The 57,671-nt window shown below is 50.2% G+C and carries 5 protein-coding genes (2 of these 5 only partly in view); all 5 read left to right on the top strand.

Features of this window, described 5'->3' with window-relative positions; all coding sequences use genetic code 11:
• Tightly spaced (at most 17 nt apart), the 5 genes in view from NYE42_RS08715 to NYE42_RS08735 form a layout consistent with a single transcriptional unit that may run on beyond the window.
• On the top strand, positions 1-14,281 hold the 3' portion of the coding sequence (locus NYE42_RS08715) for an amino acid adenylation domain-containing protein (protein WP_352426903.1). Its footprint begins 671 nt before the window's first position; only the last 14,281 of its 14,952 coding nucleotides appear in the window; its start codon lies beyond the left edge, outside the window; it ends in the stop codon at positions 14,279-14,281.
• A 1-nt stretch (position 14,282) separates the two neighbouring features.
• Positions 14,283-27,701: an SDR family NAD(P)-dependent oxidoreductase gene (locus tag NYE42_RS08720; protein WP_352426904.1), complete on the top strand. Its 13,419-nt coding sequence runs from the start codon at positions 14,283-14,285 to the stop codon at positions 27,699-27,701.
• A gap of 17 nt (positions 27,702-27,718) precedes the next feature.
• Positions 27,719-38,254 (top strand): SDR family NAD(P)-dependent oxidoreductase, encoded by a 10,536-nt coding sequence (locus tag NYE42_RS08725; RefSeq protein ID WP_352426905.1) that lies wholly within the window; start codon positions 27,719-27,721, stop codon positions 38,252-38,254.
• Positions 38,244-54,545, top strand: coding sequence for an amino acid adenylation domain-containing protein (locus tag NYE42_RS08730; protein ID WP_352426906.1), 16,302 nt, complete (start codon positions 38,244-38,246; stop codon positions 54,543-54,545). Before NYE42_RS08725 ends, NYE42_RS08730 begins: the two co-directional genes overlap by 11 nt.
• 13 nt (positions 54,546-54,558) lie before the next feature.
• Positions 54,559-57,671, top strand: partial view of a beta-ketoacyl synthase N-terminal-like domain-containing protein gene (locus NYE42_RS08735; RefSeq protein WP_352426907.1) — the 5' end (the start) only. 4,345 nt of this gene lie beyond the right edge of the window; 3,113 of the gene's 7,458 nt are visible here — the first part of the coding sequence; it begins with the start codon at positions 54,559-54,561; the stop codon falls past the right edge of the window.

Raw genomic sequence — 57,671 nt, forward strand, 5'->3', positions numbered from 1 at the left:
CTATACAAGTGAGGATGTCACGTTTAACTGGATGCCTTTTGACCATGTCGGCGGCATCGGAATGCTTCATCTGCGTGATGTTTATCTCGGATGTGAGGAAATCAACATACCGAGCGAATCCATTTTGATGGACCCTTTAAAATGGCTCGACCTGATTGATCATTACCGCGCTTCGGTCACGTGGGCCCCAAATTTTGCCTTTGGGCTGCTTGCTGATTTTGCAGAAGAGATTCAAACGCGGAAATGGGACTTATCTTCCATGCGTTACATGCTGAACGGCGGGGAGGCCGCGGTTGCGAAAGTCGGACGCAGAATTATGGAGCTTTTAGAGCCGCACGGTCTGCCGGCTAATGCCATCCGTCCCGCATGGGGAATGTCCGAAACGTCTTCGGGCGTTATTTTCTCAGATGAGTTTACACTGGAAAACACGAATGACGACGATCGTTTCGTCGAGATCGGTCTGCCGATCCCGGGATTTAATATGAGAATTACGGATGACCGCAATCAAGTGGTGGAAGAAGGAGAAATCGGCCGCTTCCAAGTGTCGGGTCTGACTGTAACGAGCGGATATTATGAGCGTCCGGACTTAAACGAGAGTGTCTTTACAGAAGACGGCTGGTTTGAAACGGGAGATCTCGGATTTCTGCGTGAAGGCCGCCTGACGATAACGGGGCGCACGAAAGATGCCATCATTATCAACGGTGTGAATTATTACAGCCATGCCATTGAATCAGCCGTTGAGGAATTGCCGGAAATTGAAACGTCATATACAGCGGCATGCGCCGTCCGGCCGAATCAAAGCACGACAGATGAGCTGGCGATTTTCTTTGTGACATCTGTTCCGTTGGATGAGAACCGCATGACGAAGCTTCTTCATCACATTCACCAGCACGTGACACAGAGAATCGGCGTTACCCCTGATTATCTGCTTCCGGTCGCAAAAGAAGACATTCCTAAGACGGCGATCGGGAAAATCCAGCGCACTCAGCTGAAACATTCATTTGAACAAGGGCAATTTGATTCATTACATAATAACAGACAAGAAGGCGGCAATTCAGACACGGCTTCTGCAGAGAAAGAAATTGAACGGGATTTTATCCGTTTTCTGAAAGAGGAACTTTCCATCGCGGATGAGCTCGTTGATCCAAATACACCGTTTCAAAGTCTTGGCGTCAATTCCATCAAGATGATGAAACTCGCCAGATCAATTGAAAAAACGTATCACATCCGGCTGACGGCAAGAGAGCTGCACAAAAACCCGACGATTGGCGCTTTAGCGGCTTATACTGCTGAAAAAGCGGCAAACATGTCAGCGGACCATCATCCCCAAAAAGCCGAACCGCCGGCAGAACGGGAGAGACGGCAAACGGCGCCAGCGCTTTCAGAAGTCCAAAAAGGGCTGTGGACATTGCAGAAAATGTCGCCTGAAACGACTGCATACCATGTCCCGCTCTGTTTCCGATTCACATCCGGAATCGACAAAGAGAAACTGAAACAGGCGTTTCAGCTCGTATTAAAGCAGCATCCGATGCTCAAAAGCGCCGTGAATGAAACAGACGGCGGGTTTTATTTCATAGAAGCGGCAGATCCTTTTGTATTCTCGGAAGAAGATATTTCTGACGTCAATGAATCACAAATATCCGCTCTGATACGGAAAAAAGTGAAAGAGCCGTTTGTCAAAGAAAGCGGACCTTTACTGCGCGTGCAGCTGCTTTCAAAATCCGCCGAGGAACATTATCTTTTGACGGTCATTCACCACATCGTGTTTGACGGCATTTCATCCATTACATTTATTCACAGTCTGCTGGATCATTATCAGGCGCTGCTGGAGGGAAAAGAAGAGTTTACAGCTGCCGCTCCCGGTATTCATCCCGATTTCGCGGCTTGGGAAAAGCGGTATTTAGCGGGTGAAGAAAGCAAAGCTGCCCGCGCTTACTGGATGAAACAGCTCGAGGGCGATCTGCCTGACCTTCAGCTTCCGCCGATGCGCACGGACAGCAGTGTTCCGGAGTTTACAGAAGATACACTGACACGCCGTCTTCCCGAACGGCTGCTGAATAATATAACGGCGTTTGCCGCATCCCGTTCGATTCATTTGTCTACCGTCATGCTGAGCTGTTACATGGTGCTTTTAAGCAAATATACGGATAAGGAAGATATTGTGACAGGCATGCCTGCAATGGTCAGATCCGAAGAACGTTTTGACCGAGTGGTCGGCCATTTCCTCAACATGCTTCCCATACGGAGCAGAGCCGGACGAAAAGAAACATTTGCTGACTTTGTTCAAAAGGTGCAGGATGCCGTTCTGGACGGACTGGATCACTCCTTTTATCCGTTTCCGAAAATGGTGCGTGATGTGCATGCGAAACCCCGGCAGAACGGTTCGCCTGTTTTCAGCAATGCCTTTTTCTATCAGAACTTTCTGCAGCATTCGAGCTATCAATCGATGCTTGATGAATACAAGGAATTCTCCTGTGAGTTTGTAAAAGACATTCATCAAGAGGGGGAATATGATCTTGTATTTGAAATGTGGGAAGAAGCATCAGGCATGGATCTTACGATTAAATACAGCACCGAATTATTCGACGAAGCAGGGGCGGCCAGACTTTTCAGCCAATTTGTACAGGCTGCTGAAGCTTTGACGGCGAATCCGGATATGCCGCTTGAGAACGTTTCTCTCATGACAAAAAGAGAGGAGCACATGATTCTTAAGACTTGGAATGAAACAAGCCGTGAATATCCGGATGCCTGCTTCCATGAATTGTTCGAACGTCAGGCGGCAGAAACGCCGGACGCTTGTGCGGTCGTGTATGAAGAGCAAAAGCTGACGTACCGTGAGCTTGATGAAAAAAGCACGAAGCTGGCGCTCTATTTGCAGGCGCACGGTGCAGGCCCTGATGACCTCATCGGCATTTATACAGACCGTTCATTGCATATGGCTGTCGGCCTTCTCGGCATTTTAAAAGCAGGGGGAGCGTATGTGCCGCTTGATCCTTCTTATCCCGCTGACAGATTGGAATATATGATCGCCGACAGCAGGATTTCAATGTGCCTGACGACAGCTGATTTAGAGCACTCTTTGAACTGGGGAGGCGTGCAGACCACTGCCATTGACCGCGATTGGTCTCATATTGAAAGTACAGCCGCGGAAAGAACGTCGCTGAAGCGGTTAGTGACACCTGACGATCTGGCGTATGTCATTTACACGTCGGGCAGCACGGGCAAACCGAAAGGCGTGATGATTCCGCACCGGGCGCTGACCAATTTCTTACTCTCGATGGCGAATGAACCGGGGCTTTCGTCCGAAGACAAACTGCTTGCCGTCACAACATATTGCTTTGACATCGCGGCACTGGAGCTTTACCTTCCTTTAATCAAAGGAGCGGAGTGCAACATCTGTAAGACAGAAGTCACAAAAGACGCACGGAAGCTGAAAGAGCTGATTCAAGAGTACAAACCGACGATCATGCAGGCGACGCCGTTTACGTGGAAAATGCTCTTTCATTCCGGATGGTCAAATGAAGAAAATGTGAAAATCCTTTGCGGCGGTGAGGCCCTTAGCGAACAATTGAAGCAGCAGTTTCTCGATACGAAAAGCGAGGCTTGGAATATGTTCGGGCCGACAGAGACGACAATCTGGTCCGCGGTGCAGCAGATAACGGAAAATGAGAACGCGCTTACGATCGGACGCCCGATCGCCAATACCCGTGTGTATATTATGGATTCCGGTCTCAACCCTGTTTTAGAAGGGGTGCCGGGAGAACTTTGTATTGCGGGAGACGGATTGGCAAGAGGGTATTTCAACAAGCCTGAGCTGACAGATAAAGCTTTCGTCAGCCACCGGCTCGAACTGGGATCAAAGCTTTATAAAACAGGCGATATGGCGCGCTTTCTTCCCGGCGGCCGCATTGAATACATGGGACGGATGGACACCCAAGTCAAAATCCGCGGCTACCGTATTGAACCCGGAGATATTGAGAGTCGGCTGAATGCCCATCCGGCCGTACAGGAAAGCGTAGTGGTTGTGAACAATCACTCAGGAAATGAGAAGCTTTGCGCGTTTTATATCCTGAGAAACGGAGAGCCGCTTCCATCTGCAAAGGAATTGCGCAATCATTTGAAACAAGCGCTGCCGGCCTATATGACGCCAGCTTCGTTTATCCGTCTTGAAGAGCTGCCGCTCACACCGAACGGAAAAGTGGACCGCAAGCTTCTTGCTGCCCGCGATCTGACGGAAAAGCAGCCGGACACAAAAACATTTTCATCATCTCATATCCAGCAGGCGGTGCTGGCGATTTGGCAGGATGTATTGAAAAGCAAAGATATAGAGCTTGATGACCGCTTTTTTGATGCGGGGGGAGATTCGCTTCTTGCCGTGACTGTCACTGACCGGATGACGCAGGAATTGGATTGTGAATTCAGTGTAACGGAGCTGTTTGAATACGCGACGGTAAAAGACATCAGCCGGTATATCGCTGAACAAAAACCGAAAGAAGCCGTTTGGGCTCCTGTACCGCAAAAGAAAGTGAATGCAGAAGACCGGGAACATCCGGCGGGAGAATTTCCCGATTATTACGAGGACAGCCTTGCGGTTATCGGTATATCCTGTGAGTTTCCGGGAGCGAAAGATCATTATGAATTTTGGAATAACATCAAAGAAGGCAAAGAAAGCATCACCTTCTTTTCAAAAGAAGAGCTCCGCCGATTCGGTATTTCTGAAGAACTGGCTGATCATCCCGGCTTCGTTCCGGCTAAATCAGTTTTAGAGGGGAAAGAAATGTTTGATCCCGGTTTCTTCGGCTTTTCACCGAAAGATGCGGAATATATGGACCCTCAGCTGAGAATGCTTTTGCTCCATTCATGGAAGGCAATCGAGGATGCGGGGTATATCTCCAAAGAAATTCCGGAAACAAGCGTGTATATGTCTGCCAGCACGAACTCTTACCGCAGCCTGCTGCCGGAGGAGACGACAGCACAGCTGGAAACGCCGGATGGCTACGTGTCATGGGTGCTTGCCCAAAGTGGTACGATTCCGACGATGATTTCTCATAAACTCGGGTTGAAAGGGCCGAGCTATTTTGTCCATGCCAACTGTTCATCTTCGTTAATCGGCCTGCATTCGGCTTTTCAAAGCCTGCAGTCCGGCGAAGCCAAGTACGCCCTTGTCGGCGGTGCGACCCTTCATACGGAATCAAGCGCCGGATATGTTCATCAGCCGGGGCTGAATTTTTCAAGCGACGGGCATATTAAAGCGTTTGACGCGAATGCTGACGGAATGATCGGCGGTGAAGGGGCCGGCGCCGTGCTCTTGAAAAAAGCGTCTGATGCGGTTAAGGACGGCGACCATATTTATGCGCTGCTGCGCGGAATCGGCGTCAATAACGACGGAGCGGATAAGATCGGATTTTATGCGCCGAGCGTCAAAGGACAAGCTGAGGTCATTCAGAAGGTCATTGATCAGACGGGCATCCATCCCGAAACGATCGCGTACGTCGAAGCTCACGGCACAGGAACAAAACTCGGCGATCCGATCGAACTGTCCGCACTTCAATCGGTGTACGGCCGATATACAGATAAAAAACAATACTGCGGCATCGGTTCAGTCAAAACAAATCTCGGGCATTTGGATACAGCGGCCGGGATGGCGGGCTGCATCAAGGTTGTCATGAGCTTATATCATCAGGAAATCGCGCCGAGCATCAATTACAAAGAGCCGAATCCGAATCTTCATTTAGAAGACTCTCCGTTTTACGTAGCGGGAGAAAAGAAAGAGTTAACCCGTGAGAACAGAGCGCACCGCATGGCTTTAAGCTCTTTCGGTCTTGGCGGAACAAACACACACGCGATTTTTGAACAATATCCGGATGCATCCGAAGCAGCAGACGCTGCCGGTCCGTTCATCATTCCGTTGTCTGCCAGAAAAAAAGATCGTCTGAAGGAGTACGCAAAACAGCTGCTGGCTTTTCTGGAAAGAAAAACGGACGCCGGCCTCGCTGATCTTGCCTACACGTTCCAAGTCGGAAGGGAAGCGATGGAAGAGCGCGCGGCCTTTATCACAAGCGGCATTGCGGAGCTGAAGCGGCAGCTTGCCGATTTTATCAATGATAATCCGGCTGTAACAGGCTGCTTCAGAGGAGAAAAACAGCAGGCGAAAGATATTGCCTGGCTTTCTGATGATGATGACAGCGCTGAACTCATTGAGAAATGGCTTGCGAAAGGAAAAGGATCAAAGCTCTGTGAAATGTGGAGTAAAGGTGTCGCCATCAATTGGCACAAACTTTACAAAGACAAGCATCCGAAACGAATCAGCGTGCCGGTCTACCCGTTTGCAAAGGAGCCGTACTGGCCGAAAAAAGCAGAAAAGAACACATCAGCCGCACACACCGGAGTCTCAGTTTTACACCCGCTCGTGCAGCAAAATACGTCAGATTTGGCCGTTCAGCGGTTCAGCTCACGGTTTACAGGCTCAGAATTTTTCCTGAAGGATCATGTGGTCAGGGAAAAAGCGGTGCTGCCGGGAGCGGCATATTTGGAAATGTCTTATGAAGCGGTAAAACGGGCGCTTGGCGGCTTATTAAAGGATCGAGACAGAATAACGCTCCATCATACCGTCTGGATGAAGCCGATCGTCGTTCACGAACAAGAGCGCCAAGTCCATATTGCGCTGTTCCCTGAAGAGGACGGCATCATCTCATATGACATTTACAGCGTAAACGCTGACGGCGAAGAAGTGCTGCACAGCCAAGGACGGGCCGAGATCATAAAGGCTGAACGAGAGCCTGAGGCCGACCTTTCTGCCATGCAAAACAGATGCACAGCGGACATTCTTGATCCGGCGGCCTTTTATCGGGAAGGCCGGAGCAGGGGGATGTTCCATGGAAAATCCTTCCAAGGCATTAAGTCCGCCTTTATCGGTGATAAAGAAGTGCTTTCGGACATACAGCTTCCGGATTCTGTTTCTCACACGAACGAACAATTTACGCTTCATCCGAGCATCATTGATTCGGCTATTCAGACGGCGACGATCTGCATTATGCAGGAGTTTTCCGGACAAAAGCTGATTCTGCCGTTTGCGCTGGAATACCTTGAGGTCATCAAAGCATGCACGCCGGCTATGCGGGCGCATGCACGCTTCAGTGAAGGATATCAAACCGGTGATTCCGTGCAGAAAGCCGACATTGACCTGTTCGACGAAACAGGAGCGCTTTGCGTGAAGGTGAGAGGATTCTCTACGAGAGTGCTTGAAGGCGATGCAGAATCGGCTCAGCGGCTATCAGGCTCGGAAAAGGTCTTGTTTGCACCGTTCTGGAAAGAAGCCGCCGCATCCGAGAAAGCTTCTGTCCGTGCTGATGAGCATTTGATCATACTTTGCGAAGATGCCTGCCGTATAAAAGATGAAGCGGCATCCGGCCTGAAAGACGCCGAACTGCTGATTGCAGAAGGTGAGGGTGAAACAGCCGCTGAACGCTTCCAAAGCTACGCGCAGACAATCGCCGAACACATCCGGCTGATCATCAGCGAAAAAAGGCAGGGCCGCATTCTGATTCAGACCGTTATCTCAGCAGACGGCAGCCAGCAATTGTTTGCGGGGTTAACAGGTTTGTTAAAAACAGCCGAGCTGGAATACGGAAAACTTGACTGTCAGCTCATCGAAATGGAATCAATCGGCGAAATGCCGGCTGTCGCTCAAAAACTGAAAAACGACAGTCATCGGCCGCATGATAAACATATCCGTTATAAAGGAGAAAAACGGTATGTGAAGGCTTGGGAAGAAATGCATCCCGCAGGGGGCGGCATCGTCTGGAAGGACGAAGGTGTATATCTGATTACCGGAGGCGCAGGAAGCCTGGGCTTGATGTTCGCAAAAGAAATCGCAGGTCGCGTAAAACACCCGAAAATCATTCTGACGGGCCGCTCAAATCTGGCAGAAGCCAAACAGCGTGAGCTTGCTATGCTTCAGCACTCAGGCGCAAATGTCGTCTACAAAAAGCTGAATGCGGCGGACCGGCGGGAAAACGAAGCGCTGATCAAAGAGATTACGGCGGAATTCGGAAAGCTTAACGGAATTATTCACGCTGCGGGAGTGATACAAGACCGCTTCCTGCTGCAAAAAACGAAGGAAGAGTTCAGGAAAGTGCTTGATCCGAAAGTCAACGGAACCGCTTATTTAGATGAAGCCAGCAAAGACTGCAATCTTGACTTTTTCGTATTGTTCTCCAGTGTTTCCGGCGTTCTCGGCAACGTCGGGCAGGCTGATTATGCCGCCGGCAACGCGTTTATGGATGCATACGCCGCTTACAGGCAATCCCTTACGGAGAATGGCCTTCGGCACGGAAAAACGGTCGCCTTTAACTGGACGCTGTGGAAAGATGGCGGTATGCAGGCGGGAGACGAGACGGAGAGAATGATGAAAAAAGCTTTCGGCATGGTTCCGCTTCAAAAGGCGTCAGGCCTGGCTGCATTTTATGAAGGAATGGCTCAGGAAAAGCCGCAGCTTGTAGCAGCTGAAGGACAAGCTGCAAAATTAAAACAGTCGTTCCTATCCGTTTCTGAAACTGAAAAGCCGCAGGTGGAGAAAATAGAGCCTGTATCCGCCGTTTCGGGAGACAAATGGCACGGTGCGCTTATCCGAATGGTCAGTTCAATTTTAAAAGTCGGCCAAGACGAGATTGATATTGATACGGAACTGAGTGAATACGGTTTTGATTCCGTATCGTTTACCGTCTTTACGAATCAATTAAATGAAGCGTATCAGCTGGAGCTGGCGCCGACGATCTTCTTCGAACACGGGACGATCCGCAGTTTAGCAGAGTATTTGACGGATGAGGCAGAAGCCGGCCTTCCTTCTCAGCCGGAAGAAAAACACGATGCAGAAGAATCTCTTCAAACGCTTCACACCGAGTTGACAGCCATGGTAAGCGGCATTTTAAAAGTTGACCGTGAAGACATAGATACAGATACGGAATTGAGTGAATACGGTTTTGATTCCGTATCCTTTACCGTCTTTACGAATCAATTAAATGAAGCGTATCAGCTGGAGCTGGCGCCGACGATTTTCTTTGAGTACGGAACGATCAGCGGTCTCGCCGGATATTTGGCAAAAGAGCATCCGGGCCGTTTCGGCGAAAAGAAGAAAGAGTCTCCGAAAAAAGAGCAGCCAAAAGCCCAAAAACCGAAAATGCAGCGGAAAAAGCGCTTCGCAACGGTAATGAACGCTGCGGCAGCGACACAAGAGCCGCGCCGCTTTGACCCGGTTGCCATTGTCGGAATCAGCGGCCGATTCCCGGGCGCGAAGGATATAGAGGAATTTTGGCGCAATTTGAAAGAAGGAAAGGATTCGATCACAACCATTCCGAAAGAACGCTGGGATTGGCAAGCGTTTGATGGCGACCCGAATCTTGAAGGGAACAAAACGAATATCAAGTGGGGCGGCTTTATCGACGGAATAGCTGAATTTGATCCGCTGTTCTTTGGGATTTCACCGCGGGAAGCCCAATATTTAGATCCGCAGCAGCGGCTGTTATTGACTTATGCATGGCGGGCGATAGAAGATGCGGGCTGTAAGCCGGAAAGCCTTTCCGGCACAAATACGGGCGTCTTTATCGGCACCGGAAATACCGGTTATAAAGATTTGTTCACAAGGGCAGGTCTTGCGCCGGAAGGACATGCGGCGACAGGCAGCATGATTCCTTCCATTGGTCCGAACCGTTTGAGCTATTTGTTAAATCTTCACGGGCCGAGCGAGCCGATTGAAACGGCATGCTCAAGCTCGCTTGTGGCGATTCACCGGGCGGTATCCGCTATAGAAAACGGAGAATGCGACATGGCGATTGCCGGGGGAATCAATACGATTCTGACGGAAGAAGCGCATATCAGCTACAGCAAAGCAGGCATGCTCAGCAAAGACGGAAAATGCAAAACCTTCTCCAAAGATGCCAACGGGTATGTCAGAGGAGAAGGCGCGGGAATTCTGATGCTGAAGAAACTGACAGATGCAGAACGTGACGGCAATCCGATTTACGGCGTGATCCGCGGTACGGCTGAAAACCACGGCGGCCGGGCGAATACGCTAACCTCGCCGAATCCGAACCTGCAGGCTGATTTATTAGTGAAAGCATACCGGAAAGCGGGAGTGGACCCGAGCACCGTTACGTATATTGAAGCGCACGGTACAGGAACGGAATTGGGCGACCCGATTGAAATAAACGGTCTGAAAGCGGCGTTTCACGAGCTGGCGAAAACAAATCAAGAGCCTGAAGTCTCCGGTCACCGCTGCGGCATCGGTTCGGTCAAAAGCAATATCGGCCATTTAGAGCTTGCCGCGGGAGTATCAGGCGTCATGAAAGTGCTTTTGCAAATGAAGCACAAAACGCTGGTGAAAAGCCTGCATTGCGAAACGATCAATCCGTACATTCAGCTTGATGACAGTCCTTTCTACATCGTGCGGGAAAATCAGGAATGGACGGCAGCAAAAGATAGAAACGGAAATGCCATTCCGCGCCGGGCCGGGGTCAGCTCATTTGGCATCGGCGGGGTCAACGCCCATATCGTCATTGAAGAGTATGTCCCGAAAGCAGCCGCTCAGCCTGAGCACAGCCCGGAAAATCCGGCAATCATCCTTTTGTCCGCCAAATCAAAAGAAAAACTGTTTGAACAGGCGCAGCAGCTGCAAAAAGCGATCCGTCAAACGCCGTATACAGATCAAGACTTGGCGGGCGTCGCTTATACGCTGCAAACCGGAAGGGACGAAATGGAAGAGCGCTTGGCCATTCTTGCAGCGACGATGGCGGAATTGGAAACAAAGCTGGAAGCATTTACGAAAAATGAGAAAAACATCGCCGGGCTGTACACCGGCCAGTCTCACCGCAATAAAGATACGTTTGCCTTGTTCACGGCCGATGAAGATATGGACATCGTCATTGACGCCTGGATTAAAAAAGGCAAATTCGCCAAGCTGGCAGAGGTATGGGTGAAAGGCGGCGTATTGAATTGGAACCGGCTGTATGAAAAGGGTACGCCGCGTTTACTCAGTCTTCCGTCTTATCCGTTCGCAAAAGACACGTATTGGGTGCCTGAGAATCCTGACAAAAAGAGGGTCCATACAGAGGAACGGATGAAACGTATTCTGACGAAACAATGGGAACTGAGCCCGCTCGAACTGGGCGAACCGTGCGCACGTTCCGTTGCGATTTTGACAGGCGGGGACACGATCAATCTCGCAGAAGAGATCGCAGCGCACATGCCGAATCACCGTATCATCACCGCATCAGACCTTACCGGTGAATATGACTGGCAGGCGTTTGACGGAGTCATCGACCTCCTCGGCGCAGCGAAAGAAGATTCTCAAGACATGGCCGGAATCAAATGGCTTCAGCAATTGATTGAGCATGGGCATAAAGAAGGGATGACACTGCTTTGTGTCACAAAAGACCTTGAGTCATTAAATAAAGAGGCCAATCAAACAACAGGAGCAAAACGGGCCGGTCTGTACAGAATGCTGGCATGCGAGTACGGTCACCTGTCTTCAAGGCATCTCGACCTTGAAGGAGCGCTTTCGGATGACAAACTGGCGAAGCAGATTGCCGATGAGTTTCATGCCCGCACTGATGACGCGGAAGTTTGCCGGAGGAACGGCTTGCGTTACCGCGCTGTATTAAGCGGCTCAGAAAATATGAATATGCAAGGCGAGAGAATTGATTTTCCGGACAACCATGTGCTTCTGATCACCGGAGGGACGAGGGGGATCGGTCTTTTATGCGCACGCCATTTTGCCGAACATTACGGAGTGAAAAAACTGGTGCTTACAGGCCGCGAGACCCTTCCGCCGCGAAGTGAGTGGACGGGCGGACTGAATGGGGTGACGGCTTCTGTAAAAGCGAAAATTGAAGCTGTTCTCGACTTGGAATCCAAAGGTGTACAAGTGAAGGTTTTGTCAGTCCCGTTAGCTGATGTAGCTGTGCTGAGACAGGAACTGAGTCAGATAAAACAGACGCTCGGACCTATCGGCGGCGTGATTCACTGCGCGGGTGTGACCGATAAAGAGACGCTCGCATTCATCAGAAAAACCGATGAAGACATACAGCGCGTGCTCGAGCCGAAAGTAGACGGGCTTCAGGCGTTATACAGTGTGCTCAGCGAAGAGCCGCTGAAGTTTTTCGTCTTGTTCTCTTCCGTGTCAGCTGCGATACCGGCGCTTTCGGCAGGACAGGCCGACTATGCCATGGCCAATGCGTATATGGACTATTTTGCAAACTCATACAAAGAGCAGCTGCCGATCGTAAGCATTCAGTGGCCGAACTGGAAAGAAACCGGAATGGGCGAAGTAACGAACAAAGCTTATAAAGAGAGCGGGCTATACAGCATCACGAATGCAGAAGGATTACAGCTCCTTGACGGCATACTTCTTGAATCAGCAAGGGGCCCGGTGCTGCCGGCCGTTCTGAATCCTAAGCTGTGGAAGCCGGAGCGATTCCTGCGGCGGAGCAGGCAGGATCAGCCAATGAGTCCGGCTATGGTAAAACCGGCGGAAAAAACCGCTTATACTGCCGCAGACAACGCTCAATTAACAAGGAAAACAGAAGAATGGCTGAAAGAATTATTTTCTGAAGAGCTGCGGATTGACCAGGATCAGCTTGAGACAGACGTAGTATTCCAAGATTACGGAGTGGATTCCATTATTCTCGCTCAGCTTCTGCAGCGGATCAATCGGAATCTCTCGGCATCGCTTGACCCGTCCATTCTGTATGAATATCCGACGATTCAATCTTTCGCAAATTGGCTTCTCGAAGGGTATACAGAAGTTTTGTCAGAACGGTTTGATTTGGCGGCGGCGAAGCCTGTTCTGAAGAAGCCGGCTGAGCCGGTAATTGAAACACAAGCCGTTAAGGTGCAAGAAGAGCCGGCCGGAAAACAGATTCACCGGGAAGATATCGCGGTCGTCGGCATGTCCTGCCGGTTTCCGGGGGCGGCTTCCTTAGAGGCGTACTGGTCGCTTTTGGCTGAGGGCCGTTCGGCTATCGATCCTGTTCCGGCTGAGCGATGGGGGTTGAAGACACCTTATTACGCGGGAATGCTTGATGGAATTCATCAATTTGATTCGGACTTCTTTTTACTGGCAGAAGAAGATGTAAAGGCAATGGACCCTCAAGCTTTGGCCGCTCTGGAAGAATGCCTTAACCTGTGGTATCACGCGGGCTATACGCCGGATGAGATAAAGGGAGAAGCAATAGGTGTGTATCTCGGCGGACGCAGCCGTCACAGACCGGGTGAAGAGAAACTGCTGGACGCGAAAAACCCGATCGTCGCGCTGGGCCAGAATTATTTGGCCGCCAATCTCTCTCAATACTTTGATATGCGCGGCCCGAGCGTTGTCCTCGATACGGCTTGTTCTTCTGCTTTAGTCGGAATGAATATGGCCGTGCAGGCTCTTGTAACAGGAGAAATAAAAGCGGCCGTCGTCGGCGGCGTGAGCCTGTTTGAATCAGAAGAAACCCATAAATTATTTGAACAGCGCGGCATATTAAGTAAAGCGCAGTCGTTCCATGTATTTGACGAACGCGCCGATGGAGTCGTGCTGGGCGAGGGTGTCGGAATGGTTCTATTAAAAACCGTGTCTCAGGCCATTGAAGACGGAGATTCTATTTATGCCGTAGTGAAGGCGGTATCCGTCAATAATGACGGAAGAACGGCAGGCCCGGCTACGCCGAGTCTGGAAGCGCAAAAATCCGTCATGAAGACGGCTCTTGAAAAAAGCGGAAAACAGCCGGAAGACATTACTCATATTGAAGCGAACGGTTCAGGCACGGTCGTGACGGATCTGTTAGAACTGAAGGCCATTCAATCCGTCTACCGTTCAAAAGACGCCGGCCCGCTCGGAATCGGATCTGTGAAACCGAACATCGGGCACCCGCTTTGCGCCGAAGGAATTGCAAGTTTCATAAAAGTTGTTCTCATGCTGAAAGAAAAGAGCTTTATCCCGTTTTTATCAGGCGAGCATGAAAATACACATTTTGATAGAGAAAAGGCCAATATTCAGTTCAGCCGCACTCTGGCAGACTGGCCGTCACCAATACCGGCGGCAGGAATTAACTGCTTTGCCGACGGCGGAACAAACGCCCACGTCATTGTGGAAGCGTGGCAGGAAGACGAAGGGCGCCGAATCAAGCGCCATCCTTTAACACCGCCTGCATTAAATAAGCGGCTGATTTCGCCGGACAGCAAAGAAGGAACGAACGAAAAAGCTGCGGCAAACATCTGGGATACCTATGAAGTGGAGGTTTAACGTGAAGAACTTCAATAAGCAAATCACTTTATCGCTGAAAAATCCGTTTATTTTACATCATGACGTTTACGGACAAAAAGTCCTTCCGGGATTGGCTTATATTGATATGTTTTATCAGATTTTCAAAGAGCGCGGCTATTCATACGACGGGCTTCAGCTGCGCCATTTATCCATATATCAGCCGCTTATTGCGAAAGAAGACAGCGCCGTCAAGCTTACGGTTGAATGTACAAAGGTAAAAGAAGGGCGCTGGAAACTTACCGCAAAAGGGGCTGAGGTCAGCGGCGGACGAGTACAGCCGGAAGAACGTATTTACGTCAAAGCGGAAATGCACGAGACGGCACCCGCAATTTTCAGTGACACGCTTGATCTTGACTCTGTCAAACGCGAGGCGGAACGCACCATCGATTTAAATGAGCTGTATGCACAATGCAGAAGCCAGGAATTGGTTCACAGCGGATATATGAAAGCAGAAGGAGAAGTGTTTGAGGAGCGGGACGGCGTCATCTTTGATGTATCGCTTGGAAAAGACGCGATGGGACAGGCCGGGGGGTTTTTGTTCCATCCGACTCTTCTTGACGGAAGCGGCGTCGGCGCAAACCTACTGATCTCATCACTGTTAAATGGGGAAAAGAGGCTGTTTCTGCCTCTTTTCTACGAATCTTTTACAGCTTCCGAACCTTTGCAGAGCGGCTGCATCACGAGAATCAAACGTTCGTCGCTTCGGCAGGAAAAGGAGCTCATTTACATTACACTGGAGTTTTTTAACGCATCCGGCCGAAAAGTAGCCGAGCTGAAAGATTTCACAAGCAAGCTCGTGCGGGATGCCGAGCTGATCAATACAGAACGAAAGCCAGCTGAGAAGTCTCCTGAAAAAGCCGGTTTACCGGAAGTTGCGGCATCGCTTGAAGGCGGACACCTGCATGAGGAAGCGGAACGGTATGTCATGAATCTGATGGCTGAAAAAATCGGCAAGCCGCTTGAACAGATTGATTCTCAAGTCGGCTACTATGAAATGGGGTTGACATCGTCCGGACTGCTTGACGTCGTCGAAACGATCAGCGAAAAAATCGGCGAAACCCTTTCTCCGACTTTGCTGTTTGAATATACGACGGCAGCAGAGCTGGCAGCTTTCCTGACTGAGCAGTACGGGAGCCATTTCAGCGCGCCTCCGGCAAAAATGGCGAAGCCGGTTGAGCCGCAAACAGAAAACAGGCGGAAAAGCAGTGTGCCGCTAGATGAAGATATCGCGATTATCGGCATGGCCGGCCGCTATCCGCAGGCCGAAAATATTCATGAATTCTGGGAAAACCTGAAAGAAGGAAAAAACTGTGTCACCGAAATTCCGGAGTCTCGCTGGGACTGGCGCCGGTTTGAAAATGTAAAGTCGCCTTCCGGTAAGAGCATTTCAAAATGGGGCGGATTTATTGATGATCCGGATTGCTTTGATCCTCAATTTTTCCGGATTACGCCGCGGGAAGCTGAAACAATGGACCCTCAGGAACGGCTGTTTTTACAAACATGCTGGGAAACGATTGAGGATGCCGGATATACGCCGAAGTCGCTCGCAGAGGCGCGCGGACGGAATAAGAGACAGCGCGTCGGCGTCTTCGCAGGGGTGATGCATAAGGATTATACGTTGGTCGGGGCTGAAGCTTCTTCTGAAGATCATGTATTCCCGCTTTCTCTTAATTATGCGCAAATCGCAAACAGAGTTTCATATTTTTGCAATTTTCACGGGCCGAGCATGGCGGTCGATACGGTCTGTTCATCTTCGCTGACTGCGGTTCACCTTGCTGCGGAAAGCATTCGGCGCGGGGAATGTGAATCGGCGGTTGCCGGAGGGGTCAATTTGTCGCTGCATCCGAATAAATATCTGACATACGGTTTATGGGACATGTTTTCAACAGACGGGGTTTGTCATACATTCGGGAAAGACGGAGACGGCTATGTACCGGCTGAAGGAATCGGTGCCGTTTTATTAAAACCGCTGCGAGAGGCGGTAAAAGACGGAGACCGGATTTATGCGGTGATAAAGGGCAGTGCCGTCAACCACGTGGGGACAGTGAGCGGAATTTCCGTGCCGAGTCCTGTCGCGCAGGCCGATTTGATTGAAGAATGCCTGGACAAAGCGGGCATCGATCCGCGCACGGTCAGTTATATTGAGGCGCACGGGACGGGAACTTCTCTCGGCGATCCGATCGAGGTTCAAGGCCTTGTCAAGGCGTTCCGCCAGTACACACAGGACAAACAGTTCTGTTCGATCGGATCAGTGAAGTCCAATATCGGCCATGCGGAATCGGCTGCGGGCATCAGCGGCTTAAGCAAGGTTGCCCTGCAGCTTCACCATAAAACTTTGGTGCCGTCTCTTCATTCGGAGGAGCTGAATCCGTATTTAGATTTTGAACAATCACCGTTTTACGTCCAGCATCATACCGAAGCATGGCAGCAGCTATCAGTGACGGAAAACGGAAACGAAACCGTATATCCCCGGCGTGCGGGCATCAGCTCTTTCGGGGCGACAGGTTCAAACGTGCATCTCATTCTGGAGGAATTTATCCCTGAAGAATCACACGGAACAAATGCTGAACCGGCAGAAGAACAGACATTCATTTTCCCGGTTTCAGCCCGGAATGAAGAACGGCTAAAAGAGTACGTTGCGAAGCTGTCTGCATTTATTCATCCCGGCCTGCCGCTTGAGGATGCGGCGTATACACTTCAGATCGGCCGTGAACAGATGGAGGAGCGGGTTGCGTTCACCGCTCAGGATATGACACAGCTCAAAGAGCGGCTGGAAGGCTTTCTGGCGGGTAAAACGGTCAGCGGGTGCTGGCGGAACCGAGCCGATAAAAGCAAACAGGCAGAGCTTGCTCCGGACTTGATACATAAATGGCTTTCTTCCGGGAGACTGGAGATGATTGCCGAAAAGTGGGCCGGCGGAGGAACGATGGATTGGAATCTCTTGTACGGTGAAAACAAACCGAATCGGATCAGCCTGCCGACATATCCGTTTGAAAAAATCCGGTATTGGGTGCCGAAGGCGGAGAAAAGAGAATCGCTGCCGCAAAAAAATGCAGGCATGCTGCATCCGCTCCTGCATGAAAATGTATCAAACATGTCAGGCGTCCGTTTTCGGTCCTCGTTTAGCGGCGGAGAATTTTTCCTGAAAGATCACGTCGTCAAAAACGAGCGGACGTTACCGGGCGCGGCTTATCTGGAAATGGTCCGGGCGGCCGTGGAACATGCGGCAGAAACGAAGGAAGAAGGAACAGTCCGTCTGAAACATGTCGTATGGATACGTCCGTTTACAGCGGCGGATGAGTCCGCAGAACTGTACCTCCGTCTTTATGACGAAGAAAATGGAGAGATGGGATTTACGGTTTACAGTGAATCGGCTTCCTCGGAAGAAGAGCCCGTACTCTATGCGCAAGGAAGCGCGGCGTTTGTCCGAGCGGGCGAACCGGCCAAAATCGAGATTGACAAATTAAGAGAGTCACGCCGTCTGATCACACCTGACGCTTGCTATCAGGTATACAAACAGATGGGGATTGAATACGGGGATGCTCACAAAGCGGTCACGGAAATCTATGCAAACGACAGCAAAGTGCTCGCGAAGCTTTCACTCCCGTCATCTATTTCTCATACAAAAGATCAATTTGTCCTCCATCCGAGCCTTTTGGATGCGGCCTTCCACGCGACAATCGGGTTAATGCTTGACAGAGACGGGACTGACATAAGGCCGATGCTGCCATTTGCTCTCGAACAGGTTGATGTGTTGAAAAGCTGTAAAAGCAATATGTGGGTTTCCATTGCGTACAGCAACGAAAGCAAGCCTGAAGATGCCGTTCAGAAGCTGGATATTGATGTATGTGACGAACAAGGCAATGTATGTGTGAAAATGACTGGTTATTCCGCACGGGAAATTGAAACGGATAAAACAGATACACTATATTTTGAACACGTATGGGAAGAGAAGACCGCTGTACATGAAGAAGCGTCGATCCATTTCAAAGCCCGTCACGTGATGATATCTGACCGGTTTACGGATCAAATGAACAGCATACAGACAGACTTCAGCTGTCATGTGCTCCGTGATCAGCATAAGAGTGAAGACGAACGGTTTGAAGCTTGTGCGCTTCAGGCGTTCGAAGAAGTGAAGAAAATCCTCGCTTCAAATTCCGGCGGGCGCGAACTCATTCAGATTGTCGTGCCTCAAGAAGCGGATACGCAGCTCCTTTGCGGCTTAACGGGGCTTTTGAAAACAGCGGCGCTTGAAAACCCGAACCTGACCGGCCAGCTGATTGAATTGGAGCCGGACGTCAAGGCAGACATTCTGTCCCGATATGTAAGTGAATGCAGCGCTCATCCTGATGACAAGCATATTCGCTATGAAAACGGCAGGCGCTATACGGCACAATGGCAGGAAACAGGGCTTGAACAGTTCGGCGCCGAAAAGCCGTGGAAGGATAAAGGTGTTTATCTGATCACAGGCGGTGCGGGCGGACTCGGATTTTTATTCGCCAAAGAAATCGCCAGGCATGCAAAAGACGCCGTTCTTATTTTAACGGGGCGTTCTCTGTTGGATAACCGTAAAAAAGCCCAGCTTCAAGAACTGTCCGATCTCGGAGCGCAAGCCGTGTACAAACAAACGGACATAACGGAAAAACAAGAAGTTCAATCGCTCACAGCGGACATCTGTCGGCAGTACGGCGGATTAAACGGTATCATACACAGCGCCGGAACGATAAAAGACAACTATATTCTGAAAAAACACAAAGATGAAGTCCGTGATGTACTGGCGCCGAAAGTCTCCGGACTGGTTCATCTTGATGAAGCGGCAAAGGACATTGAGCTTGATTTTCTGATTCTTTTCTCTTCCGGAGCCGGAAGCGCCGGAAGCGCGGGTCAGGCTGATTATGCGATGGCCAATGCGTTTATGAACGCCTTCAGTGAAAAAAGAAACCGTAAAAAAGCCCGAAATGAACGCTATGGACATACCCTTTCAATCTGCTGGCCGCTTTGGAAAGACGGCGGCATGACGGTTGATGCTGAAACGGAAGCCATGCTGACAAAAGAAAGCGGCATGGTCCCTATGCAAACAGAAAACGGCATTCAGGCTTTATACCGCGGGTGGGCGGCAAACACATCCCAAGTCATGGTGACGGAAGGCTACGCCGCAAAAATCCGGGCGTTTCTGAAAAAATCAGCGGATGATCAGCCGGATAAGGGCAGCGAAACGGAAGAAACGGCAGGTCTTACAGCAGGCGGAGAGAGCATGCTTGCAGAAAAAACGGAGCATTTCTTGAAACAAGTGCTTTCGGAAGTGACCAAACTTCCTGTCGGCAAAATTGATGCCAAGGCGCCTATGGAAGATTACGGAATTGATTCGATTATGATTATGCATTTGACGGGCCGGCTGGAAAAGAGCTTCGGTTCATTGTCAAAAACATTGTTTTTCGAGTACCAGAATATCGAATCGCTGGCGCAGTATTTTATGAAAGCACACCGGGACACGCTGCTGGAAGTGACCGGGGTGAAAACAGAAGAAACCCCTGCAGCCAAACCAGCGCTGTCTGAGAAAGCGAAAGTAAAGCCCGTTTTCAAACGGAATGAAGGCAAAAAAGGCTTTGCGCAAGTCCGTCCAGACACGCGAAAAAATCAGCAGCTTACAGAGCGTGAAGATATCGCGATTATCGGTATATCAGGACGATATCCGCAGGCCGAAAATCTTCAGGAATTTTGGAAGAATTTGAGTGAAGGCACTGACTGCATAACCGAAATTCCAAACGATCGATGGGATCACAGTCTTTATTACGACGCTGATAAAGATAAAGAAGGCAAGACGTACGGAAAATGGGGAGGATTTTTGAAAGACGTGGACAAATTTGATCCGCAATTCTTCTCTATTTCGCCCCGGGATGCAAAATTGATGGACCCGCAGGAGCGGTTATTCCTGCAATGTGTCTACGAAACGATGGAAGATGCCGGTTACACGCGCAAAAAGCTCACGGAAAAATCGGGTGATTTGCTTGGCGCCAATGTCGGTGTTTACGTCGGCGTCATGTACGAGGAATATCAGCTTTACGGAGCCGAAGAACAGGCGCGCGGAAAATCGCTTGCGCTGACCGGAAATCCGTCATCAATTGCGAACAGGGCTTCCTATGTATTCGGTTTTAACGGCCCGAGCATGGCTCTGGATACGATGTGCTCTTCTTCTTTAACAGCCATTCATCTGGCATGCCAAAGCTTGCGGAACGGGGAATGCGAGGCAGCATTTGCCGGGGGCGTCAATGTATCCGTTCATCCGAATAAATATTTGATGCTCGGCCAGAACAGATTTTTATCAAGCAAAGGCAGATGTGAAAGTTTCGGAGAAGGCGGAGACGGTTATGTGCCCGGTGAAGGAGTGGGCGCCGTACTCCTTAAGCCGCTTTCTAAAGCAAAAGCGGACGGTGATCATATTTACGGCCTGATCAAAGGAACGGCCGTGAACCATGATGGAAAAACAAACGGGTATTCCGTACCGAATCCGAACGCCCAAGCCGCGGTGATCAAACAGGCGTTAAAAGACGCGGGAACCGATCCGAGGGCGGTCAGCTACATCGAAGCCCACGGCACCGGGACTTCACTCGGCGATCCGATTGAAATCACGGGTCTGACAAAAGCCTTTTCAGAACAAACACAAGATAAACAGTTTTGTGCCATCGGCTCAGCGAAATCCAATATCGGGCACTGTGAAAGCGCGGCGGGCATCGCGGGTCTGACGAAGGTGCTCCTGCAAATGAAACATAAGCAGCTCGCACCGTCACTGCATTCCCGGACGCTTAACCCGAATATTGATTTTCTCGCTACGCCGTTTAAAGTGCAGCAGACGCTTGAAGAGTGGACAAGACCGGTCATAAATGAAAACGGAGTAAATAAAGAATTGCCGAGAACCGCGGGGCTTTCCTCATTCGGAGCCGGCGGCGTCAACGCTCATATCGTCATCGAAGAATATTCCGCTGATGAGGATAAGGAGACGGCTTTTGCCGCGCCTCATCCGTCGATGATCGTCCTTTCCGCGAAAAATGAGCAACGGCTTCAAAAACGGGCGAAACGTCTTCTTGATGCACTGCGGAGCGGGCGTTACCGGGAAGCGGATCTGAGCCGGATCGCATATACGCTTCAAATCGGCCGTGAACCGATGGAAGAGCGTCTCGGAATGATTGTCAGCAATTTGCGCGAGCTTGAAGAGAAGCTTGACAAATTTACGGGCGGCAAGGAGTCAATTGACCAGCTCTACCGCGGACAAGTCAAACAGAATAAAGACACGATGGCGCTGTTTACGGCTGATGAGGACATGGAAAAAACCATTGAGGCGTGGCTTGAAAAAGGCAAAGCCGCAAAGGTATTAGAGCTTTGGGTGAAGGGCCTTCCGCTGAATTGGGATAAGCTGTATCAAATGGGCAGACCGCAAAAAATCAGTCTCCCGGCCTACCCGTTTGCAAAAGACCGATATTGGATCGACATATCAGCAGATGCAGCTGTCAAAAGACCGGCCGAAACACAGTCTGCGCCGATCGCACCGGCGGCCGCCCCGGAACCGGTCATTGAAGTAACAACTCTTCACGAGGAGACTGTCAAAGAAAAACCGTCAAACATTACACTGCAGACTTTGAGCGGCGCGAAACCGAAAAGAACCGTACAGCCCGCTTCCCGTCCGGCGGTTTCCGCTGAAAAAGTAAGTGCCGTATTGACCGAAAGTTTGGCAGACGTTTTATATATGGATGCCGACGATATCGACGCAGACGACACATTTATTGATATCGGCATGGATTCAATTACCGGTCTTGAATGGATAAAGTCTGTTAATAAAGCATACGGCACGTCCCTTACGGTGACGAAAGTATATGATTATCCGACAATCCGCCAGTTTGCGGCCTTCTTGCAAAAAGAGCTCGGGACAGAACCGATCCTTGAGGAAGCAACCGAACCGCATAAAACAGAGGCCGTGAAAAAACCGTCAAACATCATGCTGCAGCCTTTAAACGCTCATAAGCAGCATGTGACACAAGCAGAAGCGGATATTCTGGAGGCGATGTCTGAAACGGCAGCTTCCGCCGAACCGGAAGAACCGATTGAAGCGGTGCATGACGAGTTATCAAAAGCACTGGCTGATGTATTGTACATGGAGTGGCATGAAGTAGATATTGATGAGGCCTTTATTGACTTGGGTATGGATTCGATTACCGGTCTTGAATGGATAAAGGCCGTCAATAAACGGTACGGCACGGACTGTAACGTAACGAAAGTGTATGATTATCCGACAATCCGCCAATTTGCCGATTTTCTGCGTACGCAGCCGTCTGTCCGCGGAAGAAAAAAACAGGCGGTTCCCGTACGTCCAAAGCCGCTTACGCAGCAACATGCCCCGCAGGAGAAAACACCTGCCGAGCCGGAGAGATTAACGGTTCAAAAGGAACCTGAACCGGTGCAGGCCAAACGGGAGCCTAAAGACGAGATAGCGGACGCGATAGCCATCGTCGGCATGTCGGGCAAGTACCCGGATGCGCCGGACCTAAAGACATATTGGGACAACTTAGCCCGTGCGAAAAACGCCATTCGCGACATCCCGCTTTCCCGCTGGGATGTAAACAAATACTATGATCCGGCCTTAAACAAGAAGGGCAAAGTATACTGCAGATCAATCGGTATGCTTGACGGCATTGAAGAGTTTGATCCGCTGTTCTTTAATATATCTCCGTCTGAAGCGGAACTTATGGACCCGCAGCACCGAATATTTTTACAGGAAGGTTTTAAAGCCTTTGAAGATGCGGGTTACAGCTCAAAAGAATTAAACGGGAAAAATTGCGGCGTTTATTTGGGGATTATGAACAATGAATACGGCATGATGTTAAACAAACATCAGACAGGAGGAAGCGCGACGGGCAACAGTTTCAGCATCGCGGCGGCCCGCCTGCCTTATTATCTCAATTTGAAAGGGCCGGCCATTCCGATCGATACGGCATGCTCTTCATCTCTCGTCGGGACTCATTTGGCGCGTCAGGCGCTGTTGAATCATGAAATTGACATGGCGCTTGTCGGCGGTGTGACCTTGTATTTAACGCCTGAATCATACATCAGCATGTGTGAAGCCGGAATGCTGTCTCCTGACGGCCAATGTAAAGCATTTGATAACAGTGCGAACGGATTTGTGCCTGGCGAAGGCGCGGGGGCGCTCGTTTTGAAGAGGCTGAAAGATGCGGAAGCCGATCAAGACCATATTTACGGAGTCATTATCGGATCTGGAATTAACCAGGACGGAAAAACCAACGGCATTACCGCACCAAGCGCGAAAAGCCAAATGGATTTAGAGCGCCAAGTGTATGAAGCGCACAACATCCACCCTGAGAGCATCACCTATGCGGAAATGCACGGCACCGGCACAAAGCAGGGGGATCCGATTGAATTAGAAGCCCTGTCTTCTGTATTTAAGGAAAAAACGGATCGCAAACAATTTTGCGCCATCGGTTCGGTTAAATCGAATATTGGGCATACGTCGGCGGCGGCAGGTGTAGCAAGCGTCCAGAAGGTTCTGCTGTCGATGAAGCATCAGCAGCTTGTGCCGACCCTACATTTCAGCACGCCGAATGAACATTTTGATTTCGATGACTCGCCTTTATTTGTCAATACCGAACTCAAACCTTGGGAAACAGGCGGAGCACCGCGGCGGGCCTGTGTCAGCTCATTCGGCTACAGCGGCACAAACGCTCATCTCGTTATCGAAGAGTATCAGCCGAAAGACCGGGGAAGCCGTAAGCCTGATGAGACAAACATTTTTGTGCTGTCGGCGAAAAAAGCGCCCCAGGTAAAAACCTATGCCGAGTCTGTGATCGAATTTGCAAAAGCCAATCAGAATATCAATCTTTCAGATATGGCGTACACGCTTCAAACCGGGCGTGATGCGATGGATTACCGTCTTGCGGTTACAGCCGGTTCGAGAGAAGAACTGATCAGCCGTTTAACCGATTTTGTAAACGGAAATACGGGTGAAGGGATATATGAAGCCCATATCAAAACGGCTAAAAAAGAAATCAAAGCATTTGAAACGGACGATGACCTGAAGCAGCTTGTGAGGTCATGGTTCGATAAGAAAAAATACGCCAAAATAGCGGAATTGTGGGCCAAAGGGCTCCAGATGGACTGGGACAGACTCTATCAAGGCGAAAAACCCCGCAGAATCAGTCTGCCGGCTTATCCGTTTGCGAAGGAGCCGTACTGGCTGCCTGAGCCGAAAGCCGTACCGCAGGAAACAGAAGACCGGCGCGAGGCTGTGCTTTTAGAAAAGCAATGGGTTCCGTGTGAGATCGATTCGGCCGGTGAGAAAAGCGGCAAGACTGTCATGATTCTGGCTGATGCAAGAACAGCGGAGCTAGCCGAAGAGACTGCAAAGCATTTCACTGACTCATTCATTCTCCCGGTCGATTCGGCTGACACTGCAGCTAGCGATTGGAATCACATAGATGGCGCAATCGATCTGACGGGATGCGGAGACGAAGACCCTTCACTGGACGGGATCAGCCGGCTCCAGACTCTGATTGATACAAGCCGCCGGCAGGCGCGGCCGCTGACGCTGCTATATGTAACAAAAGGCTTGGAGCCATTTCAGCAGAAAACGATTCATCTTGCAGGAGCGGCAAAAAGCGGCCTGTACAGAATGCTTCAAAATGAGTATCAAAACGTGACGTCCAGACACATGGATGCCGATACAGATACGGATCAGCAGACGCTTGCCAAACAGATTGCAGATGAATTTGCGGCGGACAGCACAGAACCGGAAATCTGCCGCCGAAACGGACAGAGATACCGTGCTTTATTCAGGGAGATTCCAAGCGGGAAGCGAGCAGAACATAAGCCCGCACCGTTTCCTGAAGACCATGTGCTTTTCATTACCGGAGGCACGAGGGGACTGGGTCTCTTATGCGCCCGCCATTTCACAGAAAAACACGGCGTGAAAAAAGTAGTGCTGACAGGCAGGGAGCCGATTCCTCCCCGTCATAAACGGTCAGCCGTTAATACGAGGCTGAAAGAGAAGATACGGGCGATTGAAGAGCTTGAAGCAAAAGGAGTGCAAGTGGCGGTGATCAGTCTGAAATTGTCTGATCATGATGCGGCGGCAGCGGAAATTGAAACGATCCGGCGCACGATGGGACCGATCGGCGGCGTCATTCATTGTGCGGGATCGGTTAATTCAGTAAATCCGGCGTTTATCAGAAAGACTGCTGACGATATACAAGAAGTGCTGGAACCGAAAGTCGCAGGGCTTCAAACATTAAGCAGCCTTTTCACAAATGATCCTTTGCAATTTTTTGTCTTATTTTCTTCAGTATCTGCAGTCGTTCCGGCGCTCGCGGCGGGACAGTCGGATTATGCGATGGCAAATGCGTACATGGATTATTTCGCGGCGGCTCATCAGCATCAATATCCGTTAGTCAGCATTCAATGGCCGAACTGGAAGGAAACCGGATTGGGTGAAGTCCGCACAGAAAACCTGAAGCAGACCGGGCTGCTGGGACTGTCCAACGCGGAAGGACTTGACTTGCTGGATCGTATTTTATCTGAAAACATCCGCCCGTCCGTTCTGCCGGCTATCGTTGATCGGAGCGAATGGCATCCTGACAGGCTGCTCTGTCAAGAGAAAACACAAAAAGCCGTAATAACCGGCAAAGCCGCTGAAAAACATTCAGACAGAGAACTGCTTCTTGATACGAAGGCGTGGCTTGTGAAACTGTTTTCCGATGAGCTGAAAATCGCTACGGAAGAACTGGAAACAGACGAACCGTTTCAGGATTACGGGGTTGATTCGATCATTTTAGCGCAGCTTTTACAGCAAATGAATCAAGCGCTCAAAGAGGACTTAGATCCGTCTGTTTTATATGAACATCCGACGATTGACGCGTTTGCCGAATGGCTTGTATCCAATGGGCAGCCGCTGCTTGCAGAAAGGGAGGAGCATGATACAGAAATCTTGGTTCCGGCTGCCGTACAAACGGTTCACACTGAACAAAAGCGTGATGCCGTAACTGAAGACATTGCCGTCGTCGGAATGAGCTGCCGTTTTCCGGGAGCGGAAACGTTAGAACAATATTGGGACTTGCTGAGAAGCGGCAGGTCCGCAATCGGCTCCGTCCCGGCGGAACGTTTCGGATATGCAAATCAATACGTTGCGGGATTGATTGACAATATGGATCACTTTGATTCCGAATTCTTTTTCATTCCGGAAAACGACGCGAAAGCGATGGACCCTCAGGCATTGGCGGTGTTGGAAGAGAGCTTGAAACTTTGGTGCCATGCCGGCTATTCCCGTGAAGAAATCAAGGGTATAGAGGCCGGTGTGTATATCGGAGGCCGCAGCCAGCATCAGCCTGATCCTGAAATTCTTGCGAATACCCGCAACCCGATCGTTGCGGGCGGGCAGAATTATTTAGCGGCAAACGTTTCGCAATTTTTTGATCTGCGCGGGCCGAGCATCGTGCTTGATACGGCTTGTTCATCGGCTTTGACAGGAATGAACATGGCCGTTCAGGCACTGAGAAGCGGCGATATCAAAGCGGCGGTAGTTGGCGGGGTCAGCCTGCTGAACACGGATGCGGCGCACCGGATGTTCCAAGAGCGCGGGCTGTTAAACGAAAAACCGGCATTTCACGTATTTGACAAGCGTTCAGGCGGAGTTGTCCTCGGTGAAGGCGTCGGCATGGTGCTGTTAAAAACAGTAAGCCAGGCGCAAAAAGACGGCGACACGATACACGCGGTCATTAAGGCCGCCGCCATGAACAATGACGGCAGAACGGCAGGCCCGTCAGCTCCTAATATGCAGGCGCAAAAAGATGTCATGCAAAGCGCGCTTTTCAAAAGCGGCAAAAAGCCGGAAGACATCAGTTATATCGAAGCAAACGGATCGGGTTCCGCGGTGACTGATTTGCTTGAGCTGAAGGCGATTCAATCCGTATACCGCTCAGGCCAGCATGTTCCGCTCGGCATCGGGTCAATCAAGCCGAACATCGGGCATCCGCTTTGCGCAGAAGGCATCGCAAGCTTTATTAAAGTCGTATTAATGCTGAAGCATAAACAAACGGTTCCGTTCCTCTCAGGAGATGAACCGATGCCGCATTTTGATATAACAAAGACAGATTTTCATTTTCATAAAACAGCCGGTGAATGGGATGCAGCCAGACCGTCAGCAGCCATCAACTGCTTTGCCGACGGCGGAACGAACGCCCACGTCATTCTGGAAGCTTGGGAAGAAAAAGATACCGGAATGAAAAGAAAGCCGCTGCCGGTACCGTCATTAAGACGTAAGGCTCTGGTAAAAGAACCTGACGCACCGGCGGAGAAACAAGAGCTTCCTGCGAAAAAAATGTTTTGGAAAGCATTTAAATGAGAGAGGAGTGGGAAGGAATGATATCGGAAAAAATCAATATCTCACTGGATCATCCCATCATGAAGGGCCATATGGTCTTTGGTGAAGCGGTATTGCCCGGTCTTGCTTATATCGATTTGATTTATCAGGTTTTTCAGGAACACGGTTATGTATACAATGAGCTCGAATTGAAGCACGTTACGATTTATCAGCCTTTAACCGTCAGTGAAACGGCTGCAATCATTCTGACCATTCAATGTTCTGATAGCGGAGATGGAAAGTGGCTCATCTCCCTTTCAGGGCAGAAACAGCAAGGTGACGAGCTGTCAGACAATATACAATATGCGACGGCTGAAATGGTGAAAAGAGACGCTGTGACATTTGACGAAACCATTGATTTCGGCGATGTGAAGCAGTCAGGCAGATCTCTGAATCTTGATGACATGTATAACCGCTGTCTGGATCATGACTTGGTTCATTCCGGCATGATGAAATCGAACGGACGATTGTACGAAACAGAAGGCGGCATGCTGGCTGAGCTTTCTTGCGAAGAAGGAAAAGATTTCTTTTTATTCCATCCGGCCCTTTTGGATGCGAGCGGAATCGGGGCGAGCGGTTTGCTTTCTGAAACAAACCGGCTTCATCTGCCTTTATATTATGAATCGTTCACGGCCGCCGACAGGCTCCAATCAGAGTGCACGGCGCGTATCGCCGCTTCCGGCGTCCGTCAGGAAAAAGAACTCACAACGATGACGATCGAGTACTTCAGCCGATCCGGACAAAAGGTGGCGGAGCTGAAAAACATTACGGGAAAAGCGGTTCGGCTCGAAGAAGACGCGAATACAGCCGAACAGAATCAACAGGCTGCAACTGAGCCGGAAAGCGCAGATGAAAAAGACATCATTCTGTTTTTAAAGAAGCTTTTGGCTGATAAGCTTGGGCAGCCTTGGGAGACGCTGGACGTTCTTGCAGGATACTACGAGCTTGGGCTGGATTCATCTTCTTTGCTTGAGATTGTACAGGATATCAGTAAAAAGACGGGTGCGGACCTCGCGCCCACTCTTCTCTTTGAATATACAAATATAAAAGAACTCGCAGCCTTTTTGAAAAAGACCGTTTCATTTGAATGTGCGGAACGTGCAGCCGAACCATCACGGTCTGAAGCTGAAGCACCGGACGCGCCAGAACATCATAAAAACACCGGAGACATCGCGATTGTCGGAATGGCCGGCCGCTATCCGAAAGCGAAAAGTGTGGCGGAGTTTTGGGAAAACCTGAAGGCAGGCACGGATTGCATCACTGAAGTTCCGAAGTCCCGCTGGGATTGGAAAACATATCAAAACGTAACGTCCCCTTCAGGAAAAACAGTATCAAAATGGGGCGGTTTCATTGACGATGCCGCCTGCTTCGATCCGCAGTTTTTCAGAATCTCACCGCGTGAGGCGGAAACGATGGACCCGCAGGAGCGCCTGTTTTTAGAAACATGCTGGGAAACGATTGAAGATGCGGGGTATACGCCTGAAACGCTGGGAAATAAAGGGGAAAAACAGCATCCGATCGGCGTATTTGCAGGGGTGATGCATAAAGATTATTCCTTAATCGGCGCAGAACAATTATCTGAAACTGATCCTTTTCCGGTTTCACTGAATTATGCGCAGATCGCCAACAGAGTGTCCTATTATTGTGACTTCCACGGGCCGAGCATCGCGGTGGATACCGTTTGTTCCTCATCATTGACCGCCGTCCATCTGGCCATTGAAAGCATCCGCCGCGGCGAATGTGAAGCCGCGCTTGCGGGAGGGGTGAACTTGTCGCTGCACCCGGCGAAATATCTCAGCTACGGAAGCGTGGGCATGCACTCAAGTGACGGCCGCTGCCGTACATTCGGCGAGGGCGGGGACGGCTACGTTTCCGGAGAAGGAGTCGGTGCGGTCTTGCTCAAGCCGCTGGAAAAAGCCGAACAAGACGGCGACCGCATTTACGCGGTCATTAAAGGAAGCGCCGTTAACCACGTCGGAAAAGTAAGCGGAATTACCGTCCCGAGTCCTGCTGCACAGGCAGAAGTCATTAAGGCCTGTCTGAAAAAAGCAGGTATCAGCCCGCGGACCGTCAGTTATGTGGAAGCCCATGGCACGGGTACTTCGTTAGGAGACCCGATTGAAATTGAAGGTCTGTCAAAAGCGTTCAGTCAAGGGACGCAGGATCAGCAATTTTGTTCCATCGGTTCGGTCAAATCAAATATCGGCCACGCAGAATCAGCGGCGGGGATCAGCGGGTTAACAAAAGCGGCGCTGCAGCTTCATCACAAAACGCTTGTCAAATCACTGCATTCTGCGGAATTAAATCCTTACCTGAAATTTGAGGAATCTCCTTTTTACGTACAGCAGCAGACTGCTCCGTGGAAGCAGCCGGCAGCCGAAGAAAACGGTAAAGTCACACATTATCCGCGCAGGGCCGGGCTCAGTTCCTTCGGTGCATCAGGTTCGAATGCCCATATCATTTTAGAAGAATACATTCAGCCTGAACAAAAAGCGCCTGCACCTGAGAACGATGCAGCAAAACTCATCCCGCTGTCAGCAAGAAATAAAGACAGGCTTCTGGCCTATGCGGAAAAACTAGCCCGATCGCTTTCAGAAAAGACGGTGCTGTCTGAACTGGCTTATACTCTTCAGACAGGACGTGAAGCAATGGAGGAAAGAGCTGTCTTCCTTGTAAATGACACCCGCGACTTGAAAGAAAAGCTGAATGATTTCGTAAAAGGAAACGAAAACATCCCCGGTCTTTGGCGCGGACAAGCCGAGCTGCCGGAACTGAGCGAAGCCGCTCCCGAGACGGACGATCCGAAACGGCTTGCCGAGGTATGGGCAGAAGGGAAAACAGTAGATTGGAATAAGCTGTACGGTTCGGATAAACCGCGTAAAACAAGCGTTCCGACTTATCCGTTTGCAAAAGAACGCTATTGGATTCCGAAGCAGAAAAAACAGGAGAAAAGCCCGTCAGGCACAGTGCTGCATCCGCTTTTACAAGAAAATACGTCAGATTTTTCGCAGCAGCGCTTCACGTCTCTTTTTACGGGAGATGAATTTTTCCTATCTGACCATGTCGTCAACGGACAAAAAATACTGCCGGGCGTCGCCTATTTGGAAATGGCCGCAGAGGCGGTCAAAAAGGCTGCTGCCGTGACGGAAAAAGACCATAGCGTCACACTCAGACAGGTTGTTTGGGTCCGGCCGGTCATGATTGAAGACAAACCGAAGGAAATACATATTGCCCTTTACCCAGAAGATAATGGTGAGATTACCTATGAAATATACAGTGAGGCAGAAAACGGCGAAGATCCGGTTATTCACAGCCAGGGTGAAGCGGTCATTACCGAACCGGGAAGCGCCCAGATTGATATCGAGTCTGTCAAAACTTCCTGCAATTTAGGAATCGTGACTGCGGAAGAATGTTACGGTGCTTTTGAGAAGATCGGTCTGGATTACGGAGAGGCATACAGGGGCGTACAGCAATTGCTGATCGGAGAAGACCGATTATTGGCCCGTATTTCACTCCCAGCAGCCGTACATGACAAAAAAGAACAGTATACGCTTCACCCGAGTATGATGGACGCCGCTTTTCACGCTTCCGTCGGTCTGCTTGTCCGATCGATACATGATGATGCAGACAGCCACGAGCTTTCTTTGCCGTTTGCGATGCAGGAAGTGGAAGTGTTCGGACCGTGTCCTGAACATATCTGGTCATATATCCGGTACACAGAAGGCAGCAAAGCAGATGACAACGTAAGAAAATTTGACATTGATATGTGCGATGATGCCGGTACAGTTTATGTCCGGATGAAAGGCGCGTCTGTCCGGGCGCTTGACACAAGCCAAACAGCGGGCGGAGAAACCTCGGAGGCGCCTGTCGGCCATACGATGCTGATTCCGGCTTGGGAGCCTGTTGCGCTTGAAAAAGCCGGGGAAGCAGCGGCGGATAAGCAGACGGCAGTATTCGGAGGAACGGATTCGAGACATACGCGCATAAAAGAACACCTGCCGAACGCTTCCTATTATCCGATCAGAGGTACGGATGATATCACATCTCTTACGCACATGCTTGAAGGACAAAAAGAACTGGAGCAAATCATTTGGCTTGCTCCGCAGGCTGAGAGTGCGGACAGCCTCAAAGAACAGGAAAGAAACGTTCTTCATGTGTTCAAGCTGATGAAAGCATTACTTGCCTTAGGGTACGGAGAAAAACGTTTGGACTGGTGCATCGTCACAGCAAATGCCCAGCCGTTTTCGGATCAAGACAGCGCCGACCCGTCACAAGCCGCAGTCAGCGGACTTGCCGGAACAATGGCGAAAGAATATCCGCATTGGCATATCCGCATGATTGACACAGAAACGGACGGCAGCTGGCCGATCGAAGAGGCGCTCAGTCTTTCTGCCGGGAAAAACGGTCAAATTTGGGCGTACCGCAATCAGCAGCTGTTTGAGCGGCAGCTGATACCGCTTGACAATATGCCGAAAAACGGCACGCTGTACCAAACAGGCGGGGTTTATGCCGTGATCGGAGGCGCGGGGTATCTTGGCGAGGCATGGAGTGAATACATGATCCGCCGCTACAAAGCACGCATCATTTGGATCGGAAGAAGCACACTGAATGATTCCATACAGGCGAAACTCGACCGGCTCAGCGCATTCGGCCCGGCGCCTGAATATGTTTCCGCCGATGCCGCCGACAGTGCTTCCTTAGAGCGGGCTTATCAGTTCATAAAAGAGCGCCACACAAAAATGAACGGAATCATCCACTCGGCAATGGATCTGTCTGAGCAAAGCTTAAATAATATGAAGACAGAAGAGTTCAAATCGGTGCTGCGGGCAAAAGCCGATGTAAGTGTGTCCATGGCGGAGGTATTTGGACGGGAGCCGCTTGACTTTGCGCTCTTCTTCTCCTCGCTTGTGGCATTTATCCATAACGTGAAACAAAGCCATTATGCCGCGGGATGCGCTTTCAGTGACGCATTTGCGAAAGAACTTGATCAGACATGGAATTGTCCGGTCAAAGTGATGAATTGGGGCTATTGGGGCAACAGCGAAGCGGCTGAAGACGGTGATTTTATTCAGCTGATGGATCAGATCGGATTGGGATTGATCGAACCGGACGCTGCAATGGAGGCGCTTGAAACCCTTATGACGCTGCCGGTTGATCAGGCGGCTTTCATTCATACGACAAAACCGGTCGCAGTCGAAGGGATGAGTGAAAGAGAAAAGATTTCCGTTTATCCGCCTCAGCCGCTTGTCTTTTCACAACAGCCGAAGGTCGCTCCGCCCGGCGCACGTCTTGTTAGAGAGGCTGAACATCAGGAGCTCGATGATTATCTGTATCAGCTGTTGATCGCCCAGCTTAAAGAAGCAGACTTGCTGACGCCGCAAAGCCTTAAAGCGTATGAGCCCGAACATGAATACTTTAAAAAATGGCTCAATCAAACGATCGCTTTCCTTCTGGAACATGGCTATCTGGAAGGGAATGCGGATTCATATAAACTGTCGGCGCGAGCCGAAAACACAACCGCCGCGCTATGGCAAAAATGGGAGCGGGAAAAAGAGGAATGGCTCAATAACGCCGATACAAAAGCGATGACTGTTTTAGCCGAGACGATGCTTAAAGCACTGCCGGACATTCTGCGTGAAGACGTGCCGGCGACAGACATCATGTTCCCGCACTCTTCAATGGAACTTGTTGAAGGAATTTATAAGCACAATCAAGTCGCGGATTACTTTAACAGCGCCCTGTCAGATACATTAACGGCTTATGTGAAAGAAAACATCAGCAAACATTCAAAAGCCGAGATCCGCATACTGGAAATCGGAGCGGGCACAGGCGGCACAAGCGCAGGCATATTTGAAAAGCTTAGGCCGTATCAAAACCATATAAAAGAATACTGTTACACCGATGTATCGAAAGCTTTTCTCGTGCATGCGGAGACGGAATACGGCAAACGGAATCCTTATCTGACGTATAAGCTTTTTAACGCAGAAGCGCCGCTTGCCGGCCAGGACATAGAGCCGGGCGCATACGACATCGTCGTTGCGGCCAATGTGCTCCACGCGACGAAAGACATCCGACAGACGCTGAGAAACGCCAAAGCCGTTTTAAAAGACAACGGTTTGCTGCTCTTAAATGAAATGGCGGGAAACAGCCTGTTCCCGCATATTACTTTCGGACTGCTTGAAGGCTGGTGGCTGCATGAAGATTCTGCCCTTCGTATTCCGGGGTGCCCGGGCTTGTATCCGGAAAGCTGGAAGCGCGTGTTAGAAAGTGAAGGCTGGCATTCTGTCTTCTTCCCGGCAGAAGCGGCACATGAATTAAGCCATCAGATTATAGCGGCAAAAAGCAACGGCATTGTTCGCCAAAAAACGCTTAAAGCAGGGGCTGGAAAACGGACCTCTCCGCCAAAAGCAGCACATGCGCCGGAACTTCAGGCGCAAACAACGGTGCAAAAAGGCGACACGTCTTTAACAGAAAAAAGCACCGAGTACTTGAAAACGTTAATCGGAGAAACATTAAAAATTCCGCCGGCTCAAATTGATCCGAAAGCGCCGCTTGAAAAATACGGAATTGATTCTATCGTCGTCGTACAGCTGACAAACGCGTTACGAAATGTATTGGACCAAGTCAGCAGCACTTTATTTTTTGAATATCAGACGATTGAGGCGCTCGTCGCTCACTTAATCAAAACGAAAAAAGACGCGATGATCAAACTGACGGGACAAACGCCTGTTCAGGAAGAACGGAAGGCATCACCAAAACCTCAGGCTGTACAGCCTGCTAAGCCGCTTCACACTGGCTGGCGGCGGAGGGAAAAACGGGCAGCCAAAGAGACCGTCCGGCAAAGTTCGGTTCGCGACGTGGCCATCATCGGTGTTTCAGGACGCTACCCGCAGGCAAAAACAGCGGCTGAGCTTTGGGCTAATATTAAAAAAGGAAAAAACTGCATAGAAGAAATCCCGCGGGAACGCTGGAACTGGCAGGATTACTACGATGAAGAGAAAGGTAAAGAAGGCTCTATTTATACGAAATGGGGCGGCTTCATTGAGGATATGGACAAGTTTGATCCGCTGTTCTTTCAGATTTCTCCTTTGGAAGCGGAGCGAATGGACCCGCAGGAGCGATTATTTTTAGAAACGGCGTATGCGAGTATCGAGGATGCCGGCTATACGCCTGACAACCTGTGCCAGAGCAGAAAAATCGGTGTTTTTGCCGGCGCGATGAACAAAAACTACCCGACAGGCTACGGCTATTGGTCCATTGCCAACAGGGTATCTTACCTTTTTGATTTCCAAGGGCCGAGCATTGCCGTTGATACAGCCTGCTCCTCTTCTTTGACGGCCATTCATCTGGCGCTTGAGAGCATATACAGCGGTTCAAGCGAATGTGCGATTGCCGGGGGCGTAAACATAGTGACCGACCCGATCCATTATATGAATCTGTCAGTCATGAACATGCTTTCCGCAGGCGACACGTGCAAATCGTTCGGAGACCGCGCGGATGGTTTTGTCGACGGAGAAGGGGTAGGAGCGGTCGTATTAAAGCCGTTGGACCGAGCGATTGCCGACAACGATCACATTTACGGTGTGATTAAAGGAAGCACCATTAACAGCGGAGGCAAAACGAACGGATACACCGTTCCGAATCCGAATGCGCAGGCCGCCTTAATAAAAGAAGCTTTCGAAAGGGCAAACGTCCCGGCGCGCACCGTCAGTTATATTGAAGCCCACGGTACGGGGACCGCATTAGGAGATCCGATTGAAATCGCCGGATTAACGAAAGCATTTGAAGAGGATACAACAGACAAACAGTTTTGCGCCATCGGCTCCGCAAAATCAAATATCGGCCATTGTGAAAGCGCCGCGGGCATTGCGGGTCTGACAAAAATATTATTCCAGCTCAAAGACCGACAAATTGCGCCGTCCCTGCACGCGGATCAGCTGAATCCGAATATTGATTTCGCGTATACGCCGTTTGCCGTTCAGCAGGAGCTCGGTGAGTGGAAACGTCCCGTCATCGGCGGCAAAGAGCTACCGAGAAGGGCGGGGTTAAGCAGTTTTGGCGCGGGAGGAGCAAACGCCCACCTCGTCATAGAAGAATATACGGCAGACAAAGAACCTGATGAGACGCCGGCAGATCAGCCCGCCATCATCGTCCTGTCCGCGAAAAACAGCGAACGGCTCACTGAAAAAGCAAAACAGCTCAGAGACGCCATCCGTGAAAAAAGATACAGCGGCCGCGACCTTATGAGCATAGCCTTTACTCTTCAGACGGGCCGGGTGCCGATGGAAGAGCGTCTCGGTTTTATCGTCCATTCACTTCATGAACTTGAGGAAAAACTGAATGGATTTATCGCCGGACAAAACAGCGCCGGACTGCACCGTGACGGCACGGAAGAAAACAAACGGATGCTTGCCGTATTTTCGGCGGATGATGATATGGAAACAATCATAGACGCTTGGATCAGCAAACGGAAATATTCTAAGCTGCTTGAGCTTTGGGTAAAAGGATTGGACATCGATTGGGCGAAATTATACGGAGACCGTCCTCCGGCCCGCATCAGCCTGCCTGCTTATCCGTTTGCGAAAGAACGCTTCTGGCATCAGCAGCCTGTACAAAGCAAGACCGCGCCCGTTAAGGCGCCGGCTGATGAAAATGATCCGGCGGAACAATTTGAAGTGATGGCTTTTAGAGAAGTTCTTAAAGAACAGGCTCTGCCGGCTGCCGGAGAAAAGCAAGTCAAAACGGTGATTTCTTTCTTATCTGATCAGAAGAAGCAGCAGGAAGCCGTCTCTGTGATCAAATCGTATGACAGTGGCATTGACGTTATTTTTATCGCTCAGGGAGACCGGTATGAGGCTCTGTCCGCCGGCCGCTGCCAAGTGGTGCGGGAAGATCCGCAATCATATGTGAACGCTTTTGCGGATATTCAAAAAGAGTACGGTGAAGCTTCTGCCATTTTGTATTTATGGGCGCTTGAAGATAAAAGCTGCATCGAAGATTATTCATGTATCGTCCATATTCTCAAAGCAATGGCTGAGACCGGTCTGCAGCCGGAAAGGCTGTTATTGGCGGGGGAATATGCATCCGGTCTGGAAAGGTGCTACTTGGAATCATGGATCGGCTTTGAGCGTTCGCTCGGCATTGTTCTCCCGAAAACAAGTGTTACCGGCCACTTCAGAAAAGCCGGTGCGGCCATAACGGACTGGATGAGGACCATTTGGGACGAGCTGAAAGCTGAAACAGACCAAACCGTTTTCTTGGAAGAGGGAAAACGATATGTCTATCACACCGAACCAACCGGACTAACGAAAGAAAACAGCAGGATCAGAACCGGCGGAACATATCTCATTACAGGCGGATTAGGAGGGCTCGGCTACTTATTTGCCCGCCATCTCGCCCGGAACTACCAGGCAAATGTCATTCTCACGGGGCGGTCGCCGATCAATGAAGAAAAGAAAGGAAAAATGAAAGACCTGGAAAATCTCGGCGCGGGTGTTCTTTACGCCGAAGCCGATGTTTGTGATCCGATCGGAATGGGCGACTGCATCAAGCGCGCGAAAGAACGATTCGGAGCCATTCACGGCGTCATTCATGCGGCGGGCATCGAAAGCAGAACATCCGTCTTTGAAAATGAAATCGGGAATTTCCGCAGTACGCTTGAACCGAAAATAAACGGAAGCCTGCTTCTTGACGAGTGGCTGAAAAACGAAACGCCTGATTTCATCTGCTACTTTTCATCCACATCGGCTGTTTTAGGAGATTTCGGCTGCTGTGATTACGCGGTCGCGAACAGGTTCCAAATGGCGTATGCCCGCTATAAAAACGAACAATCAGAAAGCGGAAACGCTTTTGTCATCAACTGGCCGGTCTGGAAAAACGGCGGAATGGCCGTCGGCGGTGAAGAGACGACGGGCATGTACCTGAAATCAAGCGGCCAGCGCCTGTTAGAAACAGATGAAGGCATTGAGCTGTTTGAGCGCGTTATTTCTCAAGACAACACCCAGTGCCTTATCATTGCCGGTAAAAGAAGCCGTGCCGAACGATTTTTAGGCATACGGCGGGACGATTCATCAAAACCGGAAGCGCTTTTGGAAACCGTGAGCCGCCGCATTCCGGAAGAAAGCACGGAAAAACGGCTCGAAGCGGATTTGAAAGAGCAGATACACAGTCTGCTGAAAATATCCAAAGATAAACTCGTCCTGCATAAAAACTGGGCGGAATTCGGATTTGATTCCATCTATTTAGCCAAATTTGCCGCTCTTTTGACGAGTCATTACGGCATTGAAGTCACTCCGGCGTTATTTTACAGCTATGCCACGCTCGGAGACGTCATCAGCTATTACTTGACAGAACACAAAGAAACGATCGAAACGTTTTACAGAACGGAAGAAACCGAAACAGAAGCCGCCGCTCCGGAAAGCAAGGAGTATACGGATCAGGAGATCATCGCCATGATGAAACAGGTCTCTGAGGGGACATTAGATTTTAAAAGAGTGCAAGACATCATAGAAGGGAGTAAGACCTATGAATCATAAAGAACTTCTCGATGCCTACAGATCAGGAACGCTCACCATCGCTGAAGTAGAACAAAAGCTTCAGGCTTTCAAGCGGACAACTGCAAAACGTCCGCTTTCTGAAGGCCAGAAAGGTTTGTGGATGCTTCAGAAAATGTTTCCGGAGATGAGCGCATATAACATTCCGTTATGCTTTCGTTTTCAAAAGCTGGATATCGAGACATTCAAAAACGCCCTTTTGTCCGTGCAGCGCCAGCACCCTATTTTGACCAGTGTGATAAAAGAGGAAAACGGCCTTCCGTATCAGATAGAAGATACGGATCGGCATTTTCCGATTGAAGAAATGGATCTTTCTGAATTAAGCGGGCGTGATGCGCTTACGTTTATTAAAGAAAAAGCAAAAGAACCGTTCTCGCTTGAAACCGGGCCGCTCCTGCGTGTTCAAGTATTCCGGCGGGCGAAGCGGGAGCCGATTGTGTTAATCACCATTCACCATATCATTTTTGACGGCGTCTCTCTTATGACGTTTATGTCGGCGCTGCTGGACGCTTATGTAAAAGCAAGCGAAGGCAAAGAACCTGTCATGCTTCAGCAGGCCGCAGATTATCATGACTTTGTGAAATGGGAAAAAGAGCTGCTGGAAAGCGAAGCGGGAAAAACGCATCTCTCTTATTGGAAAAAGCAGCTGGAAGGACCGCTGCCGGTGCTTGAGCTTCCGTCGGATTATCCGAGATCATCGGTTCAAACTTGCAAAGGGCAGGCGTATCAGCGCTTGCTTCCTGATGAACTGAACCGGCAGATTAAAGTTTGCGCCCAAAAAAATAATGTCAATGAATCCGTTGTGTATCTCGCTATTTTCAAAGGACTGCTCTATCAATATACGAATCAGGAAGATGTCATCGTCGGCATGCCGACGATGGGGCGTTCTGAGGCTCAATTTGAGTCTGTCATCGGATACTTTATTAATATGATCGCGGTCAGAAGCAGGGAGACGGGCGTCAAATCTTTTACGTCGTTTTTGAAGGAGCTGCAGCTGACACTGGCAGAAGGGCTGGACCATGCCGCGTATCCGTTTCCCGCGCTTGTCAAAGAATTGAAGACGGAACGCTCGCCCGCGGTGTCGCCTGTTTTTCAAACCGCGTTTTTCTATCAAAACTTCTTCCGGACAGAAGGAGCGGAAAAGCTGGCGGAACTATATCAATCACTCGGCATTGAAATGATAGAAGACATTCATCAGGAAGGCGAATTTGAGCTTGCACTTGAAGTCTATAAAAAAGAAACGGGAACCGTCCTGCAATTTCTGTACAACCCGGATGTCTACAGCCCTTCTTTCATCGAACGAATGGCGGAGCATTATATGAAACTGGCAGAAAAGGTGCTTTCTGATCCGGAGATCGCTTTTGAAGCCTGTTCCGGCCTGCTCAATCAAAAACGGGATGAAAGCCGTTCATCCCATCAGCCGAATGAGCGCTGCATTCATGAAGTGTTTGCGGAAAAAGCCGGACGCCACCCTGACAGAGAAGCCGTCACATTCGGTGAAAACAGTCTTACATATCGCGAATTAGATGAACGAAGCACGGCGCTCGCTGTGTACCTGCAAGAAAAGGGCGTCACACCGGAATGCCCGGTCGGCATTTGTACGGAGCGTTCTTTTGAGATGGTCATCGGCATCCTCGCCATTTTAAAAGCGGGAGGCGCGTATGTACCGCTGGACCCGGCTTTTCCAAACGAACGGATGGCCCACGTGTTGACTGACAGCGGCGTGTCAATCGTATTAACGCAGGAAAAGACGCGCGGCATGATTGAACAGCTGGCCATCGGCGGTGTGAGCACGGTGGAAATTGAAAACAGCGGACGTTCTGTCAGCGGGGCTAAACTGACGCCGCGTTCAAAACCGCATCATCTCGCTTATATTCTATATACGTCCGGAAGCACGGGAAAACCGAAAGGCGTCATGGTTGAGCACAGAGCCATCATGAATACGCTGCAGTTTTTGGAAGCTGAGTATCCGGTCGCACAAGAGGATGCCTATCTGTTAAAAACGAATTACGTATTTGACGTTTCGATTTCTGAATTATTCGGCTGGTTTATCGGAAACGGACGGCTTGTCATTTTGCCGCCTGGTGCAGAAAAAAATCCGCAGCTTTGCATGGAATATATCCAAACCCACCAGGTCACGCATCTGAATTTTGCGCCCGCCGTGTTTAATGTATTTCTGGAAACGGTAAAGCGGCATACGGCATTTACAGAAGACGGCCCTGTGAAATATGTGATGGTGGCCGGAGAGGCGTTTCCGAAAGATTTAGTTAAAAAGTCAGTTTCCATCTTCAAACATGCCAGAATTGAAAACATATACGGCCCGACGGAAACATCCATTTATGCCGCTTACTACAGCTGCGGCCAAAAGGAAATCACAAGCAGGAATACGCCGATCGGGAAACCGATTCACAATACGCGGCTTTATATCGTTGATGAAAAGCTCAGCCCCGTCCCTGACGGTGTGGCCGGGGAGCTTTGCGTGGCCGGCGCCGGTCTGGCCAGAGGCTATTACAATCAGCCTGAGCTGACGGCGGCATCATTTATTGATAATCCGTTTAGTGAAGGAGAAAAACTTTACAAGACAGGTGATTTGGCCAGATGGCTGCCTGACGGAAATATAGAATATGCCGGCCGGATTGACAGTCAGGTGAAAATCCGCGGCTTCCGCATCGAATTGGGAGCGATTGAAACGAAATTGAGCGAACATCCGGATATCCTTGACCAGGCGGTTGTGGTTCAGGAAAAGAACGGACATAAAAAGCTGATTGCTTATTATACGGCCCGCTCCGGTCATACGGCAGACGAAAAAGCGCTCCGCAACCATCTTTTATCGAGTCTGCCGGATTATATGGCGCCTGCCCATTTTATCCGCCTGGATGCACTGCCGTTAACACGGAGCGGAAAAGTGAACCGCAAAGACCTAAAACAGCGCAAGGTAATCGTTCACCGGTCTGAAAAGACGGGCAGACTGCCGTTATCAGAAGCGGAAGCGAAAGTGACCGCAATATGGGAAGACCTGCTGAATACGGCGGGCATCAAAATCGAAGACGGCTTTTTCGATGTGGGAGGCGACTCGCTTCTGGCTGTTGCGGCAGCAGAACGCATTAAACAGGAGCTGGAATGCGATTTTACCGTCACCAATTTATTCGAACACTCTACCATTCAGGCGATCAGCCGATTTATTGTTGAAACAAAACAGGCGGCTGAATCAGAGGCGCCCGGCCAAGATGAGAGAGAAAGAGAACAAACACCGCAAAACGGGGTGCCGTCTTACTTTGATGACAGTGTGGCGATAGTGGGGATCTCCTGCCAGTTCCCCGGTGCGAAAAACCATCATGAGTTTTGGAAGCAGTTAAGAGAAGGAAAGGAAAGCGTCCGGTTCTACTCGGAAGAAGAACTTCGGGAAGCCGGCGTGCCTGAAGATTTGATCGAAAATCCCGACTATGTGCCGGCATTATCGACGATAGAAGGAAAAGATCTCTTTGACCCTGAGTTCTTTCACATTTCTCCGAAAGACGCAGAATTTATGGATCCTCAGCTTCGGCTTCTGCTGCTTCATTCTTGGAAAGCCGTCGAGGACGCGGGATATGTATCGAAAGAGATTCCGAAGACAAGCGTTTATATGTCGGCAAGCAATAATTCGTATCGGTCGCTTTTGCCGAAAAAAACGACAGAAGGCCATGAATCTCCCGATGGCTATGTGTCATGGGTGTTAGCGCAGAGCGGCACGATTCCGACGATGGTTTCCCATAAGCTCGGATTAAAAGGACCAAGCTATTTCGTTCATTCCAATTGCTCATCATCATTAGTCGGTCTTTATTCAGCCTACAAAAGCATAACGAGCGGAGAATCGGAATACGCGCTCGTCGGCGGAGCAACTCTGCATGCAGCGACCGGCATCGGCTATGTGCACCAAAACGGATTGAATTTTTCAAGCGACGGGCATGTCAAAGCATTTGACGCTTCAGCCGACGGTATGGCGGGCGGAGAAGGAGCGGCCGTCATTCTGCTGAAAAAGGCGTCACAAGCCGTTCAGGACGGAGATCACATATACGCCATGCTCAGAGGCATCGGTCTGAACAATGACGGAGCGGATAAAGTCGGTTTTTACGCACCGAGTGTAAAAGGTCAGACTGACGTCATCCAGCATGTTTTAGACAGCACGAATATTCACCCGGAGACGATTTCCTATATCGAAGCGCACGGCACTGGAACGACATTGGGTGATCCGATTGAAATGTCCGCGCTGCAGCAAGTGTATAAACGTTACACGGACCGGGAGCAGTATTGCGGGATCGGCTCCGTAAAAACGAATATCGGACATTTGGATACAGCAGCAGGTCTGGCCGGGTGCATCAAAGTCGCCATGAGTTTATATCATCGGGAGCTGGCGCCTACCATTAATTACACGTCACCGAATCCGAATATCAAATTCAGCGGTTCGCCGTTTTATGTGGCGGATAAGAGAAAACCGCTTCCGGAGAGAGACACGCCGCACCGCGCAGCGTTAAGCTCATTCGGACTCGGAGGAACAAACGCACACGCCATTTTTGAACAGTATGAAAACAAAACGATCAGCGGATCAAATGACGGACAGCCGCCTTATATCGTTCCGCTGTCAGCGAGAAATAAGCAGCGTCTTACTGCCTATGCATCTTGTTTATCCGGCTTTCTGGATGAAGCCGAAAACGATGTTTCCTTGCATGATCTGGCATTTACGTATCAGACCGGACGTGAAGCGATGGAAGAGAGAGCCGTTTTTATCAGTCATGATCGTCACGATTTGAAGCGTCAGCTGCAGAATTTCATCAACGGCAATGACCAAAACATCTTACGGGGCGAAAAAGTGAGAAGCAGAGAAGTGTCAGCTCAGGAGATGGAAGAGCTTGCAGCATGTCAGACACGGGATGAAAAGCTGAAAGCACTCGCGGCGCTCTGGCTTGAAGGAGCGCGTGTCGATTGGGGCTTATTGTATCCGGATTCTGCGCCGCAAAGAATCAGTGCGCCGACCTACCCGTTCGCAGAGGAGCGCTTCTGGCCGGAAGAAACGGTGAAGCAAACGGATACCAAACTTTTGCATCCGCTGGTACATCAGAATACATCCGTCTTGCAGGAGCAGCGGTTCAGTTCGGAATTCACGGGAAAAGAGTATTTTATTGCCGAGCATATCATTAAAGGAATGGCGATCGTGCCGGCTGCCGTTACCCTTGAGATGGCACGGGCCGCGGCGGAGAAAAGCATCGGCGGGGCAACAGAGGATTCTCTGGGCCTGCGCTTAAAGAATATTGTATGGGTCCGCCCGGTGGTAGCCGATCAGGAGGCTGTCCGTGTCCATATCGGACTTTATGAAGAAGAGGACGGACAGATTCAATACAGAATGTACGGGGGTAACGATTCTATCGGTGAAGAAGCTCCTCTTTATAATCAGGGCATCGCTGAAATCATCCGGAAGGAACCGGAGGAAGCGGCGGATATTGAGCAGCTGAAGCGCCGATGCACACAGGGAACAATCGAATCTCAAGCGTTTTACAAAGGAATGATCGGTGCTGATTACGGGCCCGGATACAAAGGGGTGCAGCTTGTATACAAAGGCGAAGAGCGGCTGCTTGCTAAATTGAAGCTTCCTGAATCCGTCTCTCATACAAAAGCTGATTATATCCTTCATCCGAGTATGATGGACGGTGCGCTTCAGGCCGCAGAATATTTGCAAAACGTGACGAGAGCGCTGCTTGCAGACAGCGGGGAACCGTTCAAAGCCGCATTGCCGTTTGCTTTAGAGGAGCTGGACGTTCTGAATCCGTGCGCTGATGATATGTGGGTGCACGTCACATTCAGTGCGAACAATAAAGCCGGCGATCCTATCCAAAAAGCCGATATTGATCTATATGACAATAACGGCGGGCTTTGTGTGCGGATGAGAGGTTTCTCAACGCGGATCATGGAAGAAAACGCGGGTGCCGGCGTTTCCGTCAGCCGTACGGACACATTGCTCGCTGAACCGGTCTGGAAAGAGCAGCCGGAACCGGCGGACCACGAGCCAACGTATGAAGAGCATATCATTTTCCTTTGTGAGTACGATGAAGCCGTAAAACAAGCTGTCGAAGCAAAGCTTGAACATGCAAGCGTCATTATCTTGGACGATCGTCCCGCATCTATTGCAGAGCGGTATCATTCTTATGCGGGCCAGCTGTTTGACCATATCAAAACCATAATGAAAAGCAAGCCGAAGGGCCGCGTTCTATTTCAGGCTGTTACGCGGTCAGCAGGCTTACAGCAGGTGTTCTCAGGCATTACCGGCCTCTTCAAAACCGCATGCCTTGAACATTCCAAGCTGATCTGTCAAATGATCGAAGCCGAAGAGAAAGAAAGTGCTGAAGGCATAGCGGAAAAAGCGTCCGAAAACCGTATGCATGCCGAAAGCGTCCATGTGAAATATGAAAACGGCAAGCGCTTTGCCGCTGATTGGGAAGAGATGGATATTTCTCAAGCGGAGCCGGACATTCCGTGGAAAGACGAAGGCGTTTATCTCATTACAGGAGGTGCCGGAGGTTTAGGTCTGATCTTTGCAAAAGAGATCGCAAACCGTACAAAAGACGCCGTCATCATACTAACCGGCCGGTCCGCTCTCAGAGAAAAGCAGATAGACATGCTGGAAACAGTACGTGCTGCCGGCGCTTCTGTTTTCTACGAGCAGACCGATGTCACGGACGAAGCAGAAGTATACCGATTGATCCGCAATATCCGCAAACGGCATGGCAGGCTGGACGGGATTGTTCACAGTGCCGGCATTATAAAAGACAACTACATGGTGAAGAAGACGGCAGAGGAATACCAACACGTTCTCGCTCCGAAAGTGAAGGGCCTTGTGTATCTTGATGAAGCGTCACAACAGGAGAAATTAGATGTCTTTATTGTCTTTTCATCCTTATCAGGTGTGCTTGGAAGCGTCGGCCAGGCTGATTATGCGTCTGCAAATGTCTTTATGGAGATGTATGCCGAGTACCGCCGTTCTTTACAAGCCGCAGGACAAAGATACGGAAAGACGCTTTCTGTCAGCTGGCCGTTATGGAAAGAAGGCGGAATGCAGGCAGGAAAGCAGACGGAAGATATGCTGATGCAGGAGGCGGGAATCGCACCGCTCGGCACAGATGCCGGCATCAAGGCTTTATATCAAGGCTTGATGAGCGGGACAGCCCGGATGACGGTTGTTGAAGGAGATGTGAAACACATGAAAGCAAAACTGTTCCGCAAAGAGAATGGTCATCCGGAAGCAGAGACCGGCGTACGTCATGACATTGATGCTGACAGCCTGCTTGAAAAAGTGAAGCATCTGTTAAAACAGCAGACGGCCTCACTGTTAAAAGTAAACATTGACAAAATTGATCCTCATGAAGAAATGACAAAATACGGGCTAGATTCCATCTCGATGACTGAGTTTACGAACCAGTTAAACAAAACGTACCGGCTTACGTTAACGCCGACGATTTTCTTTGATCATCCGACAATCCATGAATTTGCCGTTCATTTAATCAGTGAATACGAAGAGGAATTTGCCGGACGGTTTGCGGTAAATACAAAAACGGTTCAATCGGCAAGACCGGTAAAAGAGACTCAAATCACGCGCCCGGCCGTTAAGCGACGACGCACTCTGCCTGAGACACTTCCGCAGACAGTGCAGCGGGGCCAAGGGCCGGAACCGATCGCAATCGTAGGCATCAGCGGGATTTTCCCGATGGCAGAAGACATTGAAGCTTTCTGGCAGAACCTGAAAGAAGGCAAAGACTGCATGACCGAGATTCCGAAAGACCGCTGGGACTGGCGGGACTATTACGGGGATCCCGCAAAAGAAGCCAATAAAACAAACGTCAACCAAGGCGGGTTTATTGACGGAATTGCTGAATTTGATCCATTATTTTTCGGGATTTCACCCCGGGAAGCGGAGCAAATGGACCCTCAGCAGCGCCTCTTGCTGACGTACGCGTGGAAAGCGATCGAAGATGCCGGGTATGCGTCAAAGAGTCTCTCAGGCACAAAAACAGGTGTGTTTATCGGGACCGGAAATACCGGCTACGGTTCTCTTTTAGCCAATGCCGATGCGGAGATTGAAGGGTCATCCGCGGCGAATACAAGTCCGTCTGTCGGACCGAACCGTGTCAGCTATACGCTCAATCTGCACGGGCCGAGCGAGCCGATTGATACCGCCTGCTCAAGCTCACTCGTTGCCATACACCATGCCGTTTCTTCAATTGAAGAAGGAACGTGCGACATGGCTTTGGCGGGAGGAATCAATACGATTGTTCTTCCGGATGTGTATATCAGCTTTGATAAAGCGGGCGCGCTGAGTAAAGAAGGAAGATGCAAAACGTTCTCTGATCAGGCTGACGGTTTTGCCCATGGTGAAGGAGCAGGGCTCTTTTTCCTCAAAAAGCTGAAAGCCGCTGAGGCGGATGGGGACCATATTTACGGCGTCATTAAAGGAAGCGCGGTGAATCACGGCGGCCGCGCGGCATCTTTAACAACGCCTAACCCGAAACAACAGGCGGAAGTCATTAAAGCCGCATACAAAAAAGCGGGCATTGATCCGAAAACAGTCTCTTATATCGAAGCGCACGGCACCGGAACAGAACTGGGAGATCCCGTTGAAGTTAACGGACTGAAACAAGCGTTCAGCTCGTTTGCAGACGGAAAAGAGAAAGCGGCCGGCTATTGCGGCTTAGGGTCGGTCAAAACGAATATCGGCCATTTATCCCTTGCCGCGGGAGCAGCGGGCATTATAAAAATTTTGCTGCAGATGAAGCATCGGACACTAGTAAAAAGTCTCCACTGTGAGACGGTAAATCCGTACATTCAGCTTGAAGACAGCCCGTTTTATCTGGTGCGGGAGACAATGGAATGGAAGACGCAGACGGACGAACGCGGAAACGAACAGCCTCGCCGCGCGGGCATCAGCTCATTCGGCATCGGAGGCGTAAATGCCCACGTCGTCATCGAAGAATACATCCCAGAAGACAGAGAGGAAGCAGATGATTTTCATATCGACCCATGTCTTTTCGTTCTGTCCGCCAAAAATGAAAAACGCCTGAAAGAGCAGGCAAAACAGCTGAAACGTGCGCTTACTGAAAAACGGTACGATCAATCCTCCCTCGTTTCTATGGCATATACCCTCCAAATCGGAAGGGACGCCATGGAAGAACGTCTGGCGGTTATTGCCGGATCTGCAGAAGAACTGCAGGAAAAACTGTCACAGTTTATCACTGGAGATAAGCACGCGGACTTGTACAGAGGAAGAATAGACAAAGGCACGCTGCAAATGCTGACGGAAGATGAAGAAATTCAAGAAGCCGTTGAAAAATGGATGGCACGCGGCAAATACGCGAAGCTGCTTGAATTATGGGTCAAAGGGCTGAACGTCGATTGGGCGAAGCTGTATGGAGACCGTCGGCCTAAACGCATGAGCCTGCCATCGTATCCTTTTGCAAAAGACCGCTATTGGGCGTCAAAAAGCACCGGAAAACACGAAAAAACAAGCACTGTATCTGCCGGAAAACAAGACGCGCTTCATCCGCTTCTGCACAGAAATACTTCAAACCTTGCAGAACAGCGGTTCAGTTCAATCTATACAGGAAAAGAATTTTACCTTGCGGACCATGTTGTAAAAGGCGTACCGATTTTACCGGGAGTGGCACATCTTGAAATGGCGCGCGCAGCAATGGAACAGGCATCTGAAGTTCCGGCCGGACAAGGAAGCGTCAAGCTTAAGAATACGGTTTGGGTGCGGCCGATCACCATTGAAGACGAGCCGGTTCATGTCAACATCCGTCTCATTCCTGAAACGGCAAATGACGTTCAATTCGACATTTACAGCGGCCGGGAAACAGATCAGCCGGCCGTTTACAGCCAAGGGGCAGTATCAGTCCGCCCTGACGCCGAGGCACCGGTCATTGATCTCCAAAAGCTGAGATCACAATCCGCCGAGACACCGTTTTCTGCAGATGAAGTGTACGATATGTACCGCAAAATCGGTTTTGATTACGGCCCGGCTTTCCGGGGTGTCAAAGCGATTTATACAGGTGATGATTTCGTATTGGGCAGACTGTCACTTGATGCGGCTTGTGCGGACACGGTACAGGAGTATGTCATGCATCCGGGCTTAATGGACTCTGCATTGCAGGCATCAAGCATATTAACCGGAACAAATGATGAAAAACTGATGCTTCCGTTTGCGGTTCAGGAGCTTGAAGTATTCAGCGCATGCGCTGCCGAGATGTGGGTTTACGCCAGACTTTCTGAAGACCACAAAGCCGGCCAGATTGAAAAACGCGATCTTGATATTTGTGATGAAAACGGCAAGGTTTGCGTAAGGCTGAAAGGTTTGTCATTCAGAACGGCTGAAAAAGAACCTGAGAAAAAAGAAAAAGCTCCGGAAACGCTCATGCTTGAGCCGGTATGGACCCGAAGCGATGAAACCGCCGTTCAAACGGAACCGGTTTTTGCCCGGCATATCGTGTTGCTTTGTGACACAGACGCCGGATTGAAACAAGCCGTTGAAGCCGCGGGAGCTGAATGTATTGAAATGACCTCCCGGCACGGGAAAGCGGCGGCGCGCTTCCGTGATTATACAGGACGGATATTGGAGACGCTGCAAAAACTGCTGAAGGAAGAGACGGATGGAGACGTCCTCATCCAGACGGTTCTCTCTAAAACAGATAAGCATCAGCTGCTCTCAGGCATTTCAGCTTTGTTAAAAACAGCCGGCCTGGAACATAAAAAACTGAAAACCCAGCTGATTGAAATAGAACCGGCGGAAAACGGCAGAATCACAGACATCATCAGAGAAAATAAAACACGGGCTGATGACAGCCATATCAAATATGAAAACGGCATCCGATACAGCGCAGATGTCAAAGAAACGGCCGTGTCCGGCGGCAAAATACGCATTCCGTGGAACGACGGAGGCATTTATCTCATTACCGGAGGAGCCGGGGGCTTAGGCTTTATTTTCGCGAAAGAAATCGCCCGCAAAGTCAAAGAGCCGACACTGGTTTTGACAGGCCGTTCCGCATTAAGCGAGAATCAGCGGATGCAGCTGCAATCGCTTGAATCACTCGGAGCAAAAGCGGAATACAAGCAGGCTGACGTAACAAACGCTCAAACTGCGGCAGACCTGGTCAAAACAATTGAGACGGAATATGGCGGCCTTCACGGTATCATTCATAGCGCGGGTGTGATGAAAGATCAATATATCGCAAAGAAAACAACCGAAGAGTTTTACAGTGTATTGGCTCCTAAAACGGACGGATTTGTCAACCTTGATGAAGCAACCGAGCATTTAGCGCTGGACTTTTTCATCGTTTTCTCATCCATTTCCGGCGTCACCGGGAATGCGGGACAGGCGGATTATGCGGCGGCAAACGCATTTATGGACAGCTATGCGGCATACCGCAACGCACTGGTTACCGCAATGTACCGCCACGGTCACACATTGTCGGTCAATTGGCCGCTGTGGAAAAACGGCGGAATGCAAGTCAATGAAGAAATGGCGAAGCTCACCGAAAAAAGAACCGGCGTAACGCCGATGGGCACTGAGACCGGAATAGAAGCTCTTTACAAAGCATGGAGCACGGGGAAAACAAGCGTGCTCGTCATGGAAGGAAACCGCGCCGTAATGCGGGAAAAGCTGCTTCAAAAGACTCCTGCAGCCGCTTTTGCACCGGTTAAGAAAACGGATGAAACGCCTGCGCCGAAAGACCTGACGGCAAAACTTCAGGAATTGCTGGCAAAAGAGGTTTCCGGGCTTCTGAAAATAAACATTGAAGAAATCGATATCGAATTGGAGTTCAATCAATACGGATTTGATTCCATTACGCTGACGGAATTCGCCAACAAGCTGAATGACACTTATCAGCTTGATCTGACACCGACCGTATTTTTTGAATATGCGACGATTCAAGCCTTGGCGCATCATTTAGCAGAAGACTATCAAACACAATTTGCCGGCAGCACACAGCCGAAAGAAGAAAAACAAAGCAGCGTAACTGATGATGGCGGTATCAGACTGGCAGGGAACAAACGATTTGCAAAAACTGCCGTACAGCCTGTTCAGACTGCGGCTGAACATAAACCTGAACCGATCGCTATTGTCGGCATGAGCGGAGTGTTTCCGAAGGCCGCAAATATTGATGAGTATTGGCGCAACTTAGAAGAAGGAAAAGACTGTATAACAGAGGTGCCGGCGGATCGCTGGGACTGGCGTGAGTATTACGGTGACCCGCTTAATGAAGCCAACAAAACAAATGTAAAGTGGGGCGGATTTATTGACGGAGTTGCGGATTTTGATCCGCTGTTCTTCGGAATTTCACCGCTGGAAGCCGAACAGATGGATCCCCAGCAGCGCTTGTTAATGATGTATGCGTGGAAGGCGATAGAAGATGCGGGATATTCCGCTAAAAGCCTTTCCGGCACGAAAACAGGCCTGTATATCGGCACGGGGAATACCGGATACGGCTCACTGTTTTCCGACCTGGATATCGGCGGTGCGTCAGCCGCGAATATGAGTCCGTCAGCGGGGCCGAACCGCGTCAGCTATATGCTTAATCTGCACGGGCCGAGTGAACCGATCGACACGGCTTGTTCCAGCTCGCTGGTCGCGATTCATCACGCCGTATGCGCCATTGAAAACGGGAACTGCGATATGGCGATCGCCGGCGGCGTGAATACCGTCGTCACACCGCAAGGCCACATCGCTTATGACAAAGCCGGCGCTCTGAGCAAAGAAGGGAAATGTAAAACATTCTCCGACAGGGCGGACGGATTTGCCGTCAGTGAAGGTGCCGGAATTCTGTTTTTGAAAAAGCTGTCAGAAGCGGAAAAAGCGGGCGATCATATCTACGGCGTCATTAAAGGCAGCGCGGTCAATCACGGCGGACGTGCGAACTCCTTGACGACGCCGAATCCGAAAGCCCAGGCGGAAGTCGTCAGAACGGCTTATGACAAAGCAGGCATTGATCCGAGAACAGTCACTTATATTGAAGCGCACGGAACCGGAACGGAGCTTGGCGATCCGGTCGAAATCAACGGCCTGAAATCCGCCTTTCAAAAGCTGTACGAAAAAACAGGCGATCCCGCCGTTTACGCGAGTCACTGCGGTCTGGGATCGGCTAAAACCAATATCGGCCACCTGTCACTGGCAGCCGGTGTCGCGGGTGTGATCAAAGTGCTGATGCAGATGAAGCATAAAACACTTGCAAAAAGCCTCCACAGCGAGGTCATCAACCCGTATATCAAGCTGAAAGACAGTCCGTTTTACATCGTACAGGAAAAAAGAGAATGGACGGCATTGAAAGACGAAAACGGCAATCATCTGCCGCGCCGTGCAGGAATCAGTTCTTTCGGCATCGGCGGCGTAAACGCCCATGTCGTCATTGAAGAATATATCCCGAAGGAAGAAAGAAAAACAGCTGTTTTCACACACCCTCAAATCTTTGTGCTGTCGGCCAAAGAAGAAGAACGTCTGCAGGAACAGGCGCAGCAGCTGGCGCAAGCTTCTTTTACGGATGCGGATCTTGCCGATGTTGCTTACACGCTTCAGCAGGGGCGTGATGCCATGGAAGAAAGAGCGGCCATTATCGCTTCCTCGGCTGAAGAACTGCGGGACAAGCTAAAGAGCTGTGCGAAAGGACGTTATGATATAGCGGGCATTTATAAAGGAAAAGCGGGTAAAACCTCCCTGAAATCCATTCTGGCAGGCGCAAACGGGGAAGCGGATATCGAAGAGCTGATAAGCCGCCGAGAGAATGACAAGCTTGCGGAATTATGGGTGCAGGGCGCGGATATCAAATGGGACGGCTTATATTCTGATATCAAGCCCCAACGGATGAGTCTTCCTGCTTACCCGTTTGCGAAAGAGCGGTACTGGATCACGGACAATCGGCCGAAAGCAGAGAAACCGCAAGCTGTGCCGACGTCGCGGGTGCTGCACCCGCTGCTTCACGAAAATGTATCAGATTTAACAGAGCAGCGGTACCGATCCGAATTTACGGGACAAGAGACGATTTTCACCGATCATCTTATTAAAGGCAAGCCGGTTATGCCGGGCGTTGCCTACTTGGAAATGGCTAGGGCGGCGGTTGCTCAGGCAGTCAAAGGGCAAAAGGAACGTCCTTCTGTCACCCGCCTGAAAAACATCGTTTGGGTTCGGCCGATCGAAGCGGGAAACCGCCCGATTGAAGCGCAAATCAGCCTGAACCCGAGGGAAAACGGTGAAATCGTGTATGACGTTTACACGGATTCACAAACAGAAGCAAGAGGCAGGCAGATACACTGTCAGGGGGCTGCCGGCATTCTCAGCGCCGGGGAGGCTCCGCACCGTGATATAGGCGCACTGAAAGCTCAATGCGGCCTCAGTATACTGACTTCTGAACAGTGTTACAGCTTATTCAGCAAAATCGGCATTGACTACGGTCCCGGACAACAAGGAATTCAGCAGATTCATATCGGAAGCAATCAAGCATTGGCTGAGCTCCGGCTGCCTTCCTTCCTCGAAGAAACGGCAGATCAATACGTTCTTCACCCGTGTATGCTTGATTCAGCTTTGCAAGCGACAATCGGTCTGAAGCTGCACGCAGATGATAACCAGCTGTCACTGCCGTTCGCCCTTGAAGAACTGGACATTTTCAGCCCGTGCACGACAAGCATGTGGGCGTATGTCAGCTCCCGGGGAACGGATGAAAAAATACAGCGTATGGACATTGACTTATGCGATGAGACAGGACGGGTCTGTGTCAGAATTAAAGGGATTTCTTCCAGAATGATGGAAGGCCCCGCGCCGGAAACATCATTAAATGGAGCAAACCTTCTGGCTCCGGTGTGGGATCTCGCGGAATTCCGTGATCAAAGCCCGGCATATAAGACGGAAGAGGTTGTCTTTATCGCGGGGGATGAGGAAAGCGCGGCTTTTCAATTGCATCATCCTTCTGCGAAACGGCTTCATATCAACCCGGAGGATAAAATAGAGGCTGTTGCGGCTGAACTGAAAGCAACAGGGTCTTTCGGGCATATCGTATGGATCGCTCCTTTTCACAGCGCTGATGACATGGTAAAAGCTCAGGATGCGGGCGTCATCCAGATGTACAGAGTGATTAAGGCCATGCTTGCTTTAGGATATGGAGGCAAGCGAATCAGCTTGACTGCAGTCACAATAAAAACACAGTCCGTACAGCCGGCGGACATTATTGATCCGGCTCATGCAGGCATTCACGGGTTGGTCGGCTCGCTCGCAAAAGAGTATCCGAACTGGCAAACAAGGCTGATTGATGCCGGCTGTCCGGAAGATGTTTCAAAGGCGGAGCTGTTCTCAGCGCCGTTTGATGAGCAAGGCAATACTTGGGCGTACCGGAACAATCACTGGTACAAACAGCGCCTCATTCCTGTACAGCAGCCGGTGTCAAGCCGGCCCGCTTACCAAAAAGGCGGCGTTTATGTCGTCATCGGCGGCGCGGGGGGCATCGGCGAGGCATGGAGCGAATATGCCGTGAAAACATATCAGGCGCGAGTCGTTTGGATCGGCAGACGAAAACATAACAGCGCCATTCAGGAAAAAATCGACAGACTCAGCCAATTCGGCCCGGCGCCGATTTATATTGAAGCTGACGCGGCAAATCCGAATGAGCTCACACAGGCGTATGAAACGATCAAACGCACGCACCCGCAAATTAACGGAATCATCCATTCCGCAATTGTTTTAGAGGATCAGAGCCTGGCAAATATGCCGGAAAGCCGTTTGAAAAGCGTGCTCGCTGCGAAAGTCAATGTCAGCGTGAATATGGCCCGCGTGTTCCAAAATGAGCCGCTGGACTTTGCTTTGTTCTTCTCATCTGTTCAATCATTTGCACGAGCGGCCGGACAAAGCAATTATGCTGCCGGATGCAGTTTCAAAGATGCCTTTGCCGCTCATTTGGCTCAAGTTCGGCCGTATTCGGCGGCAGTGATGAATTGGAGCTACTGGGGCAGTGTCGGAATCGTATCATCTGCCGACTATCAAGAACGGATGAAACAGGCGGGAGTCGGATCAATTGAAGCGCCGGAAGCAATGGCGGCGCTTGAACGATTGCTCGGCGGCCCGTTGAATCAGTTCGTCATGATGAAACAGGCGGAAGAGCCGGAGGAAAAACCGGAAGAAATGATAGAAGTATACCCTGAACATCACGGCTCGGCGATGCAAAAACTGCGAAGCTATCAGCCTAAAGTAACAAGACATGTACAACAATTGAGTTAAGGAGGGGACGGCTTTGCAAAACACTGAAGATCTTCTTTACAAATTATTGGCAGGCCAGCTGAAATCTGTCGGATTTTTTACGGAAAACGAAACGCAGCCTGTCATGCAGGGGTTTTACGGCAGGTGGCTGGAAGAAAGCATCTCCATCTTGGTGCAAAAAGGCTTTTTGAAACAGTCAGGCAGTACGTATGTGTTAACGGGTCCGATAGAGCGTGCGGACGTTCTGTGGCAAGAATGGGATGAAAAGAAAGCTCCTTTACTCAAGGACAGCAGCAAACAGGCGATGATCACCTTAGTGGAGACCGCTCTCAGAGCTTTGCCGGATATTTTATCCGGCAGAGTTTCTGCCACTGATGTCCTGTTTCCTGATTCCTCAATGGAATTGGTGGAAGGAATCTATAAAAACAATGAAACGGCAGACTACTTTAATGAGGTGCTCGCTGACACATTGACGGCTTTCATTGAAGAACGCCTGAAAGAAGACCCGAACGCGGAAATCCGGATATTAGAGATCGGAGCGGGGACGGGCGGGACGAGCGCGGCCGTTTTCAAAAGATTAAAAGAGTACAAACATCATGTGAAAGAATATTGCTACACCGATCTGTCAAAGGCCTTTTTCATGCATGCTGAAAAAGAATACGGTCCCGACAATCCGTATTTGACTTATAAGCGGTTTAATGTGGAAGAGCCCCCGGCTTTGCAGGGTATAGAGGCGGGCGCATATGACGCGGTAATTGCGGCAAATGTGCTTCACGCGACAAAAAATATTCGGCGGACACTTCGCAATGCCAAAGCGGTGCTTAAGAAGAATGGGATTTTGCTATTAAATGAGATCAGCAGCCATTCGGTTTATTCTCATCTGACATTCGGCCTTTTGGAAGGCTGGTGGCTGTATGAAGACGCCAAACTGCGCATTCCCGGATGCCCGGGGCTGTATCCTGAAGCGTGGCAGTCTGCGCTGGAAAGCGAGGGATATCGGTACGTTACATTTATGGCGGAATCGTCACATCACCTCGGCCAGCAGATCGTGGCGGCAGAAAGCGACGGTGTCATCAGGCAAAAGCAGCCGGACGCGCAGGCGGTTGAAGAAACTGCGGCTTCCAAAGAGCCGGCTGATTTCACAGAACCGTCTTTCTCAGTCACAGACCGGACTGTGCAATTCATAAAAGAAACGTTAGCCAAGTCCATAAAGCTTGCTCCCGAGCGCATTCAGCCGGAAACCAGCTTTGAAAAATACGGCATCGACTCCATTTTGCAGGTGAATTTTATCCGCGAACTGGAAACATTGACGGGCGAGCTGCCGAAAACGATCTTATTTGAACACACGAATACGAAAGAACTTGCCGGGTATTTGCTGGAAACTTACCCGGATAAGCTGCAACAGGCATTCGGAGCCGAACAAGCGCCTCCTGAAACAAAGCATCCGGAACCTGCAATGAATGAACCGGTGCCGCTTGTCACGGAAACGCGGCGATTTATCAATGAACAAAAAGAGCCAAAAGCGCCAAAGCCGGAAACAGAAACCGTCACCGTTAATCGTTCTGATCGTGACGACATTGCCATTATCGGCATCAGCGGCCGCTATCCCGAGTCTGAAACCCTCGATGAGCTGTGGGAGCATTTAAAAGCCGGAGACAGCTGTATTACGGAAGCTCCGGAAAACAGATGGAAATCCGGTCTTCTGAAAACAATGGCAAAAGAAACACGAAAAGAAGAACGCAAAACACGGTACGGCGGATTTCTGCAGCATATTGACGATTTTGACCATCACTTGTTTGACATCCGGGAAGACCATGTGATGGAGATGACGCCTGAGCTCCGTCTAAGCTTAGAAACCGTATGGGAAACATTTGAAAATGGCGGTTACTCGTTAGAAAGAGTAAACGAATGGCAGGAATCAGACAGCGGCATCGGTGTATTTATGGGCAGTATGTACAATCAATATTTCTGGAATATCCCGTCATTGGAAAAAGCTGCGCTCAGCTCTAACGGAGGGGATTGGCATATCGCCAACCGCATTTCCCACTTTTTCAATTTAACGGGCCCGAGCATGGGCGTTACGACCGCATGCTCCAGCTCACTGAGCGCCATTCATCTCGCCTGTGAAAGTCTGAAGCTTAACAGCTGTTCCATGGCGATTGCCGGAGGGGTCAATCTCACGCTTGAACCGTCTAAATATGATGCGCTCGAACGGGCGAATTTGCTTGAACAGGGAAGTGAAAGCAAAAGCTTCGGAACCGGCACGGGCCTGATGCCGGGAGAAGGAGTCGGGGCGGTGCTCTTGAAGCCGCTCTCCAAAGCGCTTGCCGACAAAGACCATATTTACGGGGTCATTAAAAGCAGCGCGTTGTGCCATAGCGGCGGAAGGCAGATGTACACGGCTCCGGATCCGAAACAGCAGACGAAGCTCATGGCGGCTTCCATCGAAAAGGCCGGAATCAATCCGGAAACAATCAGTTATGTTGAATCAGCGGCAAACGGCTCTGTATTGGGAGATCCGATTGAGGTCATTGCCCTGACAAACGCGTTCTCGCAATATACCGATAAAAAACGATTTTGCGCGCTTGGATCCGTCAAGTCAAATCTCGGCCATTTAGAGGCGGCCTCCGGCATGTCCCAGCTCGCGAAAGTGCTGCTGCAAATGGAGCGGGAAACATTAGTTCCAACCATTAATGCAAAACCGCAAAACCCGAATATCGCGCTTGAACAAACGGCTTTTTACCTGCAGGAAAAAACCGAGTATTGGGAGCGTATGAGGGATGCCGAAACGGGGGACATCATCCCGCGGAGAAGCATGATTAATTCCTTCGGGGCAGGCGGGGCATATGCAAATCTCATCGTAGAAGAATATATCAGCCCGAATTCCAATCAGGCCCGTCACGGCGATGAGGAATATATTTTCCCTGTGTCAGCGAAAACAAAATGGAGTTTTGAAGCCTATCTTGACAGACTGGCGGCCTTTTTAGAAAAGACGCCATCTCTTCATCCGGCCGCCATCGCATCCGCGCTGCAAAAAAGAACGCATCATTCGGAGTATCGGGCGGCATTTACGGCTGCTTCCGTTCAGGAACTGCTGGAAAAGCTGGCCGCTTACCGCATGGATCAGCGGAATCTCAATTTCTCTGA

Origin of the sequence: Bacillus sp. FSL K6-2865 (assembly GCF_040311405.1) — a bacterium.
In the GTDB taxonomy this organism is placed as follows: Bacteria; Bacillota; Bacilli; order Bacillales; family Bacillaceae; genus Bacillus; species Bacillus velezensis.

Excerpts from the sequence above, each read along its gene's own strand:
- NYE42_RS08730 (WP_352426906.1), top strand. The coding sequence starts at position 38,244 with ATGAATCATAAAGAACTTCTCGATGCCTACAGATCAGGAACGCTCACC.
- NYE42_RS08725 (WP_352426905.1), top strand. The coding sequence starts at position 27,719 with ATGATATCGGAAAAAATCAATATCTCACTGGATCATCCCATCATGAAG.